The sequence below is a fragment of the Burkholderia singularis genome (genome assembly GCF_001718875.1).
Taxonomy (GTDB): Bacteria; Pseudomonadota; Gammaproteobacteria; order Burkholderiales; family Burkholderiaceae; genus Burkholderia; species Burkholderia singularis.
Genome location: NZ_CP013448.1, coordinates 2,872,712 through 2,930,382, shown reverse-complemented (window position 1 = coordinate 2,930,382; position 57,671 = coordinate 2,872,712). Strand labels below are relative to the sequence as shown.

Here is a 57,671-nt window from a genome sequence, read left to right as displayed (position 1 = left end):
GGACGAGCGTTGGCGGGCGAGCGGTAATAGGTTAAGGACCATTCACCATCATGGTTGAACTTGAAATAGACGGCAAGAAGGTCGAGGTGCCTGAAGGCAGCATGGTGATCCAGGCTGCGCATAAGGCGGATACGTATATTCCTCACTTCTGCTATCACAAGAAGCTGTCGGTCGCGGCGAATTGCCGGATGTGCCTCGTCGAAGTCGAGAAGATGCCGAAGGCCGTGCCCGCGTGCGCGACGCCGGTATCGGCCGGCATGATCGTCCACACCAACTCTGAAAAAGCCACGAAGGCGCAGCAGTCGGTGATGGAATTCCTGTTGATCAACCATCCGCTCGATTGCCCGATCTGCGATCAAGGCGGCGAATGCCAACTGCAGGATCTCGCGGTCGGCTACGGCAAGTCGTCGTCGCGCTACAGCGAAGAGAAGCGCGTCGTGTTCCACAAGAACGTGGGTCCGCTGATCTCGATGGAAGAGATGTCGCGCTGCATCCACTGCACGCGTTGCGTGCGTTTCGGCCAGGAAATCGCCGGCGTGATGGAGCTTGGCATGCTGGGCCGCGGCGAGCATTCGGAAATCACGACGTTCGTCGGCAAGACGGTCGACTCCGAGCTGTCGGGCAACATGATCGATCTGTGCCCGGTCGGCGCGCTGACGAGCAAGCCGTTCCGCTACAGCGCCCGCACGTGGGAACTGTCGCGCCGCAAATCGGTGAGTCCGCATGATTCGGTCGGTGCGAATCTCGTCGTCCAGGTGAAGAACAATCGCGTGATGCGTGTGCTGCCGTTCGAGAACGAGGCCGTCAACGAGTGCTGGATCTCGGACAAGGACCGTTTCTCGTATGAAGGCCTCAACAGCGACGAGCGCCTGACCAAGCCGATGATCAAGCAAGGCGGTCAATGGCGTGAAGTCGATTGGCAGAGTGCGCTCGAATATGTCGCGCGCGGGTTGAAGGGCGTCGTGGCCGACCACGGTGCGTCGGCGCTCGCGACGCTGGCGAGCGCGCACAGTACGGTCGAGGAACTGTTCCTGCTCAAGTCGCTCGCGCACGGTCTGAAGACGCCGAACATCGATGTCCGTTTGCGCCAGTCCGATTTTTCCTCCGCAACGGAAGGCGCGCCGTGGCTTGGCATGCCGATTGCGGCGCTGTCCGGCGTCAGCGGCGCGCTCGTGATCGGTTCGCTGTTGCGCCGTGATCACCCGCTGCTCGCCGCGCGTCTGCGTCAGGCCGCGAAGGGCGGCGCGCAGTTGCATTTCCTGCATGCGACCGGCGACGACTCGCTGATCCCGAGCGCGAAGCGCATCGTCGCCGCGCCGTCGGCATGGCTCGACGAACTCGCGGGCATCGCGGCAGCGGTCGCGCAAGCGCGCGGCGTCGCATTGCCGCAGGCGCTCGCGGGCGTTGAAGCATCCGCCGCCGCGCAGGCCGTCGCGCAATCGCTCGCCAGCGGCGAGCGCCGTGTCGTGCTGCTCGGCAACGGCGCGGTTCAGCATCCGCAGTTCGCGCAGATCCACGCGCTCGCGCAATGGATCGCCGACAATACCGGAGCGACGCTCGGTTTTCTGACCGAAGCGGCGAACACGGTCGGCGCGCATCTCGTCGGCGCGTTGCCCGGCGAAGGCGGCCTGAACGCGCGCGACGCGTTCGCGCAGCCGCGCAAGGGCTATGTGCTGCTCAACGTCGAACCCGAATTCGATACGGCCGATCCCGTGCAAGCGCTCGCCGCGCTCCAGCAGGCGGAAACGGTCGTCGTGCTGTCGCCGTTCAAACACGGTCTCGACTATGCGGACGTGTTGTTGCCGATCGCGCCGTTTACCGAGACGGCCGGCACGTATGTCAACGCGGAAGGCCGCGTGCAGTCGTTTAACGGCGTCGTGCGCCCGCTTGGCGACACGCGTCCGGCGTGGAAGGTGCTGCGCGTGCTCGGTAACTTGCTCGGCCTGCCGAATTTCGAATACGAGACGTCCGACGAGGTGCGCATTGCCGCACTTGGCGACGGCGAGATCGCGCCGCGTCTGTCGAATCGGACGAAAGCCGCGGTCGAGCGTGCGGCGACGAAGGCGAACGGCGCGCTCGAACGTCTTGCCGACGTGCCGATTTATCATGCCGACGCGCTCGTGCGTCGCGCCGGCGCGCTGCATCTGACGGCCGCCGCGAAAGTGGCGTCCCAGGCCGGCTTGCCTGCCGCGTTGTTCGATCAGCTCGGCTTGAAGGACGGCGACGCGGTGTGCGTGCGCCAAGGCGATCGTGCGGTGCAATTGCCGGCCGTGCGCGAGGAGAATCTTGCGGCGAATGTCGTTCGCGTGTCGGCGGCAACGCCTGCCGGCGCGGCGCTCGGCGGCCTGTCCGGTGAACTGGTGGTGGAGAAGGCGTAAATGAGCTTGTTCGATACGATCAATTCGGGCGGGGCGGAGCTTCTCGGTGCGGCGTGGCCGACGGTATGGGCGCTGGTGCGCATTCTCGTCGTCGCCGTCGTGATCCTGTTGTCCGTCGCATATCTGATTCTGTGGGAGCGTAAGCTGATCGGCTGGATGCACGTGCGTCTCGGTCCGAACCGCGTCGGTCCCGCGGGCCTGTTGCAGCCGATCGCCGACGTGCTGAAACTGCTGCTCAAAGAGGTGATCCACCCGACGGCGGCAAGCCGCTGGCTGTATCTGATCGCGCCGGTGATGACGGTCGTGCCGGCGTTTGCGGTGTGGGCCGTGATCCCGTTCCAGGCGGGCGCGGTGCTCGCAAACGTGAATGCAGGCCTCTTGTACGCGATGGCGATCTCGTCGGTCGGCGTCTATGCGGTGATTCTCGCCGGCTGGGCGTCGAACTCGAAGTACGCGTTTCTCGGCGCGATGCGCGCGGCCGCGCAGATGGTGTCGTATGAAATCTCGATGGGTTTCGCGCTCGTGCTCGTGCTGATGACCGCCGGCAGCCTGAACCTGTCGGAGATCGTCAACTCGCAGCAGCACGGCTTCTTCGCGAACCACGGCGTCAACTTCCTGTCGTGGAACTGGCTGCCGCTGCTGCCGGTGTTCGTCGTCTACTTCATTTCGGGCATCGCCGAAACGAACCGCCATCCGTTCGACGTGGTGGAAGGCGAGTCGGAAATCGTCGCGGGCCACATGATCGATTACTCGGGGATGGCCTTCGCGCTGTTCTTCCTTGCCGAGTACATCAACATGATTGTGATCTCGGCGTTGGCGGCGACGATGTTTCTCGGCGGCTGGGACGCACCGTTCGAATTCCTGTCGTTCATTCCGGGCATCTTCTGGCTGGTGCTGAAGGTCTTCGCGCTGCTGTCGGTGTTCATTTGGGCCCGTGCGACGTTCCCGCGTTTCCGCTACGACCAGATCATGCGCCTCGGCTGGAAAGTGTTCCTGCCGGTGTGCGTGATTTGGGTGGTCGTGGTCGGTTTCTGGATGATGTCGCCGCTGAATATCTGGAAATAAGGGGCGGACGAAATCATGACGGCAATCCAACAGTTCTTTAAAACTTTCTTCCTGACCGAGCTGCTGAAGGGGCTCGCACTGACGGGGCGGTACACGTTCAAGCGCAAGTTCACCGTACAGTTCCCCGAGGAGAAAACGCCGATCTCGCCGCGCTTTCGCGGCCTGCATGCGCTGCGCCGCTACGAGAACGGCGAGGAGCGCTGCATCGCATGCAAGCTGTGCGAAGCGGTGTGCCCGGCAATGGCGATTACGATCGAATCGGAAACGCGCGCGGATAATACGCGCCGCACGACGCGCTACGACATCGATCTGACGAAGTGCATCTTCTGCGGTTTCTGCGAAGAGAGCTGCCCGGTCGATTCGATCGTCGAAACGCAGATCCTCGAGTATCACGGCGAAAAGCGCGGCGACCTGTATTTCACGAAGGAAATGCTGCTCGCGGTCGGCGATCGCTATGAGAAGGAGATCGCGGCTGCGAAGGCCGCCGATGCGCGGTATCGGTGATCCTTCGGGGAACCGACGGCCGCCCCGGCGAGCGGGTCGGCCAACCCGCGGCGACGCCGCGGTTCGCCCGGCGGTGACAGCCAACCGCGCCTGACAATGGCCTAATGATGAACCGGTAATCATGGACTTCACGACCGTACTCTTCTACATCTTCTCGCTGCTCCTCGTGGTATCGGGGCTGAAGGTGATCACTTCGCGCAACCCGGTGGCGTCTGCGCTTTTCCTCGTGCTCGCGTTCTTCAACGCAGCCGCGATCTGGATGCTGCTCGAGGCCGAATTCCTCGCGATCCTGCTGGTGCTCGTCTACGTGGGCGCGGTGATGGTGCTGTTCCTGTTCGTCGTGATGATGCTCGACATCAACATCGACGTGCTGCGCCGCGACTTCCGGCGCTTCGTGCCGATGGCGACCGCGGTGGGCGCGATCATCGTCGTCGAGACGGCGCTGATTCTCTGGCGCGGCTATGGCGCGACGTCGTCGCCGGTGCGCGACATCGCCGCGGGCGCGGCGGCCGGCATGCCGAATACGAAGCTGATCGGCAAGGTGATCTATACCGATTACATCTTCGCGTTCGAAATCGCGGGCCTCGTGCTGCTCGTCGCGATCATCGCGGCGGTCGCGCTGACTGCGCAGAAGGGCAAGGACAGCAAGCGCCAGCGCGTGTCCGACCAGGTGAAGGTGCGCCGCCAGGACCGCGTGCGCCTCGTGAAGATGGCAGCGGACAAGCCGCAGCCGGAAACGGCCGAGCGCGCGGCAGGCGCCGCCGGCGGCAACGGCTAAGCGGAGGAAAAGAAACTATGTTGACCTTGGCGCATTACCTCGTGCTCGGTGCGATCCTGTTCGCGATCAGCATCGTCGGGATCTTCCTGAACCGCCGCAACATCATCGTGATCCTGATGGCGATCGAATTGATGCTGCTCGCGGTGAATACCAATTTCGTCGCGTTCTCGCACTACCTGGGCGACGTGCACGGCCAGATCTTCGTGTTCTTCGTGCTGACGGTCGCGGCGGCGGAAGCCGCGATCGGCCTCGCGATTCTCGTGACGTTGTTCCGCAAGCTCGACACGATCAATGTCGAGGATCTCGATCAGCTCAAAGGTTAATTTCAGGCAAGGCTGTTATGTCAACGACACTCAATGAAAACCTGCTGTTGGCGATTCCGCTCGCGCCGCTCGCCGGTTCGCTGATCGCGGGGTTGTTCGGCAACGCGATCGGACGCAGCAACGCGCACCGGGTCACGATTCTCGGCGTCGCGATCTCGCTCGTGCTTTCCGCGATGGTGTTCTTCCAGGTGCTGGATGGCGCGAGTTTCAACGCCACCGTCTACGAATGGATGAACGTGGGCTCGCTGAAGCTCGAGGTCGGTTTCCTCGTCGACACGCTGACCGCGATGATGATGGTGGTGGTGACCTTCGTGTCGCTGATGGTGCATATCTACACGATCGGCTACATGTCGGAAGAGGATGGCTATCAGCGCTTCTTCTCGTACATTTCGCTGTTTACGTTTTCGATGCTGATGCTCGTGATGAGCAACAACTTCCTGCAGCTTTTCTTCGGCTGGGAAGCGGTGGGTCTCGTGTCGTACCTGCTGATCGGCTTCTACTTCACGCGTGAAAGTGCGATCTACGCGAACATGAAGGCATTCCTCGTGAACCGCGTCGGCGATTTCGGCTTCCTGCTCGGCATCGGTCTCATCCTCGCGTATGCGGGCTCGATGAACTACGGCGAGGTGTTCGCGAAGCGCGCGGAACTCGCTACGCTGCACTTTCCGGGCACGCAATGGGGTTTGCTGACGGCCGCATGCATTTGCCTTTTCGTCGGCGCGATGGGTAAGTCCGCGCAGTTCCCGCTGCACGTGTGGCTGCCCGACTCGATGGAAGGCCCGACGCCGATCTCCGCGCTGATCCACGCGGCGACGATGGTGACGGCCGGCATCTTCATGGTCACGCGGATGTCGCCGCTGTTCGAACTGTCCGACGCGGCGCTGTCGTTCATCACGGTGATCGGCGCGATCACGGCGCTGTTCATGGGCTTTCTCGGCATCGTGCAGAACGACATCAAGCGCGTCGTCGCATACTCGACGCTGTCGCAGCTCGGCTACATGACGGTTGCGCTCGGCGTGTCCGCGTACCCGGTCGCCGTGTTCCACCTGATGACGCACGCATTCTTCAAGGCGCTGCTGTTCCTCGGCGCGGGCTCGGTGATCATCGGCATGCACCACGATCAGGACATGCGCAACATGGGCGGCCTGCGCAAGTACATGCCGATCACGTGGATCACGTCGCTGATCGGCTCGCTTGCGCTGATCGGCACGCCGTTCTTCTCCGGTTTCTATTCGAAGGACTCGATCATCGACGCCGTGAAGCTGTCGCACCTGCCGGGTTCGGGCTTCGCGTACTTCGCGGTCGTCGCGAGCGTGTTCGTCACCGCGCTGTACTCGTTCCGGATGTACTTCCTCGTGTTCCACGGCGAAGAGCGCTTCCGTCAGCCGAAGCACCCGGATTCGCCGATGGCGCAGGCGGCCGCGCATGGTCATGACGATCATGGCCACGGTCATGACGACCACGGCCACGCGCATGTGCCGCACGAAACGCCGTGGGTCGTCTGGGTGCCGCTCGTGCTGCTGGCGATTCCGTCGATTGTGATCGGCGCGGTGGCGATCGGCCCGATGCTGTTCGGCGATTTCTTCCAGCACGGCGTTGCGTTCGACAAGGTGATCTTCATCGGCCAGAACCACCCGGCGCTTGCCGAGATGGCCGAGGAGTTCCACGGCTGGGCGGCAATGGGGCTGCATTCGGTGTCGGGGCTGCCGGTTTATCTGGCGCTCGCCGGCGTCGTCGTCGCGTGGTTCCTGTATCTGAAGCGTCCGGATCTGCCGGCGTCGATTCGTCGCGCGTTCGGCCCGATCTACACGCTGCTCGACAACAAGTACTACATGGACAAGATCAACGAGGTCGTGTTCGCGAAGGGCGCGGTCGCGATCGGCCGCGGGCTGTGGAAGGAGGGCGACGTCGTGGTGATCGACGGCCTCGTCAACGGCAGCGCGCGCTTCATCGGCTGGTTCGCCGGCGTGATCCGCTTTCTGCAATCCGGTTACATCTATCACTACGCGTTCGCCATGATCATCGGCATGCTGGGGCTCCTGACCCTGTTTGTAACGCTCGGCGGCAAATAAGGCGGAGACGATACTAATGCACTCTTTTCCGATTCTCAGTACCGCGATCTGGCTGCCGATCGTCTTCGGCCTCATCGTGCTCGCGGTCGGCTCCGATAAAAATCCGGGCGTGGCGCGAGGGGTCGCGCTGATCGGCTCGCTGCTCGGTCTGGCCGTGACGGTTCCGCTCGTCACGGGCTTCGATTCGAGCACCGCGGCGTTGCAGTTCGTCGAGCAGTCGACGTGGATCGAACGCTTCAATATCTCGTATCACCTCGGCGTCGACGGCATCTCGATGTGGTTCGTCGTGCTGACCGCGCTGATCACCGTGATCGTCGTGATCGCCGCGTGGGAAGTCATCACCGAGAATGTCGCGCAGTATCTCGCCGCGTTCCTGATCCTGTCGGGGATCATGATCGGCGTGTTCTCGGCGGCCGACGGCCTGCTGTTCTACGTGTTCTTCGAGGCCACGCTGATCCCGATGTACATCATCATCGGCGTGTGGGGCGGCCCGAACCGCGTGTACGCGGCGTTCAAGTTTTTCCTGTACACGCTTGCCGGCTCGCTGCTGATGCTGGTCGCGCTGATCTATCTGTACACGCATACGCATTCGTTCGATCTCGCGACCTGGCAGAACGCGAAACTCGAGATGACGCCGCAGATTCTGCTGTTCATCGCATTCTTCCTCGCCTTCGCGGTGAAGGTGCCGATGTGGCCGGTTCATACGTGGTTGCCGGACGCGCACGTCGAAGCGCCCACGGGCGGCTCGGTCGTGCTGGCCGCGATCATGCTGAAGCTCGGCGCATACGGTTTCCTGCGCTTCTCGCTGCCGATCACGCCGGATGCGAGCCACTTCTTCGCACCGGTCGTGATCACGCTGTCGCTCGTCGCGGTGATCTATATCGGTCTTGTCGCGATGGTGCAGGCGGACATGAAGAAGCTCGTCGCGTATTCGTCGATCGCGCACATGGGCTTCGTTACGCTCGGCTTTTTCATCTTCAATCAGTTGGGCGTGGAAGGCGCGATCGTTCAGATGATCTCGCACGGCTTCGTATCGGGGGCGATGTTCCTTTGCATCGGTGTGCTGTACGATCGCTTGCATTCGCGTCAGATCGCCGATTACGGCGGCGTCGTCAACGTGATGCCGAAGTTCGCCGCGTTCGCGATGCTGTTCTCGATGGCCAACTGCGGCTTGCCGGGCACGTCCGGTTTTGTCGGTGAATTCATGGTGATTCTCGCGGCGGTCCAGTTCAACTTCTGGATTGCGTTCGGGGCGGCGTTCACGCTGATTCTCGGCGCGGCCTACACGCTTTGGATGTACAAGCGCGTGTACTTCGGCGCGGTAAAGAGCGACAAGGTCGCGAAGCTCTCGGACATCGGGCGCCGCGAATTCTCGATGCTCGCCGTGCTTGCCGCGTTCACGCTGCTGATGGGTCTCTATCCGAAGCCGTTCACCGACGTGATGCACGTTTCCGTGGAAAACCTCCTCTCCCATGTCGCGCAGTCGAAACTGCCGCTGGCCCAGTAAGCGCGAGCGGAGGAAATCAAGATCATGCAAAACGCACCTATGAATGTTCTGTTGCCCGATGCGCTGGTGATGGCCGCCATTGTCGTCGCCTGGCTGAACGACACCATTTCCGGCGCGGCCGGCCGACGCGTCACGTATCTGATCGCGGTGGTCTCGTCGATCGCGGCGGGCGTGTGGTTCGCGCTGCAAGCGCTCGATCCGCAGCAGTACTATTTTTTCTCGCGGATGGTCGTCGTCGATTCGTTCGCGAGCGTGATGAAGGCGGTCGTGTCGTTCGGCTTTGCCGTGTCGCTCGTCTATTCGCGCAAGTACCTTGAGGATCGCGACCTGTTCCGCGGCGACGTGTTCCTGCTCGGGATGTTCTCGCTGCTCGGTCAGATCGTGATGATCTCGGGCAACAACTTCCTGACGCTGTACCTCGGCCTCGAACTGATGTCGCTGTCGCTGTACGCGACGATCGCGCTGCGCCGCGATGCCGCGCAGTCGAGCGAGGCGGCGATGAAGTACTACGTGCTCGGCGCGCTGGCTTCGGGTTTCGTGCTGTACGGGATTTCGATGCTGTACGGTGCGACGGGTTCGCTCGAATTGAACGAAGTGCTGAAGGCGGTTGCGTCGGGCCACATCAACGATGCGGTGCTGCTGTTCGGCGTGATCTTCGTCGTCGCCGGCGTCGCGTTCAAGTTGGGCGCCGTGCCGTTCCACATGTGGGTGCCGGACGTCTACCAGGGCGCGCCGACCGCGATGACGCTGTTCGTCGGCGGCGGCCCGAAGGTGGCGGCATTCGCGTGGGGGCTGCGCTTCCTCGTGATGGGTCTGCTGCCGCTCGCGGCCGATTGGCAGCAGATGCTCGTGATCCTGGCGGCGCTGTCGCTGATCGTGGGCAACGTGACCGGTATCGTTCAGCGCAACGTCAAGCGCATGCTCGCGTACTCCGCGATTTCGAACATGGGCTTCGTGCTGCTCGGTCTGCTCGCGGGCGTCATCGGCGGCAATCCGTCGTCGGCGGCGAGCGCGTACAGCTCGGCGATGTTTTATTCGATCATTTATCTCGTGACGACGATGGGCGCGTTCGGTGTCGTGATGCTGCTCGCGCGCCGCGATTTCGAGGCGGAAACGCTCGACGACTTCAAGGGGCTCAACAAGCGCAGCCCGGTGTTTGCGTTCGTGATGATGGCGATGATGTTCTCGCTCGCGGGCATTCCGCCGACGGTCGGTTTCTATGCGAAGCTCGCGGTGCTCGAGGCGACGGTCAACGCAGGTCTCACGTGGCTCGCGGTGCTGGCCGTCATCACGTCGCTGATCGGCGCGTTCTACTATCTGCGTATCGTCAAGCTGATGTATTTCGATGCGCCGCAGGACACGACGCCGATCGCAGGTGACGCATGCAAGCGCGCCGTGCTCGTGCTGAACGGCGTCGCCGTCGTGCTGCTCGGCATTCTGCCGGGTCCGCTGATGACGATCTGCCTGCAGGCAATCAGCCATACGCTGCCGCTGTAATGTCGGCTGCGGGCTGGTTCATCGTGTTGTTGGCGCTTGCGGGCGCCAACCTGCCGTTCCTGAATCAACGCCTGTTCGCCGTCGTACCGCTCAATGATGGGGCGGCGGCGAAAAAGAGCGCGTGGCTTCGGATCGGCGAATTGATCGTGCTGTATTTCGCGGTCGGCGCGCTGGGCTTCTGGCTCGAATCGCGCGCCGGCAACCGTTTCGAACAGGGCTGGCAGTTCTATGCGATTACGTTCAGTCTTTTTGTCGTGTTCGCGTTTCCCGGCTTCACGTTCCAATATCTAGTCAAGCGGCGCTGACGGACTGGCCGTCACGTCCCCAACCGGAGCCGCCGATGGCCGATTTGCCGAATCACGACGCCACGCTCTTCGAAACCTGTATCGAGAGCCAAGCCGTCTACGACGGTACGTTCCTGAAAGTGAAGCGCGATACGGTGCGTCTGCCCGACGGCAAGCACGCGACGCGCGAATACGTGACCCATCCGGGCGCGGTGATGGTCATCCCGGTCTTCGACGACGGCCGGGTGCTGATGGAGAACCAATATCGTTATCCAATCGGCAAGGTAATGACGGAGTTTCCGGCCGGCAAGCTCGATCCGAACGAGGGTGCGCTCGCCTGCGCGATCCGCGAACTGCGCGAGGAAACCGGTTACACCGCGCGCGAATACGTATATCTGACGCGTATCCATCCGATCATTTCGTATTCGACCGAATTCATCGACATCTATCTCGCCCGCGGCCTTACGCCGGGCGAGCGCAAGCTCGACGACGGCGAATTCCTCGAGACATTCACGGCGACGCTGCCGGATCTGCTCGAATGGGTGCGCACCGGCCGGATCAGCGACGTGAAGACGATCATCGGAACGATGTGGCTCGAAAAGGCGCTGTCGGGCGCATGGCCGCTCGGCGAGATCGTGCGGCCGTAAGCCGCGTGCTTGCGGACGGGCTAAGCGGGAGATTTGGGACCACGCTACAATCGGCGTGAGTGCGATGATAGTGAGAGCCGCTCATTCGGCAAACTAATTTAGCACGATCGTTCTCAAAATTTCTTTTTGCGCTACACTGGCAGCACGCCCTGATTCAGCATGAAGGTTCTCGACTTACAGTGTCCCCATGGCCATCGGTTCGAAGGCTGGTTTGCGTCAGCCGACGAGTTCGAGGCGCAGTTGTCTCGCAAGCTGGTCGAATGTCCGGTTTGCGGGGCGACTGAGGTCAGCCGCATGCCGTCCGCGCCTCGCCTGAATCTGTCGGGCGCGACGCGTGAGCAGCCGGCCGATCCGCGCGCGCTGCAGGCGCGGGTGATGCGCGCGCTGCGGGAGGTGCTGGCGAAGACCGAGAACGTGGGCGAGCGCTTCGCCGAGGAAGCACGGCGTATTCACTACAACGAAGCGCCCGCGCGCAGCATTCGTGGCGTGACGACGCCTGAGGACGCGCAAGCCTTGGTCGAAGAAGGCATCGATGTGCTGCCGCTGCCGGTTCCGGCCGCGCTGAAGGAACCTCTCCAGTAATCGTTCACGATTGCCGGGCGGCCTCGGCGGCCGCTGGTGCGGTCCTGGCCCAGGAGGAGACACCGGCATGAATCTCGATTATTCCCCCGCCGACGACGCGTTCCGCGCCGACATCCGCGCATGGCTCGAGGCGAATCTGCCTCGCGAGCTGCGAGCGAAAGTTCTTGATCACAAGCGTTTGAATCGCGAAGACTACGCGAATTGGCACCGGCTGCTCGGCGCGCGCGGCTGGTCCGCGCCTGCATGGCCGGTCGAATATGGCGGTCCGGGCTGGAATGCGATCGAGCGTCATATCTGGGAAGAGGAGTGCGCGCGGATCGGCGCGCCGCCCGTGCTGCCGTTCGGCGTGTCGATGGTCGCGCCGGTGCTGATGAAGTACGGCAGCGAAGCGCAGAAGCGTCATTATCTGCCGCGCATCCTCGACGGCACCGATTGGTGGTGCCAGGGCTATTCGGAGCCCGGCTCGGGCTCGGATCTCGCGTCGCTGCGCACGCGCGCCGAGCGTCACGGCGATCACTACATCGTCAATGGCCAGAAAACCTGGACAACGCTCGGCCAGTACGCGGATATGATGTTCTGCCTCGTGCGCACCGATCCCGCCGCGAAGAAGCAGGAAGGGATTTCGTTTCTGCTGATCGACATGAAGACGCCCGGCATCACTGTGCGGCCGATCGTCATGCTCGACGAGGATCACGAGGTCAACGAAGTGTTTTTCGAGGACGTGAAGGTGCCGCTCGACAACCTCGTCGGCGACGAGAATCGCGGTTGGACCTACGCGAAGTATCTGCTCGGGCATGAGCGCACCGGAATCGCGCGCGTCGGCGCATCCAAACGCGAACTCGCATTCCTGAAGCAGCTCGCATCGCGCGAGCGCAAGAACGGCCGGCCGTTGATCGACGATCCGGTGTTTGCCGCAAGAATCGCCGCGCTCGAAATCGAACTGATGGCGCTCGAGGTGACGGTGCTGCGTGTGGTCAGCAGCGAAGCGAGCGGGCGCGGGCCGGGGCCGGAGGCGTCGATGCTGAAGATCAAGGGCACCGAGATTCAGCAGGGGCTGACCGAGTTGATGGTCGATGCGATCGGCCCGCTTGCCGCGCCGTTCGACGTGCCGTTTCTTGAGGGCGAGCGCGAGCGCAGCGTCGTCGACGACGATGCCGCGGCACCGCTTGCCGCGTATTACTTCAACTATCGCAAGACGTCGATTTACGGCGGCTCGAACGAGATCCAGAAAAACATCATCGCGCAGATGATGCTTGGATTGTGAGCATGGGATGAGAACGGCGCCGGCGCTGAACGCCTGCGGCTCGGCATCGCCGGGCCCGACCGGGCGCCGGCGCCAAGCCGGACCGATATCCGATCGACTGCGTTGCGTGCGGCGGGACCAGGCGCCAAAGGCGCTCATTCCGGCCGACATAGGAGACAAGTGATGAATTTCACTTTCAGCGAAGAGCACCAGCAATTCGGCGACGCGTTGCGCCGCTATCTGACCGAGCGCTACGATTTCGATGCACGGCGCGCGATCATTCACTCGGAGGCTGGCGTATCCGCCGACCAATGGCGCGCGTTCGCCGAACTCGGCTTGACCGCGCTGCCAGTGCCGCAAGCGCACGGCGGCTTCGGCGGCGATGCCGTCTATATGCTGGTCGCGATGCGGGAATTGGGGCGCGCGCTCGTCGTCGAACCTTATTGGGCGACGGCAGTCGGTATCGAGGCGTTGCGCATCGCGGGCTCGGGTGACGCGGCGGACGCCGCGCTGCTCGAACGGGTCGCGCAGGGCGACGCGAAGCTCGCCGTCGCGTTTCACGAGCCGCATGCGCGCTACGACCTGTTCGCGATCGAGACGAGCGCGCGGCCGGACGGCGATGCGTTCGCGTTGAGCGGCGTGAAATCCGTGGTCACGCACGGCGCGCAAGCGGACGTGCTGATCCTGCCGGCGCGGCTGCCTGACGGCGCGCTTGGCCTGTTCGCGCTCGAGCGCGGCGCGGCGGGCGTCGGCGTGACCGATTACCGGACGATCGACGGCCAGCGCGCGGCGACGATCCGTTTGTCGAACGCGCCGGCTCGTGCGCTCGCGGGCGGCATGCATGGCGACGCCGCATGGGAGCAGATTGCCGATTACGGCACTGTGCTGCTATGCGCCGAGGCGCTCGGCGCGCTCGATGCGCTCAATCACGCGACGCTCGATTACACGAAGACGCGGGAGCAATTCGGCGGACCGATCGCGCGCTTTCAAGCGCTCCAGCATCGGATGGTCGACATGCTGATCCATGCCGAACAGGCTCGCTCGCTCACCTACCTGGCCGCCGTGCGCTATGCGAGCAGTAACGCGGACGAGCGCCGCCGCGCGGTGTCGGCGGCCAAGGCGCGGCTCGGGCAGGCGGCGCGTTTCATCGGCCAGCAGGCCGTGCAGTTGCACGGCGGCATGGGCGTTACCGACGAAGTCGCGGCCGCGCATTGGTTCAAGCGGTTGTCGATCATCGAAACGACCCTCGGCGACGTCGATCACCATGTTGCGCGTTTTGCTTCGCTGCCGGATTTTGCGGCGCCGCAGGCCGCTTGAGCGCGGCGCGGATCACTCACTTTGACGGAGACGTTTGATGGGCATCAGCTACGAAGATCTGATAGTGGGCAGCGCGACCGAAGTCGGCAAGCACACGTTTACCGCCGACGAGATCGTGACGTTCGCGCAAGCCTACGATCCGCAGCCTTTTCATCTCGACGAGGCGGCGGCAAAGGCATCGATGTTCGGCGGATTGGTTGCGAGCGGCTGGCACACGTGCTCGGTGTTCATGGGAATGCTCGTGCGCAACGTGCTGCAAGGCTCGACGAGCATGGGCTCGCCCGGCATCGACGAAATCCGCTGGCTGAAGCCGGTGCGTGCCGGCGACACGATCACGATGTACAACAAGATACTGGACAAGCGGGTGTCGGCGAGCCGCCCGGATCGCGGGATCGTGTCGACCGAATGGGAAGGCGTCAACGAGCGCGGCGAGACGGTGATCACGGTGCGCTCGAAGGTGCTGTTCGGGCTGCGCGAGCCGAAGGGGCAGGCATGACGGCCGACGTGACGCAGGAAGAGCAAGCGGCGCTGCCGACGATTGCGTCGGCGCAGGCGCTGCGCGATCTCGTCGGCGCGGCGCCGTTCGTCAGCGATTGGTGTGTTGTCGATCAGCCGCGCGTCGATGGTTTTGCCGAGGCGACCGACGATCGCCAATGGATTCACATCGATCCTGAGCGTGCGCGGCGCGAGTCGCCGTTCGGCGGCCCGGTCGCGCATGGTTTCTTGACGCTGTCGCTGATTCCGGCGTTGATGTCCCGCACGATCCGTTTTGCCGAGCGCATGAGCGTGAACTACGGACTCAATCGCGTGCGTTTCGTGCGGCCGGTGCCGGTCGGCTCGCGCGTGCGGGCGCGCTTCGGGGTCAAGGACACGGCCGACGGCCCGCAGGGCAGCGTGCGCGTGACATGGTCGATATCGGTTGAAATCGAGCATCCGGAGAAACCGGAGTTGGCATGCGCGATGGAATTCGTCACGCTGCACTTCTTCTGATCGCCGAAGGCTGCGCCGCAGCGGCGGCTTGCCTTTCGCAGGCCGCTGCGGCGCCGAAGATGCTGGAGAGCGCGGCAGCGTGCTCAGCGGCGCGTGTATTGCGTCGCGCCAAACAATATTTCGCGTGCGCGGGCGTCGTCCTGCAGCGGCTTGCGTTCGGACGTCAGCACTTCGACGCCGCGCCGCACCGCGTCACGTGCGGCGATTGCGTCCTGCCAGCGCTTCACGTTCGGAAAATCCTCGAGCGCGATGCCCTGGTTTTGCCATGAGCGCGTCCACGGGTAGGCGGCGATGTCGGCGATCGTGTAATCGTCGCCCGCCAGGTACGCGGACTGACCGAGCTGCTTGTCCATCACGCCATACAGGCGCTTCGCTTCGTTCGTATAACGGTTGACCGCGTATTCGATCCGCTCGGGCGCGTAGAGGCGGAAATGGTGGGCCTGGCCGAGCATCGGGCCGATGCCGCCCATCTGAAACATGAGCCATTGCAGCGTTGCATAGCGCGCGGTGGGTTCGGACGGCAGGAACTTGCCGGTCTTCTCGGCGAGATAGATCAGGATCGCGCCCGACTCGAACAGTGAGATCGGCTCGCCGTCGGGGCCGTCGTGATCGACGATCGCGGGGATTTTATTGTTCGGGCTGATTTTCAGGAACGCCGGCTTGAACTGGTCGCCCGCGCCGATATCGACCGGATGCGCGCGATATTCGAGCCCGGTTTCCTCGAGCATGATGTGGATTTTGTGACCATTCGGCGTGGCCCAGCTGTAAACGTCGATCATCGTCGCTCCTCGTTTGCGGTTCGGTCGTCGCGGCATGGCGGAGCGCCGCGGCACGGACGAGGAAATTAGAGCATAGATCGACGCGCGCCGCAGACGGCGCGCCCGCGTTCGTCAACGCGCCCGCGCGCCTCGCCGAACGCGGATGCGCCGTCAGTGCGCCTGTTGCGCGTAGCGCCATGCGATCTCGGCGAGCGGTCGCGCGCGCCGGCCCGCATCGAGCGCTTGCGCGCTCGATGCGGTGCCGTCGACCGCGCGTTTCATCACGCCTTGCAGGATCGCCGCGATCCGGAACAGGTTGTACGCGAGATAGAAATTCCAGTTGTCCGGGACCTTCAGGCCGGTGCGCTCGCAGTAGCGGGAGACATAGTGCGCTTCGTCCGGAATGCCGAGCAACGGCAGATCGAGCCCTGCGATTCCGCGGAAGTGCCCCGGCTCGACGTGCCATGCGATGCAGTGATACGCGAAATCGGCGAGCGGATCGCCGAGCGTCGACAGCTCCCAGTCGAGCACCGCAAGCACACGCGGCTCGCGCGGCTCGAAGATCAGATTGTCGAGTCGGTAGTCGCCGTGCACGATCGACACGCGCGCGCCCTGTCCGGTTTCGGGCGGCAGATGCTGCGGCAGCCAGTCGATCAGCTTGCGCATCGCGTCGATCGGCTCGGTTTCCGATGCGAGATATTGCTTGCTCCAGCGCGCGATTTGCCGCTCGAAATAGTTGCCGGCCTTGCCGTAATCGGCGAGGCCGATCGCATGCGGATCGATCGAGTGCAGCGCGGCGATGACCCGGTTCATCTCGTCGTAATGGCTGGCGCGTTCCTCGGGCGTCAGATTCGGCAGCGACGGGTCCCACAGCACGCGGCCGTCGACGAACGCCATCACATAGAACGCGCGGCCGATCACGTTTTCGTCTTCGCAGAGCGCAAGCATCGGGGCAACGGGCACGCCGGTTGCGGCGAGCGCGGCCATCACGCGGTATTCGCGCTCGATCGCGTGGGCGGACGGCAAGAGCTTCGCCGCCGGCGCGGGCTTCGCGCGCAGCACGTAGCTGCGTTGCGGCGTGACGAGCTTGAACGTCGGATTCGACTGGCCGCCCTTGAATTGCTCGATGGAAAGCGGCCCGGCGAAGCCGTCGATATGCTCGGCGAGCCACGCGCTCAGCGCATTCACGTCGAAGCGCTGCGCGCCGTCGACCGGGCGGGTGCCTTCGAAGGCGGCATAAACGGTTTGAGCGGAAGTTTGTTCGTTCGAAGCCATCGTTGTCTCCGTGGCGAAATCCGGATGTGACGGCACGCCGATGCGCTCACGCGCGCGTGCCGTGTACGAATTGGTGATAAAGCACTTCCATCGTCGTGTTGCGGCTGTCGCGGTGCAGCGCGTCGGGCGGCGAATAGTTGACGAGCCGCACGACCCAATCGTGCTCGCGCTCGCCGGCGTCCAGCGCATTGATGCAGCCGGTGTCCTGCGACAACGTGCCGAGGAAGAAGCGATGCCCGGGCACGATGGCGTGCGACAGCAGCGCGCAATTCACGCCGCCGTGCAGCACGAGCAGCGCGGTGCTCCACGACGAGTCCGCCCGCAACGCGGCGAGCGGCGGCAGCACGCGGTCGATCAACTCGCCGATCGTCTCTCCGCCGAGAAATCGGGTGTGCTCCGCGACGATCCCGTCGAGTGCGCTGAGGAACGCGGCTTCCTGCTCGTCGGGGGCAATGTCGGCGAGGTGGCCGCCGCGGATTTCGCGCCACGCGGGCTCGATGCCGATGTCGATCGACTGGCCGGTTTCGGCGAGCACGCGCCGCGCGGTTTCCATCGTGCGCGGCAGTCCGCTCGCGATCACGCGATCGAATTGCACGCGCTGCTCGGCGAACACGCGCCCGGCGGCGGTTGCCTGCGCCTGGCCGCGTGCGTTGAGCGGCACGCTGTCCGAATCGAACGGCCGGCCGCGTTCGTCGAAATAGGTGACGTCGCCATGACGCATCAGGTAAATACGGCGACGCTTGGGTAATTGAAAAGGCATGTCGGGAGGCTCGCTTTAGCGTTTGTAGACGGGCGTGCGCTTGTCGAGGAACGCGGTGATGCCTTCGAGCGCATCCGCGTGGCGCAGCGATTCGACGAAATGATTTCGCTCGGCGATCAGATGCGCGTCCAGCGGCTGCGCGTGCGCGTCGGCGATCAGCGATTTGATCCGCGCAAGCGCGTTCGGCGACATCCTGCCCAATTCGTCGGCCCATGCGATCGCCTCGTCGCGCGCGGTGCCCGGCCGGCTCAGGCGGTTCACGACGCCGAGCGCGTGCAGCCGGGCGGCGGCGGCCGGCTTGCCTTCGAACATGAGTTCGGCGGCGAGCGCGCGCGGCAGCGCGCGGGCGAGGAACCACGAACCGCCGCCGTCGGGCGTCAGGCCGACGCGTGCATAGGACATCACGAACTTGGCGTCGTCGGCGGCAACGAGCAGATCGCACGCGAGCGCGAGTGAGAAGCCCGCGCCCGCCGCCGCGCCTTCGACCGCGGCAATCACGGGTTTCGTCACGGTGGTGAGCGCGGTGATCCATTCGCCGAGCAGATCGATGCTCGCCGCCTGCACGGACGGGTCTTTCGCGCGATTGTCGAGCAGCCGGTTCAGATTGCCGCCTGCGCAAAAGAAGCGGTCCGCGCCGGTCAGGACCACCGCGCGGATCGTCGGATCGCGCTCGGCCGTATTGAGCGCTTCGAGGCCGGCGGCATACATGTCCGGATGCAGCGCGTTGCGCGCGCCGGGGTTGGAAAGGGTGAGGACGAGCGTCGATTCGCTTTCGGTCGGGCGCGATGCGAGCAGTTCTGCGCTCATGCGGCAGTCTCCTGGGATGCGACGGGCATCCGGGCGGCGCGCGACTCACGCGCCGGCCGGTTGGGCCGGCGCTTATGGTGGCGGTTCGAAGCGGCTGCTGTGACGCAGCCCGATTCGAGCGTTTTAGAATAACACGGACGTGCTTTTTGGGCGTCGAGCCGAACCCGACGCGCGAAGCATATCGCGCGCGGTTTTCCCCATGAACAAGGAGTCATCGATGCTCAGGCTCTGTGGTTTTCCGTTGTCCAACTATTACAACAAGGCCAAGTTTGCGCTGCTCGAATACGGTATTCCGTTCGACGAGATGCTCGTCACGACGCCGATCGACGATGCTGCGAAACGGGCCGACACGCCGCTTGGCAAGGTACCGTATCTGCAGACGGAACACGGCCCGATCAGCGAGTCGCAGGCGATCGTCGATTATTTGGCGATGCGCTATCCGGAAAAGGAGATTTACCCGGCCGATGCGTATGCGGCGGCGAAGGCGCGCGAGATCACGATCGTGCTTGAGCTATATATCGAATGGTGCGTCCGCGATCTGTTCCCGGAGGCGTTTTTCGGCGTCAAGATCAGCGACGGCACGAAGGCGCGCGTCGAAAAACGCCTGCCGCATGCGCTCCAAGGCTTCAAGCGGCTCGCGTCGTTCTCGCCGTACTTGCTGGGCGACACGTTCAGCATTGCCGATATTGCCGCGTTCATTCATTTGCCGATCGTCGCGCTTGCGACCAAACCGATCTATGGCCGAGATCTGGTCGTCGAGGCGGGAATCGATTGGAAAGCGTACGTCAAGCGCATCGAGGCGCAGCATCCGGCCGCGCGGCGCGTGAGCGCGGATCGCAAGGCTTACGTCGCGGGCCTTGCGAAGCCGGCTTGATTGCTTGAGTGCCGAATGGGCGCGGGCGGCTCGAGCGCCGCCCGCGCGTCGCACACGGGATCGGCGCGCTTGCGCGCGTCGCCGGATCAAACCGCCCGCCGGATGCGCCGCTTGACGGCTCTTGACGGCTACAAACGACCGAGCCGCTCGAGCGCGAGGGCGAGCGTCTCTTCGCGCTTCGCGAAGCAGAAACGCACGACGCCCGATTCATGCGGCTCATGATAGAACGCGGACACGGGGATCGCGGCCACGCCGATTTCCGTCGTCAGCCATTTCGCGAACTGAGCCTCGGGCAGATCGCTGATTGCCGAATAATCGACGCATTGGAAGTACGTGCCCGTGCACGGCAGCAGCTTGAAACGGGTGTTCGCGAGTCCGGCACGGAAGAAGTCGCGCTTCTTTTGATAGAACGCGGGTAAGGTCAGATAGGGCTCGGGGTGGCGCAGATAATCGGCGAGACCATATTGCATCGGCGTGTTGACCGTGAACACGTTGAACTGATGCACCTTACGGAACTCTGCCGTCAGCGCGGCGGGCGCGGCCACGTAGCCGACCTTCCAGCCCGTCACGTGAAAGGTTTTGCCGAAGCTCGACACGACGAAGCTGCGCGCCGCGAGTTCCGGGTAGCGAACGACGCTCTCGTGCCGCGCGCCGTCATAGACCATGTGCTCGTAGACTTCATCCGACACGATCAGGATGTCGGTGCCGCGCACGATGTCCTCGAGCGCGCGCATGTCGGCGTCGCGCCAAATCGTGCCGGTCGGATTGTGCGGCGTGTTGATGATGATCGCGCGCGTTTTGGGCGTGATCGCCGCGGCGAGTTTGTCGAACGGAATCGTGTAATCGGGCGCCTCGAGCGTAACGAAGACCGGCGTGCCGCCGGCGAGCGCGATCGACGGCAGATAGCTGTCGTAGGTCGGCTCGATCACGATCACTTCGTCGCCCGGATGCACCGCGCACAGGATCGCCGTGAGGAGCGCCTGCGTTGCGCCGGCCGTTATCGTGATCTCGTTTGCCGCGTCGTAGCGGCGGCCGTAGAGCTGCTCGGTCTTGTCCGCGATCGCCTCGCGCAGCGGCGCGACGCCCGCCATCGGCGGATACTGGTTATGGGCGTCGCGCATCGCACGCGCGACCGCATCGACGATCGCCGGATCGCAGTCGAAATCCGGAAAGCCCTGGCCGAGATTCACCGCGCCTTTTTCCGCGGCGAGCGCGCTCATTACAGTGAAGATCGTCGTGCCGACATGGGGCAGGCGGGATGGGAAGGCAGGTGTGTTGGGCATATCGTGCGATGCGTTCATCATGGCTTGTATGCGCGAGATCGGGCGGAAAAGGGTGCTTACGCCGGCTCCGGCGCGCCGGCCGGAAGCGCTCGCGCGGCGAACGACTCGGGCGGCGCGATCCGGAAACCGAAATCGCGTTCGGTGCGGCGCGCGAGTTTCAGCAGCGCACGATCTTTCGACACGAGCCAGTCGGCGCGCGCCGCGTAAGCGAGTTCGAGGAATTTCTGGTCGTCGCGATCCTTGCACTTGGGCAGCGGCCGCGGCGGCGCGTCGCCCGGCGGCGGGGGCAGTGCGTCGGTCCGCGCCAGCAGCGGGTTTGCCGCCGGCACGCCGGCGCCGGATGCAGGCGATGCGCAGGCGGCGGGCGTGACGTGCGCATCGGTGCGGCTCGGCAAGGCACTGCCGGACGGCGCGCCGGGCGTTCGCGCCGCGCCCGGCTGCTGCTGCTGCGTATCGGCGACAATCGCCTGGGCGGCCGATGCGTCTGGAGTCGGGACGCTCGCTCCGGTGTCGGCGGTTGCCGCTACGCACGAGCCGCCATTGGCGCGTGGCCCTGCGACATGCTGCGTCAAACGCGCGACCGTCGCGAGCGCGGCTGCCTTGTCGACCGCGCGCGCTTTGAACTGAGGATAATCGAGTACGCGCTCGAGTTCGCCGAGGCAGCGGGCGTCGATGAGCGCGGTGACGGCGCCGGTTTCGAGGGCCGCGCGGATCGGACGGGTGGCGGGGTCGTCGAACACGAGGATATCGATCCACACGTTCGAATCGAGCACCACGCGCAGACCGTCGCATAAAGCGTCGGGGCTAGGCATTCGTTACAATTGAGGGTTTTCGTTTGATTGCCCGGCATCGCACGGCATGCCAGCAAGCCTCTATGATAATCGTTCTGTCTCCCGCGAAATCGCTCGATTACGAAACGCCGCCGCACGTCGCCGCCCATACGCTGCCGCAGTTCATCGATGACGCGGCCGAACTGATCGGCGCGCTGCGCCGGTTGTCGCCGCAGCAGATCTCGACGCTGATGAATATTTCCGATCCGCTCGCGCGGCTCAATTTCCAACGCTACGCGGACTGGTCGCGCGCGTCGACGCCGGCGAACGCCAAACAGGCGCTGCTTGCGTTCAACGGCGATGTCTACGAAGGTTTCGACGCGCGCTCGCTGTCGGCGGACGATCTCGATTACGCGCAACGGCACGTGCGCGTGCTGTCCGGACTGTACGGGCTGCTGCGGCCGCTCGATCTGTTGCAGCCGTACCGGCTCGAAATGGGCACGCGCTTTGCCAACGCGCGCGGCAAGGATCTGTACGCATTCTGGGGCGAGCGGATCACGCGCGCGCTGAACGCCGAGCTTGACAAGCGCGACGCCGCATCGCGCGTACTGGTCAATTGCGCATCGGCTGAATATTTCAAGGCGGTGAAACCGAAGCTGCTCGGCGCGCGCGTCGTCACGCCGGTGTTCGAAGACTGGAAGGACGGCCGCTACAAGATCATCAGCTTTTACGCGAAACGCGCGCGTGGACTGATGGCGCGCTACGTCGTCGAGGGACGGCTCGCGTCGTCCGATGCGCTGATGCGCTTTTCGTCGGAGGGCTATGCGTTCGACGAAGCCGCGTCGAACGACGATACTTATGTATTCCGCCGCCGAGCAGGCGCGTGAAACCGTATGAAATCCGGGCGGCCGTGCGCGGCCGCCGTCACCAGGAGACGCAGCAATGACTCTCTCGATCACGAGCAATTTCGATGCGGGCGCGATCGACGTCCTGTCGTGCGAGCGGGCGGACGCGATCCGGCTGCGCGTGCGCGGCGACAATCATTCCGAGTTCGCGCAATGGTTCTATTTCCGCGTCACGGGCGCGCGCGGCGAACGCTGCGTGATGACGTTCGACAATGCGAAGGACTGCGCATACCCCGACGGCTGGCGCGACTATCGCGCGGTCGCGAGCTACGACCGGGTCAACTGGTTCCGCGTGCCGACGTCGTATGACGGCCAAACGCTGACGATCGACCACACGCCCGAATTCGACAGCATCTATTACGCGTACTTCGAGCCGTACAGCGAGGAGCGCCATTCGGAGTTTTTGGGGGCTGTTCAGCAGATGCCGCAGGCGAACGTCGTCGAGCTGGGGCGCACGCATGACGGGCGGCCGCTGTCGCTTATCGTGCTCGGCACGCCGCAAGAGGATGACGTCGCGAAAAAGAAAGTCTGGATCATCGCGCGCCAGCATCCGGGCGAATCGATGGCGGAGTGGTTCGTCGAGGGACTGGTCAAGCGGCTCGTCGGCTGGGGCGACTGGTCGGGCGATCCGGTGGCCCGCAAGCTTTACGATCACGCGACGTTCTATATCGTGCCGAACATGAATCCTGACGGCAGCGTGCGCGGCAATCTGCGCACGAACGCGGTGGGCGCGAACCTGAATCGCGAATGGATGGCGCCCGATGCCGAACGCAGCCCCGAGGTGCTCGTCGTGCGCAATGCGATCGAAGCCGCGGGTTGCGATCTCTTTTTCGACATCCATGGCGACGAGGCGCTGCCGTATGTGTTCGTGGCCGGCTCGGAGATGTTGCCGGGCTTCACGGAACGTCAGCGCGTCGAGCAGCGTGCATTCATCGACGCGTTCAAGCGCGCGAGCCCCGATTTCCAGGACGAGCATGGCTATGCGGCCAGCAAGTACAACGAGGAGGCGCTCAAGCTCGCGTCGAAGTACATCGGCAATCGGTTCGGCTGTCTGTCGTTGACGCTCGAGATGCCGTTCAAGGACAACGCGAACCTGCCTGACGAGCACGCCGGCTGGAGCGGTGCGCGTAGTGCGGCGCTTGGCGCGGCGATGTTGACCGCGATTCTCGAGCACGTGCGCACGTTCGCCTGAGCACTTGCCCGGGCGCGATCGACGCGCGTCGGCGGAAAAATGCCATGCGTCGACGCACGAAAAAAGCCGGAGCGCGGCAAGCCCGCTCCGGCTTTTTTCGTGAATGGCGACCGGCGTGTCGGCCGCCGCGCGTCATTCGGCTTTATCGGCCGGTCGGGCCGCAGCGGCCGATCATCGTGCCTTGCGGGCCGAATGTTTCCTCACGGCCTTCACCGTCGACGATCGTTTGCCGCTTTTGCCCGACGCCTTTGCTTTACCCTTGCCTTTGCCGGCGTGCTTGTGAAACTTCTTCTTCGATGCTGCCGGCCGCTCGGCGCGCGGTTTCACAGGCGGCGACGGATCGTTCCAGCTGAACGCGAGCATTTGCGTGCCGACGTACCCGCAGCGGAATTTCAAATGCGCGGGCTCGCCGCCGTCGTTACGCATGCCGAGCCCTTCGACCGTCACGACGTTGTCGACTTTCACGCGTTGCTTGCCTTCGTCGAACGAATCGTTCCAAGGGGCGATCGCTGCGTTGCCGCTTTCGAATGCGCTCGGCGGGAATTCGACATGATCGAAACTGTTCGACGTGCTGGCAATGAAGTTGCCATGCGCCGCGCAATCCGCGACGAGCGGATCGGCGTGCATGTCGTTGATGTATTTGTTGACGAGCTCCGCGCGTTGGTCGAGGAGATCGGCGAATGCGGGCGCGGCGAAGGCGAGCGTCAGGCCGGCGACGCAGGCCGTCAACGTGCCGAGCGCGCCAAGGAGGCGTTGCGGGGCGGGGAAGCTGTCCATCTGGGTAGAGGATAACGGAGATCGAGACACCAGGCATGTCAGATGCCCGATGAAGAGCAGGGTTCCATCTTAGCGTAATTTCTGAGCGGCGCAGTAGTGCGCTCGGCAGATATCTTTGGCCGCGCGCAGATGCGCAACTCGCGGCGGCGCGTTACAGGCGGGGGCCGCCGAGGCGGTAGCGGCGCACGTCGGACGTTGTGACCCAGGCGGGACGGTAGACGGCGATCAACGCGGTCGCGACGCCGGTGAACCATGCCTCGCCGAGTGCCAGCAACAGCGCGCTGAGTACATAGCCGGACGGTATGACGACGAACGCGCCGTTGGCGAGCGCGATCTGCACGCCTGCTGCCGCGATCGACACCGCGCCCGACGCGACCGCGGGCGACACGATGCCCTGACCGGCGATGAGGGCGGTCAGATTGTGCGGCAGCCGCGCGAGTGCCGCACGCTGCAGCAGTGCCGATGCCGCGACAGGTAGCGCGCCGTAGATCAAATAGGTGAGTCCGACGCCTTGCCAGGTCGCGTCGAATGCGAACGCCGCGATACCGATGACAACGGCCATGGCGATGAGAGATAGCGCCCAATCGAACAGCGTGACGAGCAACGTGGCGCCGAGCAGATGCATGACGAGGCCATCGTCGAGCCATGCGTTGGATGCCCAAAGCACGGTGATCGACGTGATGAGCGCGAGCCATACGTGCTGCAGAGTCGGATCCTGCAGGCGGCCGAACGGGCGTCTCCATGATGCGAGGACGAGCAATCCCACGGCGGCGATCCAGCCACCCACGGCAACCCAGAACGGAAGCGGCGTATAGAGAAACCCCATGTTTTTATATTACTCGTTGAATACAAAAGATGGGAACGGATTCACGCGACCGCCGGGGCGCACCGGGTTCACCGGCTATTCATTCGCCTTGTACGGAGTGGGCAGCTCGGCCGCGATGAGGGGTTCGCTGGTCGATTCGTTTTCGGCGGCGAGCGGGTATTTGTGCCGCGTTTTCACTGCGCGCAGCGGTACGGGGCCGGGTGCGCCATGTACAGGCTTGGGCGAGCTTTCGTTCGAGGCCAGCAACACTTCGAGATGCGGTGGCAGCCAGCCGTTGTAAATGGCGACGGCGGACGCGCGATTGTTCGCGCCCAATTGCTGGAAGATGCTGGCCAAATGAATCTTGACCGTGCCTTCGCTGATGCCGAGCGTGCGCGCAATCATCTTGTTGGTGCTGCCCATGTGAACAAACCGCATGATCTGCGCTTGGCGCGGCGACAGTAGACTGCATGGTGAACGCTTCCGGGCCGGAAGCTGACCGGCCAGCGAATCGGCGCGGCTGTCGCTGGCACGTGCGGATGGCTCTGCAAGATTGAGTGCGCTCGGCGGCACGTAGTAGCTGCCGAGCAGCACGATCTCTAATGCGCGCACGATCAAGTGCGGGCGCGTCGAGCGCGGGATGACGCCAAGCACGCCGGCGGCGAAAAGTGCTCGAGTCTGCTCGGGCGACGCGTCGTCCGTCAGTGCGGCGACGGGCGTTGGCGAGCACGCCTTGCAGAGCGCATGCAGATCGCCGAGCCGCTCGATGTCGCGCCAATCGACTGTGATCAAGTCGAAACTTTGTTGCTTGATCAGCCGCTGTGCCTGCCGCCAATCTTTTGCATCGTTATAGCCGGCGTGCCGGTCGATTTGCCGCAGCAGGGTTTTCAAGCCGTCACGCCGTTCCGCGTCCGAATTGAGCACCAGAAACCTCATGTGTATGCCTCCGATTGTCCGATTGTCGAGAAGACGGTGAGTGTCGCCTGCACCATGATGACAAACTACTTACGAAGTGTCGGCCTAGCTGAAAGGTGTAGGAAAAATTCAGACAAACGGGCGAGATGGAAAGGAGGATGGCTTGGGTCTGAATGAGCCGCCCAGTGAATACGGGAGTGTTGATGTGGCTGCTTGCCGACGTCGCTTTTATTCGAGCTACGAGCGGCGCGTCATGTGTCGCGCCTGATCTTCGAATGCGGGGTTGCGTGTTTGTGAGCGTGCGTCTTTATGCAGTCGCGCCACAACCGGCGCTTGCTGCGCCTGTATTGCCATACCGAATGCGATTTGTAGTGATGCCCGAATGGGGAAGGGGCAAAAACTGGTGGGCAAAACAAAAATCAATATCGGATTTCTGCCGCGACCGAGGAGCGATTGGGGTCATGAAAATTTTTTCGCTAAGGGGTTGCGCGAAGGGCGGGGTCTGACTAGAATCACGCCTCTTTCGCTGAAACGGAAACGGACAGCGGGGGAGAGAGAAGGAAGCGCAGCCGACTGCTAGAGAGGGAGTTGAAGCGGTAGGCGTAGCGAGTCAGGAAGCGGGACCCGGGTTTGCGACGACGAGATGGATAAAAAGTTGTTGACGGACGAAGAAAAGGGGTTCATAATTTCGCTTCTCTGCTGCTGACAACGCAGCGCTGCTGAGCGGGCAGGAAAGCTTGGCAGAAAATGCTCTTTAACAATGAACAGCCGATAAGTGTGGGCGCTTGATGGGAGCGGACCTGGTTTTACCGGGATAAGCAAAAGTATCAAGAGTCTCACACTAAAGTAAGTCAGGTTAATGAAGAGATTCATAACCTGTCAGCTTTGAGTGAGCGACCGGTTCTACGGAACCGAAAACAGTAACAGGCATTGAACTGAAGAGTTTGATCCTGGCTCAGATTGAACGCTGGCGGCATGCCTTACACATGCAAGTCGAACGGCAGCACGGGCTTCGGCCTGGTGGCGAGTGGCGAACGGGTGAGTAATACATCGGAACATATCCTGTAGTGGGGGATAGCCCGGCGAAAGCCGGATTAATACCGCATACGATCTACGGATGAAAGCGGGGGACCTTCGGGCCTCGCGCTATAGGGGTGGCCGATGGCTGATTAGCTAGTTGGTGGGGTAAAGGCCTACCAAGGCGACGATCAGTAGCTGGTCTGAGAGGACGACCAGCCACACTGGGACTGAGACACGGCCCAGACTCCTACGGGAGGCAGCAGTGGGGAATTTTGGACAATGGGGGCAACCCTGATCCAGCAATGCCGCGTGTGTGAAGAAGGCCTTCGGGTTGTAAAGCACTTTTGTCCGGAAAGAAAACCTAATGGCTAATAACCGTTGGGGATGACGGTACCGGAAGAATAAGCACCGGCTAACTACGTGCCAGCAGCCGCGGTAATACGTAGGGTGCGAGCGTTAATCGGAATTACTGGGCGTAAAGCGTGCGCAGGCGGTTTGCTAAGACCGATGTGAAATCCCCGGGCTCAACCTGGGAACTGCATTGGTGACTGGCAGGCTAGAGTATGGCAGAGGGGGGTAGAATTCCACGTGTAGCAGTGAAATGCGTAGAGATGTGGAGGAATACCGATGGCGAAGGCAGCCCCCTGGGCCAATACTGACGCTCATGCACGAAAGCGTGGGGAGCAAACAGGATTAGATACCCTGGTAGTCCACGCCCTAAACGATGTCAACTAGTTGTTGGGGATTCATTTCCTTAGTAACGTAGCTAACGCGTGAAGTTGACCGCCTGGGGAGTACGGTCGCAAGATTAAAACTCAAAGGAATTGACGGGGACCCGCACAAGCGGTGGATGATGTGGATTAATTCGATGCAACGCGAAAAACCTTACCTACCCTTGACATGGTCGGAAGCCCGATGAGAGTTGGGCGTGCTCGAAAGAGAACCGGCGCACAGGTGCTGCATGGCTGTCGTCAGCTCGTGTCGTGAGATGTTGGGTTAAGTCCCGCAACGAGCGCAACCCTTGTCCTTAGTTGCTACGCAAGAGCACTCTAGGGAGACTGCCGGTGACAAACCGGAGGAAGGTGGGGATGACGTCAAGTCCTCATGGCCCTTATGGGTAGGGCTTCACACGTCATACAATGGTCGGAACAGAGGGTCGCCAACCCGCGAGGGGGAGCCAATCCCAGAAAACCGATCGTAGTCCGGATTGCACTCTGCAACTCGAGTGCATGAAGCTGGAATCGCTAGTAATCGCGGATCAGCATGCCGCGGTGAATACGTTCCCGGGTCTTGTACACACCGCCCGTCACACCATGGGAGTGGGTTTTACCAGAAGTGGCTAGTCTAACCGCAAGGAGGACGGTCACCACGGTAGGATTCATGACTGGGGTGAAGTCGTAACAAGGTAGCCGTATCGGAAGGTGCGGCTGGATCACCTCCTTTCTCGAGCTTACCGCGAAGTGAAGCGCTCACGCTTATCGGCTGTTGATTAAGACAGACTCAGGGGTCTGTAGCTCAGTCGGTTAGAGCACCGTCTTGATAAGGCGGGGGTCGTTGGTTCGAATCCAACCAGACCCACCAAGTTGTCTGGACAAGGAAGCCTGAGAGGTCTCTGTATGGGGGCATAGCTCAGCTGGGAGAGCACCTGCTTTGCAAGCAGGGGGTCGTCGGTTCGATCCCGTCTGCCTCCACCAATCCTCAATGCCAAGGGTTTGCTGAACCGATCAGCGAATGCTTCGCATTGGCGATTGAGCCAGTCAGAGTGATGCAGGCAACTGTATCGGCTGTCGTTCTTTAACAATCAGGAAGAAGTAAGTAATTTGGATAGCGGAAGCGTCTTATGAGATGGACGTGGAAACTATCCGGGTTGTGATTGTATCGATGTATCTCAAGATGATTCGAACTTCATTGTTCGGCTCAATTTGGAATACGGCACAACGCGAGAACTCAACCTGTAACGAGACAGACTCGTTATAGGGTCAAGCGAACAAGTGCATGTGGTGGATGCCTTGGCGATCACAGGCGATGAAGGACGCGGTAGCCTGCGAAAAGCCCCGGGGAGCTGGCAAACAAGCTTTGATCCGGGGATGTCCGAATGGGGAAACCCACTCCTGATGGAGTATCCATGACTGAATCCATAGGTCATGTGAGGCGAACGCGGTGAACTGAAACATCTAAGTAACCGCAGGAAAAGAAATCAACCGAGATTCCCAAAGTAGTGGCGAGCGAAATGGGAAGAGCCTGTACTCTTTATTTGTATTGTTAGCCGAACGCTCTGGAAAGTGCGGCCATAGCAGGTGATAGCCCTGTAGGCGAAAACAGTATGAAAGAACTAGGTGTACGACAAGTAGGGCGGGACACGTGAAATCCTGTCTGAAGATGGGGGGACCATCCTCCAAGGCTAAATACTCGTGATCGACCGATAGTGAACCAGTACCGTGAGGGAAAGGCGAAAAGAACCCCGGGAGGGGAGTGAAATAGATCCTGAAACCGCATGCATACAAACAGTCGGAGCCTCGTAAGGGGTGACGGCGTACCTTTTGTATAATGGGTCAGCGACTTACGTTCAGTAGCAAGCTTAACCGAATAGGGCAGGCGTAGCGAAAGCGAGTCCGAATAGGGCGTTCAGTTGCTGGGCGTAGACCCGAAACCAGGTGATCTATCCATGGCCAGGATGAAGGTGCGGTAACACGTACTGGAGGTCCGAACCCACTAACGTTGAAAAGTTAGGGGATGAGCTGTGGATAGGGGTGAAAGGCTAAACAAACCTGGAAATAGCTGGTTCTCTCCGAAAACTATTTAGGTAGTGCCTCGTGTCTCACCTTCGGGGGTAGAGCACTGTCATGGTTGGGGGGTCTATTGCAGATTACCCCGCCATAGCAAACTCCGAATACCGAAGAGTGCAATCACGGGAGACAGACATCGGGTGCTAACGTCCGGTGTCAAGAGGGAAACAACCCAGACCGCCAGCTAAGGTCCCCAAATATGGCTAAGTGGGAAACGAAGTGGGAAGGCTAAAACAGTCAGGAGGTTGGCTTAGAAGCAGCCACCCTTTAAAGAAAGCGTAATAGCTCACTGATCGAGTCGTCCTGCGCGGAAGATGTAACGGGGCTAAGCCATATACCGAAGCTGCGGATGCGAGCTTGCTCGCATGGTAGGAGAGCGTTCCGTAAGCCTGCGAAGGTGCCTTGTAAAGGGTGCTGGAGGTATCGGAAGTGCGAATGCTGACATGAGTAGCGATAAAGGGGGTGAAAGGCCCCCTCGCCGTAAGCCCAAGGTTTCCTACGCAACGTTCATCGGCGTAGGGTGAGTCGGCCCCTAAGGCGAGGCAGAAATGCGTAGCTGATGGGAAGCAGGTCAATATTCCTGCACCGTCGTTAGATGCGATGGGGGGACGGATCGCGGAAGGTTGTCCGGGTGTTGGACGTCCCGGTCGCTGCATTGGAGAAGGCGCTTAGGCAAATCCGGGCGCAGGATTCAAGGGTGTGGCGCGAGCGACTTCGGTCGCGAAGCAATTGGAAGTGGTTCCAAGAAAAGCCTCTAAGCTTCAGTCTAACGATGACCGTACCGCAAACCGACACAGGTGGGCGAGATGAGTATTCTAAGGCGCTTGAGAGAACTCGGGAGAAGGAACTCGGCAAATTGGTACCGTAACTTCGGGATAAGGTACGCCCTGGTAGCTTGACTGGCCTGCGCCAGAAGGGTGAAGGGGTTGCAATAAACTGGTGGCTGCGACTGTTTAATAAAAACACAGCACTCTGCAAACACGAAAGTGGACGTATAGGGTGTGACGCCTGCCCGGTGCCGGAAGATTAAATGATGGGGTGCAAGCTCTTGATTGAAGTCCCGGTAAACGGCGGCCGTAACTATAACGGTCCTAAGGTAGCGAAATTCCTTGTCGGGTAAGTTCCGACCTGCACGAATGGCGTAACGATGGCCACACTGTCTCCTCCCGAGACTCAGCGAAGTTGAAGTGTTTGTGATGATGCAATCTACCCGCGGCTAGACGGAAAGACCCCATGAACCTTTACTGTAGCTTTGCATTGGACTTTGAACCGATCTGTGTAGGATAGGTGGGAGGCTATGAAACCGGAACGCTAGTTTCGGTGGAGCCGTCCTTGAAATACCACCCTGGTTTGTTTGAGGTTCTAACCTTGGCCCGTGATCCGGGTCGGGGACAGTGCATGGTAGGCAGTTTGACTGGGGCGGTCTCCTCCCAAAGCGTAACGGAGGAGTACGAAGGTACGCTAGGTACGGTCGGAAATCGTGCTGATAGTGCAATGGCATAAGCGTGCTTAACTGCGAGACCGACAAGTCGAGCAGGTGCGAAAGCAGGTCATAGTGATCCGGTGGTTCTGTATGGAAGGGCCATCGCTCAACGGATAAAAGGTACTCTGGGGATAACAGGCTGATACCGCCCAAGAGTTCATATCGACGGCGGTGTTTGGCACCTCGATGTCGGCTCATCTCATCCTGGGGCTGTAGCCGGTCCCAAGGGTATGGCTGTTCGCCATTTAAAGAGGTACGTGAGCTGGGTTTAAAACGTCGTGAGACAGTTTGGTCCCTATCTGCCGTGGGCGTTGGATATTTGAAGGGGGCTGCTCCTAGTACGAGAGGACCGGAGTGGACGAACCTCTGGTGTACCGGTTGTCACGCCAGTGGCATCGCCGGGTAGCTATGTTCGGAAGAGATAACCGCTGAAAGCATCTAAGCGGGAAACTCGCCTTAAGATGAGATATCCCCGGGGACTTGATCCCCTTGAAGGGTCGTTCGAGACCAGGACGTTGATAGGTCGGGTGTGTACGCGCAGTAATGCGTTCAGCTAACCGATACTAATTGCCCGTAAGGCTTGATCCTATAACAAGTCTGTCTTACAGAACTTGTTGATTCTCGTGTGCGATACGCACAACCCAAGATTACTGCTTCTTCCAAGATTGGTTGCGCTGCGAAGCAACGCAACAACCCGCTTTGCCTGATGACCATAGCGAGTCGGTCCCACCCCTTCCCATCCCGAACAGGACCGTGAAACGACTCCACGCCGATGATAGTGCGGATCCCCGTGTGAAAGTAGGTAATCGTCAGGCTCCCCCTTAAAAAACCCCCGCCTACCCAGCGGGGGTTTTTGCTTTTACGCCCTCAAACTCTTCAAGCTCCACAAACCCCCCCTCATCGCCCCAGCGCTTCCGAGATCACCATGCCGCCGCGCTTCGCGTGCCAGGTACAGACGACGCGCCACTGAAGCCGGGTTTCCTGCATGGCCCCTTCACCGGCATATCTGCCTCGGCTCCCTCCAGAAACCCGATGGCTGGCTCTTTCGTCAAGCGCTGCTTCAAGGCCCCGTCTTCTGCTCCGAAACAGAACCTATTCGCTTCTGACTCGCACGGTGCGCTCGCGGGTACAGGATCCTCCCATTCCTCATCGATGGTTCAGCGTCCTAACCGCTTAGCCCATCTCGGTGACCGCGAATGCGCAGCAGCCGGAGGCATATCGCGGATCTCCTCGAAAGCAGCAGGCGTCCGTACTGTTGCTCGTCGTTTCGCCGCGGGCAGTGCGCGACGGAGCATTTATTTGGCCAGCGGGCCAGCAAGGCAGGATGGTCGCTGGTGCGATATCGCGCCAGCAGCTATTCCATTGACGAAGGAGAGGGCGGCCACGCTCGGCGCATGCAATCAACGTCAGTCGCCCAGACATATCCAAACTTAAGTGACACAAAAATTTAAGCTTGACGTAAATTTAATCGAAAGGTAGGTTTTGTTCAGCGGCGCTGAGCGCAGAAGCCGTCACGTCTACCGATATCGATGGGGCATCTGATGATCGACCAGCTCAAATATAATTTCTCCGACTTACCTCTTTACAATGCGCCGGTCGCTCAGGTCCATGCAGATCTGTCGCGGCTAATGGATACGCTGCAGCTCGATGTCCTCGTAATCACTTCGCAGGACGAATATCTCACTGAGTATTTGCCCAGTCTCAACAATCAGCGTTATGCATTGTCCGGGTTCGACGGATCGGCCGGCTCCGGTCTGTTTCTGAGCGAGGCCGCCGCTCGGCGGCTCGGCGTGCCGCAGTTCGTGCTGTTCGTCGATGGACGCTATCACCTGCAAGCGGAAAAGCAGTGCGATCCTGCGTTTGTGCAAGTGGAGAAGGTGAGTCTAAACGGGTCGATATGGCAAGCGATCACAGATTGGTTCGTTCTGCATAAGGCCGAACTCGAGCGGGCAGGCTACGATTCGTTGCGTATGAGCGTCGCGCAGCGGCAGCGCTTGCTGCTGGATACGCAAGCGCTCGGTGTGCAATGGACAAGTCTCGCGAATCGCGAAATCGATCAGGCGATTTCGTTGCCGGGATGGCGCGTCGAGCGTCCGATCTTCGAAGTGCCGCAATCGACGACTGGCATGAGCATCGCAGAAAACATCGCGATGCTGAATAAGCGAATCCGCGAGCATGTCGGGGAACCGTCGGCGAAGACGGCATTCCTGAGCTGTATGGCTGACGATGCGAGCTATCTGCTGAACAGCCGCGGCTATCATCTGCCGTACACGTCGTCGCATCTCGGCTTCGTGTTTGTCGTCGACGCTGCCGCAGTGTTGTTTTTGCCGGAAGGCGTCGATCGTTGCCCGGTGGAGATCGGATCTTATCCGATGCTGACTGTGATTCGTCGCGATATCGCCGAGCTCGAGCGCTTTCTCGCGCAATTCGACGTCGAGTTCCTGTGCTACGGCTTCGACGCAGCCAACTGCGCGCTACCGGATGTGATGCGCAGGATTTGGCCCGGCGCTCGTCATGTGGACTACAACCCGATCGAGGCGGCACGGGCAAGCAAGACGCCTGAAGTGCTCGCTCAGTTTCGCGATGCGTTCGCGCGCAGCAGTGCGGCAATTGCGGAGGTGATGCGCTGGGCAAAGACGGGAGAGCCGGGGCGGACGCATTCGGAATACGATCTCGCGCGCATGATCAACGATGCTTACGGCGCGCGCGGCGCGGTATCGCTGAGCTTTACGAGCATTGCCGCAAACGGCGCGAACAGCGCGTCAGCGCACTACGCGGCCGCGAGTGCCGATGTCGAATTGACCGAGGGCGAACTCGTGCTGCTCGATAGCGGTGCGTATTACGACGGCGGTTTTGCGACCGACTGCACGCGCGTCGTGCTGCGCCGGAGCCGGCCGGATACGCAAGCGCAGCCGTGGCAGCGCGAAATTTATACGGTTGCGCTGAAGGCCTGCATCAAGGGGCTTGTCACGCATTTTCCGAAGGATGCGTCAGGTGCCGATGTGGACGTCGCGGTGCGCGAGGTATGCCGCAAGCATGGCTACGATTATGCACACGGCACCGGGCATGGGGTTGGCATCCACGTGCACGAGAGCGGGGTGCGGTTCAGTCCCGCGTCGTCATATGGGCTGGTGCCGAATGCGGTGATTTCGATCGAGCCGGGTATTTACTTGCCGGGCAAGGGGGGCGTGCGGATCGAGAACATCGTCGTCATTCATCCGAGCGAGACGGAACCGGACAAGGTGACTTTCGAAAATCTCGTGACCGTCGGCTACGACTGGGATCTGATCGATCTAACGCTGTTGACAGACGGCGAGCGCGCCTACCTGCGCGAATATGAGCGGGCATGCGTCGAGCGCGGCACGCACGTCACGGCTTGCCCGTTGCTATAAGCCGCAAGACGGCCGGAGAAAGCAGCGCGGGCCGCGCATGGGCGGCCCGGCATGACAGGTCGGCAACGCACGCCGTGGCGACGATTACGCTGCGCGCACTTCGTTCCAGCGGTTCGCGCGACGGAACGTGCCGATATCGTTGAAGCGCACGCCGACCGCGCGCATTGCCGCATGGGCGCGCTTCGCGGTGAGCTGGCGAATGTAGAACGGATCACGCACGACGAAGTGGTGAATTGCATGCGTGCTGCCGAAGTTGAAGCAGAACAGTTGCATCGGAATCAGCCACCAAGGGTTCAGCACCTGCGTTTGCTGGATGACGTTGCGCGCGTCGATGTCGCCGTAGTAATGCATGTTCGAGCTGATGAAGTTGATGCAGAAGCTGCGCACGAAATTCGGTCCGAGCCACGTGACTGTGAGAAAGTCGACGGCATGCATCGTTTGCGCGACGATTGCCGGAATGTCCGGTTGATAGCCGAGCGCATGCAGCGCGAAGAGACCGACGTGGTAGACGATGAACGTGTGCCAGAGCACGTAGTACAGGTGGCCGATCGGCATGTACGACATCAGTTGCTCGATGCGCAACTGCACGCCCGCGCCACGGCCCTGCCCGGGCTGCGCTGCAACGTACTGCAATACTTTTTTGCGCATGCCGAGCGGCCGAAACGCGACGGCGAGCATACCGTCGGCTATCATCATCAGCCGCTTCAGACCCCAGCGTTCGCCGTTCGTGATCCCGTACTCCTCGAGATCCGATTCGCCGCCCGATACCTTGTGATGATGCAGGTGCATCCGGCGCCGCGTCCACGGATTGATCGTGCCGGGGCGGGTGAGCCAGCAAAGCGCCATCATCAAATGGTAGGCCCAAGGTTTGGTCTTGAAGTACATCAGATGAATCAAATCGTGTTCGAGTTCGTGAATCAGCGACGTCGCAAGCGTCGCGACGATCAGCGCGACGTACCACGCGATCGCGCCGCGCGCATACAGATAGGCTGAGCCGATCACGATCGCGACGCATACCGCCATCACGCTCGCACCGATCAGGTTCTGATTGTCGAGCAGCGGGTATTTCGCGCGCAACGCGTCGCTTGCCGCGTTGACCTCACGGCGAACATACGCGACTTTCTCCGCGTCGTTCTTGAAGCGCATCGTCTTGGTCTGGTTCATAAGTTTTGATCCGTATCCCTGAATGATCGACGCTTGGTTTGTCGATGGCACCATCTTAGAGCCGCTTGCGTTTCTGCCGGGAGGGGCGGGTGTGCCAAAGAAAGAGTCATTTTGGGCCATTGTGGCTATAATCGACCCGATCACTGCATGGAGTCGAGCATGGTTTCGTCCGTTCCGGACCCCGCCAGGCAATTGAACAAGGCCACCGTTTCATCCGCCTATCCGCTTTTTATGCTGATGCTGGCCGAGGAGCGCGGCATTGCCGGCGAGGACATTCTCGCGGGCACGGGGGTCACGCGCGCGCAGCTCGAATCGCCGAACGTGCGCATTACGCCGTTGCAGCAGGCTGCGATCGTGTTCAATCTGCTCGGGGCGACCAACGATCCGGCGATCGCGATCGAGATCGGCCTGCGCAGCAGCCTGACGAAATCCGGATTGATCGGCTTCGGCTTGATGAGCTGCGCGACGCTTGGCGAGGCGGTCGAACTCGGCATCCGCTATCTTCCGACTCGCGTGCCTTTTTTTTCGGTGCGGCTCGCGCGGCTCGAACAATCCGTGCAGATCGATGTGCTCGAGGCGTTTCCGCTCGGCCGGCTGCGGCAGTTCGGAGTCGAGAATTTCATGGTCGAGACGGCGATTCTATTCAATTCGTTGCTCACGCCTTCTCGTGACGAGACGATGGGGCGCACCGAATTGCATTTCGAATGGCCGCAACCTGCCTATTTCGAGCGTTATCGCGAGCGGCTGCCGCGCTGCCACTTCGACGCGCCGGCCAATCAGATCCGCTTCGATGCGGCGCGGCTCGACGAGCCGATCTTGACGGCCAACGCGCAAACGGCACAGATGATCGTGCAACAGTGCGAAGAGGAACTGGCGCGGCTCGGGTATGTCGAGAGCGTCGTCGAGCGCGTGCGCAATTTGCTGATTTGCGGTGGCGACGGCTATCCGTCGCTCGATCAGGTCGCGCGCGAGCTGCATCTGTCCGAGCGCACGCTCAAGCGCAAGTTGAGCGATTGCGGAACGACGTACTCGGCGCTGCTCGACGAAATCCGCCTGCGCGATGCGCTGCGTTTGCTCGAAGGCACGCAACTGAGCGTCGACGAGATTGCCGCGCGTGTCGGCTATACCGATCGTGCGAATTTCAGCCGGGCGTTCAAGCGCTGGACGGGGACGACACCGAGCCGCCGGCGCTGAAGACATCGCGCCGCTGAGCCGGACGCGGCGTGCGTTCGCCGATGCGCGGTCGGCTGCCGATCGGCGCGCGGCGGCGTCGGTGACGGCGGCATTCGTTCGCGCTCGTTCGCGGTGCGAGCTTCGTACGGAAGCGGAAGCCCGCGTACCGCTCCCGCGCGCTATGCGTGCTGCCAGCGCGCGGACGAAACGTCGATCTTGCGCGGAATCAGCTTGAGGCTCGAAAACGTGTCGGCGATCTGCTGCTGGTACGCGAGCGCTGCGCTGTCGACTGTCTGCACGCCGTAGCTGGCGCGGTTCAGCGCGAGTTCGAGCGTCGCGGTGTCGAGTCCGACGAGCGGTGAGAGCTGCACCGCCGCAGCCGGGATATGCGTGCGCGCCCAACTGTCGAGCGTGCCGATTTCGGCGAGCAGCGCCTGCACGAGTTGCGGTGCGGCGTCGGCGAACTTGCGGCTCGCGACGTAGTACTGCGCATTGTTCACGAGCCCTTCGCCGTTGGCGAGCGTGCGCACGTTCGCCTGCCGCTCGATTGCGGCGAGATACGGGTCCCAGATCACCCATGCGTCGACGCTGCGCTGGACGAATGCGGCGCGCGCATCGGCGGGGGCGAGATAGACTGGCGAGATATCCCGGTAATCGATCCGCGCCCGCTGCAGCGCGTTGACGAGCAGATAGTGAACGTTGGAGCCCTTGTTGAGCGCGATCTTCTTGCCGCGCAAATCGGCGATCGTGCGGATCGGCGAATCGTGCGGCACGACGATCGCTTCGCCTTTCGGCGCGGGCGGCTCGCTGCCGACATAGACGAAATCGACGCCGCCCGCGAGCGCGAAGACCGGCGGCGTCTCGCCGACGGTGCCGAAGTCGATTGCTCCTGCATTCAAGCCTTCGAGCAACTGCGGACCGCCGGGGAATTCGATCCACTGAACGGCAACGCGTTGCGCGGTGAACCGCTTTTCGAGCGAGCCGCGTGCTTTCATCAATACGAGGTTGCCGTATTTTTGATAGCCGATCCTAAGCGTGGCGGGCGTTTGAGCGCTGCTTTGCGCAAGCGCGCCGCCGCTTGCGGACAGTGCGGCAAAGCCGCCCAGCAGCGGCGAGGCGAACGCGGCCGTCGCGCCTGCTGCCTTCAGCAGCGAGCGGCGCAAGCCGTCCTGAGGCGCGCGGGAGGCCCGCGGGCGGGATCGAAGGGGCGAAGTCATCTGGCTGGTCCGTTGTGCAAGGCTGCGCAGCGAGGCTTCCGCACGGCTTGCCGGCGGCCGCATCGCAAATTCGCCGCCATCATGCTTTGCGTGCGTCGCGCTGGTCAACGGCTGGCTTCGACTTTGTTCTGCTATCGATTCCGCACGACGGAATTAGCGGGGGCGCTGCACGTTGCGCGCATCAGGCGTCGTCGGCCGGTGCGCGGTGGAAGAAGCGCCCGAGTTCTTTCGCGAGCGCGTTGAGTTCGCTCATTTCCACTGACGTGATTTTGCGCGCCGGTTGCCCGTGCGACCAATCGCCATATAGCAGTGCTGCCGTGGTTCCGCAGGCGGCGACAGGCAGCAGCACGAATGCGAGCGCGTCGTCGAAGGCCGCGCGGTACCACGTGGGCAGCCGTTTCGCCATTTTCGGATCGCGCACGTTTTCGATGAAAATGCCGACCGAGTTGCTGATCGCGAGATGGAACACGTCTGGCTCGAAGGCCTCGTCAAAACGCAGCATGTCGAGCATCGCATCGACATCGGGCCCGAATCCGAGCCGCGCGGCGAACACGCCGTCATCGCGCCGCACGAACATCACGACGCGGGTGAACGCGAGTCCCGCAAGCACGCTTTCGGACGCGAGTGCGAGCACCGGGCCAAGCACATGCTCGGACGGCAATGCGCGCAAGTCCGCGAGCCCCGCTTCGAGGCACGCGCGCGGATTCGACGCGCCGCGCGCCATTTTGTCGGCGCTTGCGCGCAATTCGACGATTTCGCGCATCACCGTGTCGCTCGTCTCTTCGCGCGATACCGACGCGGCGATCTCGACGAGCCTTGCGGGATCGGCGCCGAGCACGCCTTGAAAGCGCTGCGCGAGCGAGGCGAGCCGTGCGTCGCGTTCGCGCGCGCTCGCCGACGTGAGCACGGCGGCCACGTCGGTCGAGTAATGACTGACTGCGCGCAGCCACTGGACGTCGCGCGGCGCGTCGTCGTCCGGGCGATACGGCATCATTCCGCAGCGAGTCAATTCGGGCAGCCGCCAGCGACTCGCGGCTTCGAGACCGATCTCGGCGAAGCCGACGCCGAGCACCGTTCGGCATGCGGCTTCGCCGTCTTCGTCGTTCCCGTCGTCCAATTCGGCAATACGGCGGATCGCGTCCCATTCGGCGTCGAGATAGCAGACGACGAGCAGTTTGCCGACTTGCCGCATCAGCGTGCAGACGACTGCTTCCTCGCCCTTGCGTAAATCCACGTGCGCGGTGAGCTTGCGCGCGATGCAGCCCGACAGCAGCGCGCGGTTCAGTTCGAGCTTCGCGGCGATGCGGCGCGGCGCGCTGTGATGGAAGTGGTCGACCAGCTTGAGCCCGACGACGAGATGGCCGACCGCATCCATCCCCAGTACCATCAGCGCGCGCGTGACCGTGGTGATGTTGCCGCCGAACGCCATATACATTGCCGAGTTGGCGAGCCGCAGCACTTTCTGCGTCAGCGCGAAATCGGACAGCACGACGCGCACGAGCGCCGTGATGTCGAGATCGTCGTGCTTCATCGCCGCCATCGTCGCGCGCACCGCGTCCGACAGCAGCGGAAAATCGCCGCGCTCGTTCATCCGGGCCCAGAGCTTATCGAGCAGCGCCGTCCTTGATAATTGTGCGGTGATGGGCATACGAATCAATGATTGAAAAGGCCGTCTTCGTGCGTCATGCGGCCTCGTGCAAATGCAACTGCTGCGCTTCGAAGCGCATGGCCAGCTCATCGGACGGCAGCGCCCGGCACACGAGCCAGCCCTGGATGTGGTTGCAACCCATCTCGGTCAGCAGCGCGCGCTGTGCTTCGGTCTCGACGCCCTCGGCGACGAGTTCGAGTTCGAGTGTCTGCGCGAGGCCGACGACCGCCGACACGATCGCCCGATCATTTCTCGACGTCAACAGGTTTTCGACGAAGCTGCGATCGATCTTCAGCTTCGCAAGCGGAAAGCGCTGCAGATAGGCGAGGCTCGAGTAGCCGGTGCCGAAATCGTCGACCGCGAAGCGGATGCCAAGCTCGGTCACTTCCTCGAGCAGCGATTTCGCGTGCTGCGGATCGCGCATCAGCAGGCTCTCGGTGATCTCGAGCACGATTCTGCGCGGATCGATGCCCGTCAACTTGATCGCATCCCGCACGCTTTGCGTGAAGCGCGGATCGCGGAACTGCTGCGGCGAGACATTGACGGCCACGTATTGCAGCGCGATGCCTTGCCGGTCCCACGCGACGAGCTGCATGCACGCGGCTTTGAGCACCCAGTTGCCGAGATAGTTGATGAGGCCGATCGATTCGGCGAGCGGAATGAACGTCGCGGGCGCGACGAGCCCGTGCGTCGGATGTTGCCAGCGGATCAGCGCCTCGACGCCGACGACGGCGCCCGTGCTGCTTTTGGTGATCGGCTGGAAGTGCAGCGAGAATTCGCCGTTGCGCACGCCGTTGTACAGATCGGCTTCGAGCTTGAGGCGTTCGGCGTCGGCCGGATCGTCGGTCGGCTGGTGGAAGGCGAGCGCGTTGCCGCCCGCGGTCTTTGCCTGGGCAAGCGCGCGATCCGCCCGGCGCAGCAGCGGACTGTGATGCTGCGTGTGCCACGGCGTCGCGCGGATGTCTGGATACAGCGCGATGCCGACGCTCGCGGACAGATGCACGGACTGGCCTTCGTATGAATACGGCTGCTGGATCGCCGTTTGCAGCCGGCGCGCGAACGCCTGCGCCGCATCGATCGCGGCGGCGCGCGTCGCCGCGGTCAGCATGATCGCGAACTTGTCGCTTGCCACGCGCGCCAGCCGCTCGCCCTGCGTTGCGAGCCGCTGCAGCCGCTGCGCGGTGTCGCGCAGCAGCGCGTCGCCTGCATCGTAGCCGAGCGCGCGGTTGATTCGCTGATAGTCGTCGAGATCGAGCAGCAGCAGCGCCGTGCAGCCGTTGCCGTCGTCGGCCGCCTGTTGCGCGCGCATCAGCTCGGGCAGCAGGGCGGACAGATTATCGAGGCCCGTCATCGGATCGTGGTGCAACTCGTAGGTGAGCCGCGCCTCGATCGCGCGCCACGATGAAACGTCGAAGGCCGCGATCGCGAAGCCGTCGACGCCATGGTGGCGGCTTCTCACCGCGCGCACCTCGACGTCGAGCGGATAGGTGAGCGACTTGACGAGACAGAGCGTGGTTTTTTCGACGTTGCCGGTTTCCGACGCGCGCGCAAGCAACGCGTCGAGCGCCGCGGTATCCTCGTCGTGGATCAGGTCGCGCAGCGTCAGCGTATGCAGGTAATCGCGGTGGTAGCCGATGAAGCGCAGGCTCGCGTCCGACACGTAGAGAAAGCGCAGGTCGCGATCGACATGGGCGAGGAAATCGACCGCGCCGACGGTTTGCTCCAACCAGCTCTGCACGGTATCGTCGGCGCGTGGCGTGCCGGCGCGCGCGGGCATCAGCGCGCCGCCCGACCACGCGAAGCGGCGCAGCGTGCGAAGCGCGGCGCGCCATGAGCCCTTGCGGGGCGCATTGTTCCTGAAGGCTTCCATGTATATCGCTGGCGTATAGAGGCTGGAACCGGTATCGTCCGGACGTAATAACGGCGTATTGTGTCGATTCTTTAGCGATGAGGGGGATTTGGCCTGGAATGTTTCATCGATAGCATGCGCTTGAAATATGAAGCTCGGTGCATGTTGCCGGTTAAAGCGGGCCGGATTCGGAAGACCCTATCAACAACGAGGACTGGGATGAAACGAAAATGGATTCCGAGCGTCGCGGCGGCGCTCTTCGCGCTGCATGCGGCCATGGCGCACGCGGTCCTGAAGATCGGCGACACCGCGCCGGACTTCAGCACTCAGGCGTCGCTCGGCGGCAAGACGTATACGTATTCGCTCGCGAGCGAGTTGAAGCAGGGGCCGGTGGTGTTGTATTTCTATCCGGCTGCCTTCACGAAGGGTTGCACCATCGAGGCGCATGCGTTCGCCGATGCGGTGGATGCTTACAAGCAATATGGCGCAACGGTGATCGGCGTGTCGGCCGACGATATCGGCACGCTGACGAAATTCTCGGTCAGCGAGTGTCGCAGCAAATTTCCGGTCGCGGCGGACCCCGATGCGAAGATCATTCGCGCCTACGACGCGAAACTGCCGGCGATCGACAAGGCGAACCGCGTGTCCTACGTGATTTCGCCCGAAGGGAAGGTGATCTACGAATACACGAGCCTGTCGCCGGACAAGCACGTCGAGAATACGCTGAACGCGGTGAAGGCCTGGGCGGCGTCGCATAAGCAGCCGTGATCGCGCCGTGCGGCGGGGCGGGCCACGCGTCGCGCCGCACGCGGATGCGCCGACCAGGCTCGCGCATGCAAGCCTGCGCCGGCGCGGGGCGCGGTTGTCGTCGCGCAGTTGTCGTGGATTACGCGCGCAACGCTTGCTCGATCGGCACGCCGCCGCCGACGAAACCGATCGTCTTTTTCGAGATGTCGCGCTTGATCGCTTCGATCGCGGCCCACGCGACGTCCTGCCGCGCGACGGGCGGCGCGTCGTCGACCCGCTCCTCGGTGAGCGCGATCGTGCCGACGCCCGGATCGTCCGACAGCGGGCCGGGCCGCAGGATCACGTAATCGACGCCGGAGGCGATCACGCGCTCGTCGCCCTCGCGCTTCATCTGCGAATAGTGGCGCAGCATGCTGGGGCTGCGCTCCGGCCAGTACGCGGACAGCGAACTGATCACGACGAGCTTCTGGACGTTGTACGCCTTCGCATAGGCGGCGGCGCGCGCGACGGCGTCGCGGTCGATCTGCTGCTCCTCGGCTTCGCCTTCGGATTCGGCCGAACCCGCCGCGTAGATCGCATAGGTGATGCCGTCGAAGGCGAACGAGAAGTCGGCCGTCAGATCGGCGACGATCACCGTTGCCCCCGGCAACGTGTAATCCGGCCGGCGCACGAGCGCTGTGACCTCGAAATCCCGCTGCTTGAGCAGCAGGTCCGCAAGTGCGTGGCCCGTGCGGCCGGACGCGCCAATCAGTAGTACCTTCGACATGAAACCACTCCTCGCATTGCGCCAGGCCGAGCGTGCCTTTTGTGATAGGACCGCTGGCTGTTGGATAAGTTTAGGCCGAATTCAGGCCGGATCGGCGAGGAGGCGAAACGGGGCGGCAGTGGCACGAAACCTGCGGTGTGCCGGGCGACCGGATGCGGGTGTTGTCGCACGGAAATTGGCAGCGAAATCGGAAGCGCGGAAGCGCGGAAGCGGACCCGCCTGCGGCGGCGAGCCCGCTCGATCATTCGCCCGCGCCCGCGGCGCCAGCCGCTCGCGTGGCGCGCCGGCGGTTTTCCCAGCGCACGCGCAGACGGTCCATATACAAGTAGACGATCGGCGTCGTATAGAGCGTCAGCATCTGCGATACGATGAGCCCGCCCGCGATCGCGATGCCGAGCGGCGCGCGCAGCTCCGCGCCGTCGCCGCGGCCGAATGCGAGCGGCAGCGCGCCGAGCAGCGCTGCCATCGTCGTCATCATGATCGGGCGAAAACGCAGCACGCAGGCTTCGTGAATTGCATCGAATGACGATTTGCCTTGCCGGGACGCATCGATTGCAAAGTCGACCATCATGATCGCGTTCTTTTTCACGATCCCGATCAGCAGAATCACGCCGATCAGCGCGATGATGCTGAACTCGGTCTTGAAGAGCAGCAGGCCGAGCAGCGCGCCGACGCCCGCGGACGGCAGTGTCGACAGAATCGTGACCGGATGGATGTAGCTCTCGTACAGAATGCCGAGCACGATGTAGACGGCGGCGAGCGCGGCGAGGATCAGGATCGGTTGGTCGCGCGTCGATTGCTGGAACGCCTGCGCGGTGCCCTGGAAGCTGCCGGTGATCGTCGGCGGCACGCCGATTTCGGCCATCGTCTGGTAGATCGCCTGGGTTGCGCTCGACAGCGACACGCCCGGCGGCAGGTTGAACGAAATCGTCGTCGCGACGAAAAGGCCCTGATGATTGACCGACAGCGGCGTCGTGCTCGGGCCGAAGCTCGCGATCGCCGACAGCGGGATCATCGGCGATTTCGACGTCGACACGGCCGCCCCCGCCGATGCGCTCGACTTGCCGCTCGATGCGATCGAGTTGAGCGCCTGGTTGCGCGCGGAATCGGAGGCGATCGCGGCGGCGCTCGTCGCGCTCGTGCCGGCCGCCGACGTGCCCGCGGACGTCGCGACATAGGTGCCCGCCGCCGCGTTGGTCGTCTGCGAGCCGCTCGCGCTGCCGCCCGACGTGCTGATGTACACCTGCTTGAGCATCTCCGGGTCCTGCCAGTAGCGCGGCGCGACTTCCATGATGACGTGATATTGGTTCAGCGCGTTGTAGATCGTCGATACCTGGCGCTGGCCGAACGCGTCGTACAGCGTGTTGTCGATTTGCGCGGGCTTGATGCCCAGGCGCGCGGCGGTGGCGCGGTCGATCGTCACCATCGCCTCGAGGCCGCCTTGCTGTTGATCGGAATTCACGTCGGTGAGTTCGGGGCGCTTTTTCAGCGCTTCGGTCAGCAGCGGCCCCCATTTGTACAACTCGGGCGTCGAATCGCCGAGCAGCGTGAACTGATATTGCGCATTGCTCTGCCGGCCGCCCATCCGGATATCCTGAGCTGCTTGCAGGAAGGTGGTCGCGCCCGCGACGGCCGCGAGCTTGGGCCGCAACTGCTGGATCACCTGATCGGCGGACAGCTTGCGCTCGGGCTTGCTTTTCAGCGCGACGAACATGAAGCCCGAGTTGGTCTGCGCGCCGCCGGTGAAGCCCGCGATATGCGCGACGTTCGGATTCTCGCCGACGATGCGCATCATCTCCGAGAACTTGAGCTTCATCGCCTGGAACGACGTGGTCTGGTCGGCCTGGATGCCGCCGATCATGAGCCCCGTGTCCTGCTGCGGGAAAAAGCCCTTCGGCACGACGACGTACAGATACAGGTTGAGCGCGATGGTTGCGGCGAGCGTGAGCAGGATCGTGCGCGGATGGCGCAGCGCCCACGACAACGAACGCTCGTAGCCGCGCTGCATCCGCCCGAAACCGCGCTCCAGCCAGCGCGCCAGGCGGCCCTCGTCGCGCGGATCGTGGGCTTCGGGCAGCAGGCGCGCGCACATCATCGGCGTGAGCGTCAGCGATACGACGAGCGACACGCCGATCGCGAGCGACAGCGTGAGCGCGAACTCGCGAAACAGGCGCCCGACGATGCCGCCCATTAGCAAAATCGGCAGAAACACCGCGACGAGCGACAGGCTGATCGACAGCACGGTGAAGCCGACCTCGCGCGCGCCCTCGAACGCCGCCTGCAAGCGCGGCTTGCCGTTCTCGATGTGGCGCGAGATGTTCTCGAGCACGACGATCGCATCGTCGACGACGAAGCCCGTCGCGACGATCAGCGCCATCAACGACAGGTTGTTCAGCGAGAAGCCGAGCAGATACATCGCACCGAACGTGCCGACGATCGAGATCGGCACCGCGACGCTCGGAATCAGCGTCGCGCGCCAGTTGCGCAGGAACAGGAACACGACCATCACGACCAGGCTGACCGCGATGAGCAGCGTGTGCTCGGTGTCGGTCAGCGACGCGCGGATCGTGCCGGAGCGGTCGAGTATCGGCGTGACCGTGACGTCGGCGGGCAGCGACGCCGTCAGTTGCGGCAGCGCGGCCTTCACGCGATCGATCGTCTCGATGATGTTCGCGCCGGGCGACCGGTACAGGATCACGAGCACCGCACGGTTGCCGTCGGCCAGGCCGAGGTTGCGCAGATCCTCGACCGAATCGACGACGCTCGACACGTCGGAAAGGCTCACCGCGGCACGGTTGCGATAGGCGATCACGAGATCGCGGTATTGCGACGCCTGCGACGCCTGGTCGTTCGTGTAGAGCTGATAGTGCGTCGGCCCGAACTCGATCGCGCCTTTCGGGCTGTTCGCGTTGGCCGACGCGAGCGCCGCACGCACGTCCTCGAGGCCGATGCCGTAATGGAACAACGCCTGCGGCTCGAGCTCCACGCGCACGGCCGGGTTCGCCGAGCCGCTCACGCTGACCTGGCCGACGCCGTCGACCTGCGACAGCGATTGCTGCAGCACCGTCGACGCGGCGTCGTACAGCTTCGCGGGCGACGCGGTTTTCGACGTCAGCGCGACGACCATGATCGGCGAGTCGGCCGGGTTGACCTTGCGGTAGGTCGGATTGCTCTTGAGGCTCGTCGGCAGATCGGCGCGCGCGGCGTTGATCGCCGCCTGCACGTCGCGCGCGGCGCCGTCGATGTCACGGTTCAGGTTGAATTGCAACACGATCCGCGCGTTGCCCACCGAACTCATCGACGTCATTTCGGCGACGTCCGCGATCGAGCCCAGATGCCGCTCGAGCGGGCTCGTCACGCTGGTCGCGACGGTCTCGGGGCTCGCGCCCGGCAGCGACGCCTGCACCATGATCGTCGGGAAATCGACTTGCGGCAGCGGCGACACCGGCAGCTTCATGAACGCGAACAGGCCCGCGAGCGCGATGCCGAGCGCGAGCAGCGTGGTCGCGACGGGGCGGGTGATGAAAGGGCGCGACAGATTCATTTACGCGTCCGGATTCGCGGCAGCCGGCCTGCTGCGCTCGAACAAGCCGCGCACGCGGCGTGCGAGCGAGTCGAAACCGAGATAGATCACGGGCGTCGTGAACAGCGTGAGCACCTGCGAGACGATCAGCCCGCCCGCGATCGCGATGCCGAGCGGCTGGCGCAGCTCGGAGCCCGAGCCCGTGCCGAGCACGAGCGGCACGGCGCCGAGCAGCGCGGCGAGCGTGGTCATCAGGATCGGGCGAAAGCGCAGCAGACACGCCTGGTAGATCGCCTCGCGCGGCGGCTTGCCCTCGACGCGCTCGGCCTCGAGCGCGAAGTCGATCATCATGATCGCGTTCTTCTTCACGATGCCGATCAGCAGCACGATGCCGATGATGCCGATGATGTCGAGGTCGTGTCCGGTGATCATCAGCGCGACGAGCGCGCCGACGCCGGCCGACGGCAGCGTCGACAGGATCGTGATCGGATGGATGTAGCTCTCGTACAGCACGCCGAGCACGATGTACATCGTGACGATCGCCGCGAGGATCAGGAACAGCTGGTTCGACAGCGATGCCTGGAACGCGAGCGCCGCGCCCTGGAAGCGCGTCTGGAACGACGCGGGCAACCCGACTTCGCGCTCGGCCGCCTGGATCGCGTTGACCGCTTCGCCGAGCGACGCGCCCGGCGCGAGATTGAACGAGATCGTCGTCGCCGGGAATTGCGACAGATGCGAGACGAGCAACGGCGCGGGCCGTTCGTGGAATGTCGCGATCGTCGCCAGCGGCACCTGGCCGCCGCCCGCCGACGGCAGGTAGATGTTGTTCAGCGCGTCGGTGTAGTGCTGCATTTGCGGTTCGGTTTCGAGAATCACGCGGTATTGGTTCGATTGCGTGAAGATCGTCGATACGATCCGCTGGCCGTAGGCGTCGTACAGCGCGTTGTCGACGGTCGCGGGCGTGATCCCGAAGCGCGCGGCGGTGGCGCGATCGATCTCGATGTAGACGGATTTGCCGTCGTTCTGCAGATCGGTCGCGACGTCGGCAAGCGACGGCTCCTTTTTCAGCCGCTCGACGAGCTTCGGCACCCACGTCGCGAATTCGTCCGGGTTCGGGCTCGTCAGCATGAACTGATATTGCGTCGGGCTGACCGTCGAGTCGATCGTCAGATCCTGCACCGGCTGCATGTAGAGCGAGATGCCGGCAACGTCGTCGACCTGCTGCTGCAGCGTGCGGATGATCGCGCTCGCCGATGCGCTGCGCGCGTCGCGCGGCTTCAGGTTGATCAGCATCCGGCCGCTGTTGAGCGTGATATTCGAGCCGTCGACGCCGATGAACGACGTCAGGCTTTCGACATCCGGATTCTTCAGGATCTCGGCGGCGAGCGCCTGCTGCCGCTCGGCCATCGCCAGGTACGACACCGATTGCGGCGCCTGCGTGATCGCTTGAATCGCCCCCGTGTCCTGGGTCGGGAAGAAGCCCTTCGGGATCAGCACATACAGCAGCGCGGTGAGCGCGAGCGTCAGGAGCGCGACGACGAGCGTCGAGCGCCGCCGGTTCAGCACCCATTCGAGCGCGACGCCGTAGCGCGCGATCACGCGGTCGATCAGCGCGTGCACCTTCGCCTCGAAGCGGTGGCTCTCGGGCGGCGGCGTGTGGCGCAGGAGCTTCGCGCACATCATCGGTACGAGCGTGAGCGATACGATCGCCGAGATCACGATCGTCACCGCGAGCGTGATCGCGAATTCGTGGAACAGCCGCCCGACCACGTCGCCCATGAACAGCAGCGGGATCAGCACGGCGATCAGCGATACCGTCAGCGAGATGATCGTGAAGCCGATCTGCCTGGAGCCCTTGAGCGCCGCTTCGAGCGCCGTGTCGCCTTCCTCGACGTAGCGCGCGATGTTCTCGATCATCACGATCGCGTCGTCGACGACGAAGCCGGTGGCGATCGTCAGCGCCATCAGCGACAGGTTGTTCAGCGAGAAGCCCGACAAATACATCACCGCGAGCGTGCCGATCAGCGACAGCGGCACCGACAGGCTCGGGATGATCGTCGCGTAGAGGTTCGCGAGAAACAGATACATCACCAGCACGACGAGCGCGACCGCGAGCGCGAGTTCGAACTGCACGTCGCGCACGGCGGCGCGGATCATCGTCGTGCGATCGGTGACGATCTGCACGTCGAGCGCGGCGGGCAGCGTTTCCTGCAGCTTCGGCAGGATCGCCTTGATGCCGTCGACCGTCTGGATCACGTTCGCGCCCGGCTGGCGCTGCACGTTCAGAATGATCGCGGGTTCCGAGTTCACCCAGGCGCCGAGCTTGGTGTTCTCCGAACCGGCGACGATCTTCGCGACGTCGGTCAGCATCACCGGGCGGCCGCCCTTGTAGGCGACCACCGCGTCGTTGTATTGATCGGCGCTCGTCAACTGGTCGTTCGCGTTGATCGTGTATGCGCGCGTCGGGCCGTCGAAGTTGCCCTTCGGCGTATTGACGTTCAGGTTGGAGATCGTCGTGCGCAGGTCGTCGAGATTCATCCCGTAAGACGCGAGCGCGAGCGGGTTCGCCTGGATGCGCACCGCCGGGCGGTTGCCGCCGGACAGGCTCACGAGGCCGACGCCGCCGATCTGCGAGATCTTCATCGCGAGGCGCGTGTCGGCGAGATCCTGGACTTGCGTGAGCGGCAGCGTCTTCGACGTGACCGCGAGCGTGAGCACCGGCGCGTCGGCCGGATTGACCTTCGCATAGATCGGCGGCGCGGGCAGGTCGGACGGCAGCAGGTTGCCCGCGGCGTTGATCGCCGCCTGCACTTCCTGCTCGGCGACATCGAGCGGCAGATCGAGGCTGAACTGCAGCGTGATCACCGACGCGCCCGCCGAGCTTTGCGACGACATCTGATTGAGCGACGGCATCTGCCCGAACTGCCGCTCGAGCGGCGCGGTGACGGACGACGTCATCACCTCCGGGCTCGCGCCGGGGTACAAGGTGCGGACCTGGATCGTCGGATAGTCGACCTCCGGCAGCGCGGCGAGCGGCAGAAAGCGCAGCGCGATCAGGCCGGCTAGCAGGATCGCCGCCATCAGGAGCGCGGTGCCGACCGGGCGAAGAATGAAGACGCGGGACGGATTCATCGGTCAGCGCGCGTCATTGCGGTTGAGCCTGCGATGCGTCATGCCGCCGGCGCCCGGCATGCGCGCCGGATGCCGCCGATGCGGAAGCCGCGCCGCGCGCGCCCGGCGCCTGCTTCGGCTGTTCGGCCGGAATCGAGATCTTCGCGCCTTCGCGCAGCCGGTCCGAGCCGTCGGTGACGACCCGCTCGCCGGGCGCGAGCCCTTCGGCGATGCTCGTGCGCTCGCCGTCGACGGGCCCCGGTTTCACCTTGCGCACGGTGACCGTGTTGTCCGGCTTCACGACGTAGACGAATTGACCGATCGAGCCCGTCAGCACGGCGGACGTCGGCACGATCGTCGCGTCGCGGATCGTGTCGACGAGCAGCCGCGTATTGACGAACTGATTCGGAAACAGCAGGCCGGTCTTGTTTTCGAACGTCGCGCGCAGCTTCACGGTGCCGGTCGTCGTGTCGATCTGATTGTCGAGCGTCTCCAGCTTGCCGGTTTCGAGCGGCGTGGTGTTGTTGCGGTTGTACGCGGTGACCGACAGCTTGTTGCCGGCGTTCACCTGCTTGAGGATCGCGGGCAGATTGTCTTCCGAGGTCGTGAAGATCACGCTGATCGGCTGGAGCTGCGTGAGGACGACGATGCCGTTCGTATCCGACGGCGTCACGTAATTGCCCGGATCGACTTGCCTCAAGCCCACGCGGCCCGACACGGGCGCGGTGATGCGCGCGTAGGTCAGGTTGAGCTTGGCGGAGTCGATCGCCGCGCGGTCGATCTGCACGGTGCCCTCGTATTGCTTGACGAGCGACGCCTGCGTGTCGGCCTGCTGCTTGGAGATCGAATCCTGCGCGAACAGCGTCTGGTAGCGCTGCAGATCGAGGCGCGCGTTCGCGAGCAGCGCCTCGTCGCGCGCGAGCGCGCCCTGCGCGTTGGCGAGCGAGACTTGGTATGGGCGCGGATCGACCTGCGCGAGCACGTCGCCTTTCTTGACGATCTGCCCTTCCTGGAATGCGACCGATTGCAGATAGCCGGAGAGCTGCGTTCTGACCGTCACGTTCGCGAGCGGCGTGACGGTGCCGAGCGCGTTGATGACGATCGGCATCTCGCCGCGCGTGGCGCTTGCCACCTGCACCGGCTGCGGCTGGTTGGCGAACGCGGCCGGCCCGCCGTGCCGCCGCCCGCCGCCCGCCTGGCCGGCGGCCGTGCCGCCGCCGTTGTTGCTGTTGCCGCTTTTCCACGGATGCCACCACAGCAGGCCGCCGAGCGCGACGGCGAGCGCGCCGAGCGCGATCAGCTTGCGGCGTGAGCGGCGCGTGGCGGGTGCCGGCGGCGGAGAGGGGGGCGTGGGCTTTTGTTGGTTGTCCATCGGTTCGATCTGGGTGTCGGCGGCGTATACGGCAAGAGCGGATGGGCCGCGTTCTCGGTCGACTCGACGCGTCGGCGTGCGTCGTGCAAGAAAAGAGCGGCAAAGAAGCGACGCGCGACGCGGCGGCCACTGCAGCGATGCATGATGCTACGTCCCACAATGGTTACAGTCTAGCGCGCTATCTTTCGCGGAATTACGGTCGTTACAGATAAACCCGCAGGCAGGCGGCAATCGCTGATGGCGCGCGCGGCGCGCGGTATCCTGCGCTGCCGCCGGCCGCGCAGGAAAAGGATGGAAGTGAAAGATTGTGACGCGGGTGGAGGGAGGGCGTGCCGCGCACCTCTTCACGGGCGCGTGCGCCATGCGCGCGATGCGCGTGCGCGGCGCACGGTCAACTCGGCGGGTTCGGCCAGGATGCGCCGCCGGTCTCCCGGACGATTTTTTCGATGCATTCGCGCAGCGCCGGCGCGGCGACCGAGCGCAGGTAGTCGGCTGAACATTGATGCGCGGCACCCCCGCAATTGACCGCGTAGCGCTCGCCAGTCGGCGCGACGAAGCCGGCCGCGATCGCATTCAACTCCTCGCGCCACTCGCCGATCGCGATTGCATAGCCGTCATGCGCGATGAGTTCGAGCGCCGGGTTCAGGCGCGCGACGACGTGCGGCCACTCGTCGCCCGCGGCGGCCTGCAGTGCGCCGAGCAGTTCGCGGCGCGCATCGGCGTCGAGCGTGGCCAGATACGCGCGGCCGACGGCGGTGCGCGCGATGTCCATCCGCGAGCCGGCTTCGAGCCGCGTGACGAGTACGGCCGAACGCGGGCGCACGACGTCGATCGCCACCATGTCGAGTCGGTCTCGCACCGCCAGATGGACCGACAGCGAGGTCTTCTCGGCAAGCTCGACGAGGAAGGGCCGCGAGCGTGCGCGGATGTCGAAGTTGCGCAGAAAGCCGTTGCTGAGTTCGAGCACGGCAGCGGTCAATACGAAGCGCTCGCTGTCGGGCAGTTGGTAAAGGAACCCCGTGTTGACGAGCGTGGCGGTGATGCGTGAAACCGTCGGTTTCGGGATGCCTGTCAATTCTGCCAGTTCACGATTGCTGGCGGGCGCATCGGCGGCGGCGACATGACGCAACACCGCCAGTCCGCGTGCAAGGGCGGTGATTTCGTCGGACGTCGATTCCCGTTCGCGGGGCACCGACTGGGCGTTAGAACGTGCGGTCACAAGGTTCTCTCAGTTTTTCGAAACTTCATTTCGGATTTTGATTAATTATCGGACAAATATCAATGAATGCGCATAATGCGAGAGATCTTTCATTTCATGCAATATATTGCGGCTTCCCATTGAGTTTTCTAGGAAGTGTGAGGTGGCGCACTGTTTGAAATTGGATGCGCGCTTGCATTTTTCGCTTGACTTGTGCGACGGAAAAGGAAAGAATGTCTCTAATTTCGAAACGCCGTTTCGTAGTTTAATCGGGAACGATGTTCGATGCAGTCTCTCAGGTTCTAGCACGGCCCTCGGAATGGCTAGAACTTTTTTAGCGCCACGGTTCCCGTGGCGCTTTTTTTTGTTTCTCAGCGGTTGGATGCGCGTCTCATATTTTGGGATCGCTGATATTGCGTGCCGGTTCGTATGAACGCGTATGGCGGGCGGCGGGAGAATTGTAAAAAAGAAACAGAAGTGGCGAGGCGCATGGTGGGCCGTCGTATCATCAATCTTTCGGATACGAAAGCTGCGTTATTGAGTCCTTCACCATCATGACCGAGATCGACACTTCCCGCGCTGTTGTTTCTTCCGACCGTGGCCGTCAAGGTATTCGCCGTCGCGCCGCGCAAGCTCCTGCCCATGTTGCCGCACTCGCGGCGGCCGCGATGCTCGCGCTCGCCGGCTGTAAGAAGCCTGAGCAAGTCAGCGCACCGCCGGCCGCACCGGCAGACGCTGCCGCGCACGATGCGGCTCAGGCGGCGGCAAGCGCGGCTCAGGCCGCGGCGAGCGCCGCGCAGGCCGCCACGAGCGCCGTGACGCAGGCTGCCGCAAGCGCGGCGGCCCAGACGGCCGCGAGCGTCGCGGCACAGGCGGCCGCGCAGGCGACGAAGCAGCTCGATCAGGTGGCGAGCCTCGTCAATCAGCAGATCGACGCGGCGAAACAAGGGGTTGCATCGGCCGCGTCGGCCGTGCCGCCCGTCAGCGCGAGTGCCGTATCGGCTGCCGTGCAGGCGCAGTTGCAGAGCGCGGCATCCGCGGCGATCGGGCAGGCCGCGGTTGCGGCCAGCACGGGCCTTGCGGCAACCAACCGCGTGCTTCAGCAATTGAGCCAGACCGCTACGCAGGCGCCTGCCGCGAGCGGTGCACAGGCGGGCAAATAAAATTCCGCTTGCCATCCCGGCTATATGTAACTATGATGGTTACTTATAGCCGGGCTTAAGCTCGGCGGCCTTTTGTCGCGGGTGAATCATGAATACGAGCAGCCGGTTTGCATTTGCCGTTCATGTGCTTGCTTTGCTGTCGTTGCAAGAGGGCGTGCCGCTGTCGTCGGACATGATCGCGGGCAGCGTGAACACGAATCCGGCGTTGATCCGCCGGTTGCTGTCGATGCTCGCCGCGGCTGGGCTGACGACGTCGCAACTGGGTGCGGGCGGCGGCGCGTTGTTGGCGCGCGAGCCGTCGGCAATCACGCTGCTCGACATCTATCGCGCGGTCGACGAAGCGCGGCTTTTCGCGCTGCATCGGGAAATGCCGAATCCGGCTTGTCTTGTCGGCCGGCACATCCAGGAGTTGTTGACTCATTACATCGACGACGCGCAGCGGGCGATGGAAGCATCGCTCGCAACACGCACGCTGGCGGATGTGGCGGGCGACGTGTTGCGCTCGGAGGCATCCGGCGCGGGGCACGCACGGCGCTCGGGCTGCGGTTGAAAGGGCGGCGGCTGCATTGCCGCGCCGCGATGGACGGCTATGACAGGGATCGACAATCCCGTTTTTTTCGATCGAATATGTAATCAAAAAAGTTACATATTCATTTACCAGGAGAAACATCATGACTCAACGTACCTTGAAAATTGCGCTGTTCGGCGCGACTGGCATGATCGGCTCGCGGATTGCCGCCGAGGCCGCCCGCCGTGGACATCAGGTGACGGCGCTGTCGCGCCGGCCCGCTGCCGACGAGCAGCACGCCAGTACCAAGGCCGCCGATCTGTTCGATCCGGCGAGCGTCGCAGCGGCGCTTGCGGGGCACGACGTCGTGGCGAGCGCATATGGCCCGAAGCAAGAGGATGCGGAGAAGATCGTGAGTGCGGCGAAGGCGCTGGTCGACGGCGCGCGCAGCGCGGGCGTCAAGCGCGTCGTCGTCGTGGGCGGCGCGGGGACGCTCGAAGTCGCGCCGGGCAAGCAACTCGTGGACAGCGAGGGGTTTCCCGAAGCGTACAAGGCCGTCGCGCTTGCGCATCGCGATGCATTCAATTATCTGACGACCGTGCAGGATCTGGACTGGACCTTCTTTTCGCCCGCCGCGCTGATCCAGCCGGGCGAGCGTACCGGCCGGTTCCGCACGGGCGCGGGCAAGTTGATCACTGACGCCCAAGGCAACAGCACGATCTCAGCCGAAGATTATGCGGTCGCGTTCGTCGACGAACTCGAACAGAACCGCTTCATTCGCCAAGCCGCGACCGCCGCGTATTGATCGCCGCCGGCAGCGGCGGGGCGTCTAAGCGCGGAATGCGCGGAATTCTCGTCGGCCGCCGCCGGCTTTTACGTCATCTCCTTGTTGGCCGATCGCGGCCCCGGGATGCCCGTGCGCCGCGATCGTCATGGGCGTGCGGGATGCGCGTGAGCACGCGCGGCGTCAATCAAGCGCATCGGCTGCCGCGACGATGTGGTTGACATGGGTGGCCACGTCTTCGCCGCGCACGCCGTACACGTGCAGCGAGATCGCGGGCGTATCGGTTGCGCTGCCGCCATGTCCGAGCCGGTGAATGCCGGTGAGGCCGGCTCGGACATACGATGTCGAGCCCTGCGCTCGCGCACGGCTTCGCGCGTTTTTCGCGTGGCCGGTGACGCCGTCCCAGTGGTAGACGTTTTCGGTCAGCTCGCCTTCGAGCACGGCGTAGCCGCACCAGGTCCGATGGCCGTGTATCGGGCTCCATTGGCCAGGCCGCCAGACCAGCGATACCACCGCATAGCGCCCGAGCGGATCGGCGGCGAGCAGATGGCGTCGATAGTGATCGGCGCTGCTTTCCCGCTGCGCGGGCACGAGCAACCCATGCGCGGCGGCGGCTTCGGCGAGCGCGTCGCGCACTGCCTGCGCGAATGCCGGATGGTGGGAGGGGACGGCCTCATGCGCGAGCGAGTCGAATGCCGCGTCGATTCGTGCGCACAGGCGTGCGAGCGGACTGGGCGCGGCGGCCGTTGCGGGTTCTCGCAATGGTTCGGACGATCGCGCAGGCGCGGCCGACTCCCGCGACGGGGCGGGGCGATTCGATGTGGGTGACAGCAGATCGGCGTAACTCATCGGGCTGGAATATTGTTTTGCCCGCGCGGCGCGCGGGTCGGCTTTGCCGTTGTAGTTATACGCGCAGTGGCGAAGAAATGGATTCCATATTGTTCCCTGCCATCATTCGAGAATAGAATAATTTTCTATTTGCAAAGAGTCGCGGAAATGGACGAGATCGATCTGAAGTTGCTCGAACTGTTGCAGGCCGACGCGACGCTGCCGATCGCGGAGCTGGCGCAGCGGGTGAACCTGTCGCAGACGCCTTGTTGGAAGCGCATTCAAAAGCTGAAGGAAACCGGGGCGATCCGTGCGCAGGTCGCGCTATGCGATCCGCGCAAGCTCGGCGTCGGCACGACGGTATTCGTGTCGGTGCGCACCAACCAGCACACCGAGGAGTGGGCGACGCGTTTCACGCAGCTCGTGCGAGACATGCCGGAGATCGTCGAGGTTTACCGGATGAGCGGCGAGATCGACTATTTGCTGCGCGTCGTCGTGACGGGCATCGACGATTACGATCGCGTCTACAAGCAGCTCATTCGCGCGATGCCGCTTTTCGACGTCAGCTCGTCGTTCGCGATGGAGCAGATCAAATATTCGACCGCGCTGCCCGTGCGCAGCGGCGGTTGCGGATGACGGCCTGCGTGCGGCGCCGGCGCGGTTGCGCGTAGAATGCCCGCTTTGACGTTTTCTCAACGGAGTGCCGCACGCGATGAACGATCCACGCAAGAAGAATCCGGTATTCGGGGTGGCGATTCTGATCGTCGTGATGGTGGCGCTCGTGATCGGCACGATTCTTTATAACGCGATTTCGCAGAAGCACGAATACGACGAAGCGCACCCATCGCAGGCCGCGCCGGCGAGTGCGGCGTCGGCCCGCACGGGCGGCTGAGCGCGCGCGAACGCGCCGCTCATTCCGGCAGACGGATCGCGCTTGCGTCCTTGCGGATCAGCAGCGACGACGCGAGCATCTGCTTGCATTGATGCGCAAGCACTTTCAGATCGTGCGTGAGATCGGCGCCGGGGTCCGAGCGCTCGGCATCGACGACCATCGAATCAAGCTCGCGTGTCAATTGTTTGGCCGCTTCCGCATGGTCCGCGGGCGGCGGCGTGCGGGCCTCGGCTTGTTCGAGATTGTCGCGCACGGCGGCGAGGCCGCGCTCGAGCGCGGGCGGGTCACCGCGCTGCGCGCGCGCGGCGTGCCGCAGCAGCGGCGCGGCGGCCGTGATTTGCGCACCGAGCACATGGGTTTGCACCAGCAGGTCGTTTAGCTCTGGCACGAACTTTTGATGCGCTTTCGGCTCGATCATCATCCGCTGGAACGCCTGGCCCAGGTTCGCGAAGGCGATGTGCATGTTCTTGCGCGCGAGCCGATACGGATAGTCGTCGTCGATCGCGCCGGGCGCGGTTTCGACGGCGGCCGCGACCGCGGGCACCGCCGCCGCGCCGTCTGCCGCGGGCACGCTCGGCGCGGCTTGGCCGCGGCTTGCGCGCCAGGTTGCTTCGAAATACTGGCGGGTGGTTTCCAGCATATCGGCGACGAGCTTGCCGATCGCGCGGTATTCCCAGTAAGGGAACAGCCGGCTGGCGGCGATCGCGATCATGCAGCCGACCACCGTGTCGATCGCGCG

General features: G+C 63.2%; 46 protein-coding genes, 2 tRNA genes and 3 rRNA genes (1 of these 51 cut by a window edge). 31 read left to right on the top strand and 20 right to left on the bottom strand.

What is annotated here, in order from left to right:
• Positions 1-50 precede the first annotated feature (50 nt).
• The 15 genes from nuoG (at position 51) to AQ611_RS12875 (ending at position 15,187) form a co-directional block, all read left to right on the top strand.
• Entirely contained in the window at positions 51-2,378 is a 2,328-nt protein-coding gene (gene nuoG / locus AQ611_RS12945; protein WP_069234752.1) for an NADH-quinone oxidoreductase subunit NuoG, read from the top strand.
• Positions 2,379-3,443, top strand: a complete 1,065-nt coding sequence (gene nuoH, locus AQ611_RS12940; protein WP_059513195.1) for an NADH-quinone oxidoreductase subunit NuoH — start codon at positions 2,379-2,381, stop codon at positions 3,441-3,443.
• 15 nt (positions 3,444-3,458) lie between these two features.
• Entirely contained in the window at positions 3,459-3,947 is a 489-nt protein-coding gene (nuoI, locus tag AQ611_RS12935; protein WP_009892165.1) for an NADH-quinone oxidoreductase subunit NuoI, read from the top strand.
• Positions 3,948-4,068: 121 nt separating this feature from the next.
• Positions 4,069-4,725 carry an NADH-quinone oxidoreductase subunit J gene (locus AQ611_RS12930; RefSeq protein ID WP_059513197.1) on the top strand — a complete coding sequence of 219 codons (657 nt, stop codon included), beginning with the start codon at positions 4,069-4,071 and terminating at the stop codon, positions 4,723-4,725.
• Between the two features lie 17 nt (positions 4,726-4,742).
• On the top strand, positions 4,743-5,048 hold the full coding sequence (gene nuoK, locus AQ611_RS12925; protein ID WP_010102528.1) for an NADH-quinone oxidoreductase subunit NuoK: 306 nt from the start codon (positions 4,743-4,745) through the stop codon (positions 5,046-5,048).
• Positions 5,049-5,065: 17 nt separating this feature from the next.
• Entirely contained in the window at positions 5,066-7,120 is a 2,055-nt protein-coding gene (gene nuoL / locus AQ611_RS12920; RefSeq protein ID WP_059513199.1) for an NADH-quinone oxidoreductase subunit L, read from the top strand.
• A 16-nt stretch (positions 7,121-7,136) separates the two neighbouring features.
• Entirely contained in the window at positions 7,137-8,627 is a 1,491-nt protein-coding gene (locus AQ611_RS12915) for an NADH-quinone oxidoreductase subunit M (protein ID WP_059513201.1), read from the top strand.
• Positions 8,628-8,666: 39 nt separating this feature from the next.
• Entirely contained in the window at positions 8,667-10,124 is a 1,458-nt protein-coding gene (nuoN, locus tag AQ611_RS12910; RefSeq protein WP_059513203.1) for an NADH-quinone oxidoreductase subunit NuoN, read from the top strand.
• A complete protein-coding gene (locus AQ611_RS12905) occupies positions 10,124-10,429 on the top strand; it encodes a DUF2818 family protein (RefSeq protein ID WP_069234750.1) in 306 nt (101 codons plus the stop codon). The genes nuoN and AQ611_RS12905 overlap by 1 nt, the downstream gene beginning before the upstream one ends.
• A gap of 35 nt (positions 10,430-10,464) precedes the next feature.
• The gene (locus AQ611_RS12900; RefSeq protein ID WP_059513207.1) at positions 10,465-11,055 is read left to right on the top strand and encodes an NUDIX domain-containing protein; all 591 of its coding nucleotides are present in this window, start codon (positions 10,465-10,467) and stop codon (positions 11,053-11,055) included.
• A 159-nt stretch (positions 11,056-11,214) separates the two neighbouring features.
• Positions 11,215-11,637: a DUF1178 family protein gene (locus AQ611_RS12895; RefSeq protein ID WP_069234749.1), complete on the top strand. Its 423-nt coding sequence runs from the start codon at positions 11,215-11,217 to the stop codon at positions 11,635-11,637.
• A 67-nt stretch (positions 11,638-11,704) separates the two neighbouring features.
• Positions 11,705-12,901, top strand: a complete 1,197-nt coding sequence (locus tag AQ611_RS12890; RefSeq protein ID WP_059513222.1) for an acyl-CoA dehydrogenase family protein — start codon at positions 11,705-11,707, stop codon at positions 12,899-12,901.
• A gap of 162 nt (positions 12,902-13,063) precedes the next feature.
• Entirely contained in the window at positions 13,064-14,197 is a 1,134-nt protein-coding gene (locus tag AQ611_RS12885; RefSeq protein WP_069234748.1) for an acyl-CoA dehydrogenase family protein, read from the top strand.
• A 37-nt stretch (positions 14,198-14,234) separates the two neighbouring features.
• Complete coding sequence (locus tag AQ611_RS12880; protein ID WP_059513227.1) at positions 14,235-14,693, top strand: MaoC family dehydratase; 459 nt, start codon at positions 14,235-14,237, stop codon at positions 14,691-14,693.
• Positions 14,690-15,187, top strand: coding sequence for a MaoC family dehydratase (locus AQ611_RS12875; RefSeq protein ID WP_069234747.1), 498 nt, complete (start codon positions 14,690-14,692; stop codon positions 15,185-15,187). Before AQ611_RS12880 ends, AQ611_RS12875 begins: the two co-directional genes overlap by 4 nt.
• Before the next feature lie 83 nt (positions 15,188-15,270).
• Here the strand turns inward: AQ611_RS12875 and AQ611_RS12870 are convergent, their stop codons facing one another.
• The 4 genes from AQ611_RS12870 to AQ611_RS12855 all read right to left on the bottom strand — a co-directional run bounded on the left by AQ611_RS12870 (position 15,271) and on the right by AQ611_RS12855 (position 18,787).
• Positions 15,271-15,966 carry a glutathione binding-like protein gene (locus tag AQ611_RS12870; RefSeq protein ID WP_069234746.1) on the bottom strand — a complete coding sequence of 232 codons (696 nt, stop codon included), beginning with the start codon at positions 15,964-15,966 and terminating at the stop codon, positions 15,271-15,273.
• Between the two features lie 150 nt (positions 15,967-16,116).
• Positions 16,117-17,220, bottom strand: coding sequence for a phosphotransferase (locus AQ611_RS12865; RefSeq protein WP_069234745.1), 1,104 nt, complete (start codon positions 17,218-17,220; stop codon positions 16,117-16,119).
• Between the two features lie 46 nt (positions 17,221-17,266).
• On the bottom strand, positions 17,267-17,980 hold the full coding sequence (locus AQ611_RS12860) for a histidine phosphatase family protein (protein ID WP_069234744.1): 714 nt from the start codon (positions 17,978-17,980) through the stop codon (positions 17,267-17,269).
• A gap of 15 nt (positions 17,981-17,995) precedes the next feature.
• Positions 17,996-18,787, bottom strand: a complete 792-nt coding sequence (locus tag AQ611_RS12855; protein WP_069234743.1) for an oxepin-CoA hydrolase, alternative type — start codon at positions 18,785-18,787, stop codon at positions 17,996-17,998.
• 217 nt (positions 18,788-19,004) lie between these two features.
• Here AQ611_RS12855 and AQ611_RS12850 point away from each other — a divergent pair, with 217 nt between their 5' ends.
• Positions 19,005-19,661 carry a glutathione S-transferase family protein gene (locus AQ611_RS12850; protein WP_069235292.1) on the top strand — a complete coding sequence of 219 codons (657 nt, stop codon included), beginning with the start codon at positions 19,005-19,007 and terminating at the stop codon, positions 19,659-19,661.
• Positions 19,662-19,789: 128 nt separating this feature from the next.
• Here AQ611_RS12850 and AQ611_RS12845 read toward each other — a convergent pair whose 3' ends face one another.
• Both AQ611_RS12845 and AQ611_RS12840 read right to left on the bottom strand, forming a co-directional pair.
• A complete protein-coding gene (locus tag AQ611_RS12845; protein ID WP_069235291.1) occupies positions 19,790-20,962 on the bottom strand; it encodes a pyridoxal phosphate-dependent aminotransferase in 1,173 nt (390 codons plus the stop codon).
• 38 nt (positions 20,963-21,000) lie between these two features.
• Positions 21,001-21,720 (bottom strand): PIN domain-containing protein, encoded by a 720-nt coding sequence (locus AQ611_RS12840; RefSeq protein ID WP_231935972.1) that lies wholly within the window; start codon positions 21,718-21,720, stop codon positions 21,001-21,003.
• Between the two features lie 98 nt (positions 21,721-21,818).
• On the opposite strand from AQ611_RS12840, the gene yaaA reads away from it, so the two are divergent.
• Positions 21,819-22,601 carry a peroxide stress protein YaaA gene (yaaA, locus tag AQ611_RS12835; RefSeq protein ID WP_069234741.1) on the top strand — a complete coding sequence of 261 codons (783 nt, stop codon included), beginning with the start codon at positions 21,819-21,821 and terminating at the stop codon, positions 22,599-22,601.
• 55 nt (positions 22,602-22,656) lie between these two features.
• Positions 22,657-23,811 (top strand): M14 family metallopeptidase, encoded by a 1,155-nt coding sequence (locus AQ611_RS12830; RefSeq protein ID WP_069234740.1) that lies wholly within the window; start codon positions 22,657-22,659, stop codon positions 23,809-23,811.
• A 171-nt stretch (positions 23,812-23,982) separates the two neighbouring features.
• On the opposite strand, the gene AQ611_RS12825 is transcribed toward AQ611_RS12830, so the two are convergent.
• From AQ611_RS12825 to AQ611_RS12815, 3 genes are all read right to left on the bottom strand, one after another.
• The gene (locus AQ611_RS12825) at positions 23,983-24,588 is read right to left on the bottom strand and encodes a BspC domain-containing protein (RefSeq protein WP_069234739.1); all 606 of its coding nucleotides are present in this window, start codon (positions 24,586-24,588) and stop codon (positions 23,983-23,985) included.
• A gap of 151 nt (positions 24,589-24,739) precedes the next feature.
• Positions 24,740-25,414, bottom strand: a complete 675-nt coding sequence (locus AQ611_RS12820) for an energy-coupling factor ABC transporter permease (protein ID WP_069234738.1) — start codon at positions 25,412-25,414, stop codon at positions 24,740-24,742.
• Between the two features lie 75 nt (positions 25,415-25,489).
• The gene (locus AQ611_RS12815; protein WP_069234737.1) at positions 25,490-26,329 is read right to left on the bottom strand and encodes a response regulator transcription factor; all 840 of its coding nucleotides are present in this window, start codon (positions 26,327-26,329) and stop codon (positions 25,490-25,492) included.
• A gap of 911 nt (positions 26,330-27,240) precedes the next feature.
• Between AQ611_RS12815 and AQ611_RS12810 the strand changes: the two genes are divergently transcribed.
• The 6 genes from AQ611_RS12810 to AQ611_RS12785 all read left to right on the top strand — a co-directional run bounded on the left by AQ611_RS12810 (position 27,241) and on the right by AQ611_RS12785 (position 34,989).
• A 16S ribosomal RNA gene (locus AQ611_RS12810) occupies positions 27,241-28,771 on the top strand.
• 61 nt (positions 28,772-28,832) lie between these two features.
• Positions 28,833-28,909: transfer RNA gene (locus AQ611_RS12805), tRNA-Ile, on the top strand.
• A gap of 37 nt (positions 28,910-28,946) precedes the next feature.
• A tRNA-Ala gene (locus tag AQ611_RS12800) sits at positions 28,947-29,022 on the top strand.
• A 283-nt stretch (positions 29,023-29,305) separates the two neighbouring features.
• Positions 29,306-32,185, top strand: a 23S ribosomal RNA gene (locus AQ611_RS12795).
• A gap of 114 nt (positions 32,186-32,299) precedes the next feature.
• Positions 32,300-32,412: ribosomal RNA gene (gene rrf / locus AQ611_RS12790) — 5S ribosomal RNA — on the top strand.
• Together the 16S, 23S and 5S rRNA genes with 2 tRNA genes alongside form the textbook arrangement of a ribosomal RNA operon.
• A 726-nt stretch (positions 32,413-33,138) precedes the next feature.
• Positions 33,139-34,989, top strand: coding sequence for a M24 family metallopeptidase (locus tag AQ611_RS12785; protein ID WP_069234736.1), 1,851 nt, complete (start codon positions 33,139-33,141; stop codon positions 34,987-34,989).
• A gap of 84 nt (positions 34,990-35,073) precedes the next feature.
• On the opposite strand, the gene AQ611_RS12780 is transcribed toward AQ611_RS12785, so the two are convergent.
• Positions 35,074-36,153, bottom strand: a complete 1,080-nt coding sequence (locus AQ611_RS12780) for a fatty acid desaturase (RefSeq protein WP_069234735.1) — start codon at positions 36,151-36,153, stop codon at positions 35,074-35,076.
• Between the two features lie 159 nt (positions 36,154-36,312).
• Here AQ611_RS12780 and AQ611_RS12775 point away from each other — a divergent pair, with 159 nt between their 5' ends.
• Complete coding sequence (locus AQ611_RS12775; protein WP_069235290.1) at positions 36,313-37,347, top strand: AraC family transcriptional regulator; 1,035 nt, start codon at positions 36,313-36,315, stop codon at positions 37,345-37,347.
• Positions 37,348-37,505: 158 nt separating this feature from the next.
• Here AQ611_RS12775 and AQ611_RS12770 read toward each other — a convergent pair whose 3' ends face one another.
• The 3 genes from AQ611_RS12770 to cdpA form a co-directional block, all read right to left on the bottom strand.
• Positions 37,506-38,543 (bottom strand): sulfonate ABC transporter substrate-binding protein, encoded by a 1,038-nt coding sequence (locus AQ611_RS12770; protein WP_069235289.1) that lies wholly within the window; start codon positions 38,541-38,543, stop codon positions 37,506-37,508.
• A 181-nt stretch (positions 38,544-38,724) separates the two neighbouring features.
• The gene (locus tag AQ611_RS12765) at positions 38,725-40,191 is read right to left on the bottom strand and encodes an HDOD domain-containing protein (RefSeq protein ID WP_059514127.1); all 1,467 of its coding nucleotides are present in this window, start codon (positions 40,189-40,191) and stop codon (positions 38,725-38,727) included.
• Positions 40,192-40,225: 34 nt separating this feature from the next.
• Entirely contained in the window at positions 40,226-41,968 is a 1,743-nt protein-coding gene (gene cdpA, locus AQ611_RS12760; RefSeq protein WP_082711752.1) for a cyclic di-GMP phosphodiesterase CdpA, read from the bottom strand.
• A 291-nt stretch (positions 41,969-42,259) separates the two neighbouring features.
• Here cdpA and AQ611_RS12755 point away from each other — a divergent pair, with 291 nt between their 5' ends.
• On the top strand, positions 42,260-42,808 hold the full coding sequence (locus AQ611_RS12755) for a peroxiredoxin (RefSeq protein ID WP_059514121.1): 549 nt from the start codon (positions 42,260-42,262) through the stop codon (positions 42,806-42,808).
• Positions 42,809-42,926: 118 nt separating this feature from the next.
• On the opposite strand, the gene AQ611_RS12750 is transcribed toward AQ611_RS12755, so the two are convergent.
• The 5 genes from AQ611_RS12750 to AQ611_RS12730 form a co-directional block, all read right to left on the bottom strand.
• Positions 42,927-43,553, bottom strand: a complete 627-nt coding sequence (locus tag AQ611_RS12750; protein WP_069234734.1) for an NAD(P)H-binding protein — start codon at positions 43,551-43,553, stop codon at positions 42,927-42,929.
• 241 nt (positions 43,554-43,794) lie between these two features.
• The gene (locus tag AQ611_RS12745) at positions 43,795-47,097 is read right to left on the bottom strand and encodes an efflux RND transporter permease subunit (RefSeq protein ID WP_069234733.1); all 3,303 of its coding nucleotides are present in this window, start codon (positions 47,095-47,097) and stop codon (positions 43,795-43,797) included.
• A complete protein-coding gene (locus tag AQ611_RS12740; protein ID WP_069234732.1) occupies positions 47,098-50,208 on the bottom strand; it encodes an MdtB/MuxB family multidrug efflux RND transporter permease subunit in 3,111 nt (1,036 codons plus the stop codon).
• 13 nt (positions 50,209-50,221) lie between these two features.
• Positions 50,222-51,559: an MdtA/MuxA family multidrug efflux RND transporter periplasmic adaptor subunit gene (locus AQ611_RS12735; protein ID WP_069234731.1), complete on the bottom strand. Its 1,338-nt coding sequence runs from the start codon at positions 51,557-51,559 to the stop codon at positions 50,222-50,224.
• A 391-nt stretch (positions 51,560-51,950) separates the two neighbouring features.
• Positions 51,951-52,778, bottom strand: coding sequence for an IclR family transcriptional regulator (locus tag AQ611_RS12730; RefSeq protein ID WP_069234730.1), 828 nt, complete (start codon positions 52,776-52,778; stop codon positions 51,951-51,953).
• 794 nt (positions 52,779-53,572) lie between these two features.
• Here AQ611_RS12730 and AQ611_RS12725 point away from each other — a divergent pair.
• From AQ611_RS12725 to AQ611_RS12715, 3 genes are all read left to right on the top strand, one after another.
• Positions 53,573-53,920, top strand: coding sequence for a BCAL1086 family glycoprotein (locus tag AQ611_RS12725; RefSeq protein WP_482150594.1), 348 nt, complete (start codon positions 53,573-53,575; stop codon positions 53,918-53,920).
• 88 nt (positions 53,921-54,008) lie between these two features.
• Positions 54,009-54,470, top strand: coding sequence for an Rrf2 family transcriptional regulator (locus AQ611_RS12720; protein WP_059514098.1), 462 nt, complete (start codon positions 54,009-54,011; stop codon positions 54,468-54,470).
• 121 nt (positions 54,471-54,591) lie between these two features.
• Positions 54,592-55,233, top strand: coding sequence for an NAD(P)-dependent oxidoreductase (locus AQ611_RS12715; protein ID WP_069234729.1), 642 nt, complete (start codon positions 54,592-54,594; stop codon positions 55,231-55,233).
• Positions 55,234-55,395: 162 nt separating this feature from the next.
• Here the strand turns inward: AQ611_RS12715 and AQ611_RS12710 are convergent, their stop codons facing one another.
• Positions 55,396-56,061 (bottom strand): cysteine dioxygenase family protein, encoded by a 666-nt coding sequence (locus AQ611_RS12710; protein ID WP_069234728.1) that lies wholly within the window; start codon positions 56,059-56,061, stop codon positions 55,396-55,398.
• 147 nt (positions 56,062-56,208) lie between these two features.
• Between AQ611_RS12710 and AQ611_RS12705 the strand changes: the two genes are divergently transcribed.
• Together AQ611_RS12705 and AQ611_RS12700 are read left to right on the top strand one after the other, a co-directional pair.
• Entirely contained in the window at positions 56,209-56,676 is a 468-nt protein-coding gene (locus AQ611_RS12705; RefSeq protein WP_059514088.1) for an Lrp/AsnC family transcriptional regulator, read from the top strand.
• A 76-nt stretch (positions 56,677-56,752) separates the two neighbouring features.
• Positions 56,753-56,932, top strand: a complete 180-nt coding sequence (locus AQ611_RS12700; protein WP_059514085.1) for a hypothetical protein — start codon at positions 56,753-56,755, stop codon at positions 56,930-56,932.
• Between the two features lie 19 nt (positions 56,933-56,951).
• Here the strand turns inward: AQ611_RS12700 and AQ611_RS12695 are convergent, their stop codons facing one another.
• Positions 56,952-57,671, bottom strand: the 3' portion of a protein-coding gene (locus AQ611_RS12695; protein WP_069234727.1) for an FUSC family protein. The gene runs 1,563 nt beyond the window's last position; only the last 720 of its 2,283 coding nucleotides appear in the window; the start codon falls outside the window, past its right edge; the stop codon is at positions 56,952-56,954.

Coding starts and splice junctions, on each gene's coding strand:
- nuoG (WP_069234752.1), top strand. CDS start 51: ATGGTTGAACTTGAAATAGACGGCAAGAAGGTCGAGGTGCCTGAAGGC.
- nuoH (WP_059513195.1), top strand. CDS start 2,379: ATGAGCTTGTTCGATACGATCAATTCGGGCGGGGCGGAGCTTCTCGGT.
- nuoI (WP_009892165.1), top strand. CDS start 3,459: ATGACGGCAATCCAACAGTTCTTTAAAACTTTCTTCCTGACCGAGCTG.
- AQ611_RS12930 (WP_059513197.1), top strand. CDS start 4,069: ATGGACTTCACGACCGTACTCTTCTACATCTTCTCGCTGCTCCTCGTG.
- nuoK (WP_010102528.1), top strand. CDS start 4,743: ATGTTGACCTTGGCGCATTACCTCGTGCTCGGTGCGATCCTGTTCGCG.
- nuoL (WP_059513199.1), top strand. CDS start 5,066: ATGTCAACGACACTCAATGAAAACCTGCTGTTGGCGATTCCGCTCGCG.
- AQ611_RS12915 (WP_059513201.1), top strand. CDS start 7,137: ATGCACTCTTTTCCGATTCTCAGTACCGCGATCTGGCTGCCGATCGTC.
- nuoN (WP_059513203.1), top strand. CDS start 8,667: ATGAATGTTCTGTTGCCCGATGCGCTGGTGATGGCCGCCATTGTCGTC.
- AQ611_RS12905 (WP_069234750.1), top strand. CDS start 10,124: ATGTCGGCTGCGGGCTGGTTCATCGTGTTGTTGGCGCTTGCGGGCGCC.
- AQ611_RS12900 (WP_059513207.1), top strand. CDS start 10,465: ATGGCCGATTTGCCGAATCACGACGCCACGCTCTTCGAAACCTGTATC.
- AQ611_RS12895 (WP_069234749.1), top strand. CDS start 11,215: ATGAAGGTTCTCGACTTACAGTGTCCCCATGGCCATCGGTTCGAAGGC.
- AQ611_RS12890 (WP_059513222.1), top strand. CDS start 11,705: ATGAATCTCGATTATTCCCCCGCCGACGACGCGTTCCGCGCCGACATC.
- AQ611_RS12885 (WP_069234748.1), top strand. CDS start 13,064: ATGAATTTCACTTTCAGCGAAGAGCACCAGCAATTCGGCGACGCGTTG.
- AQ611_RS12880 (WP_059513227.1), top strand. CDS start 14,235: ATGGGCATCAGCTACGAAGATCTGATAGTGGGCAGCGCGACCGAAGTC.
- AQ611_RS12875 (WP_069234747.1), top strand. CDS start 14,690: ATGACGGCCGACGTGACGCAGGAAGAGCAAGCGGCGCTGCCGACGATT.
- AQ611_RS12870 (WP_069234746.1), bottom strand. CDS start 15,966: ATGATCGACGTTTACAGCTGGGCCACGCCGAATGGTCACAAAATCCAC.
- AQ611_RS12865 (WP_069234745.1), bottom strand. CDS start 17,220: ATGGCTTCGAACGAACAAACTTCCGCTCAAACCGTTTATGCCGCCTTC.
- AQ611_RS12860 (WP_069234744.1), bottom strand. CDS start 17,980: ATGCCTTTTCAATTACCCAAGCGTCGCCGTATTTACCTGATGCGTCAT.
- AQ611_RS12855 (WP_069234743.1), bottom strand. CDS start 18,787: ATGAGCGCAGAACTGCTCGCATCGCGCCCGACCGAAAGCGAATCGACG.
- AQ611_RS12850 (WP_069235292.1), top strand. CDS start 19,005: ATGCTCAGGCTCTGTGGTTTTCCGTTGTCCAACTATTACAACAAGGCC.
- AQ611_RS12845 (WP_069235291.1), bottom strand. CDS start 20,962: ATGAACGCATCGCACGATATGCCCAACACACCTGCCTTCCCATCCCGC.
- yaaA (WP_069234741.1), top strand. CDS start 21,819: ATGATAATCGTTCTGTCTCCCGCGAAATCGCTCGATTACGAAACGCCG.
- AQ611_RS12830 (WP_069234740.1), top strand. CDS start 22,657: ATGACTCTCTCGATCACGAGCAATTTCGATGCGGGCGCGATCGACGTC.
- AQ611_RS12825 (WP_069234739.1), bottom strand. CDS start 24,588: ATGGACAGCTTCCCCGCCCCGCAACGCCTCCTTGGCGCGCTCGGCACG.
- AQ611_RS12820 (WP_069234738.1), bottom strand. CDS start 25,414: ATGGGGTTTCTCTATACGCCGCTTCCGTTCTGGGTTGCCGTGGGTGGC.
- AQ611_RS12815 (WP_069234737.1), bottom strand. CDS start 26,329: ATGAGGTTTCTGGTGCTCAATTCGGACGCGGAACGGCGTGACGGCTTG.
- AQ611_RS12785 (WP_069234736.1), top strand. CDS start 33,139: ATGATCGACCAGCTCAAATATAATTTCTCCGACTTACCTCTTTACAAT.
- AQ611_RS12780 (WP_069234735.1), bottom strand. CDS start 36,153: ATGAACCAGACCAAGACGATGCGCTTCAAGAACGACGCGGAGAAAGTC.
- AQ611_RS12775 (WP_069235290.1), top strand. CDS start 36,313: ATGGTTTCGTCCGTTCCGGACCCCGCCAGGCAATTGAACAAGGCCACC.
- AQ611_RS12770 (WP_069235289.1), bottom strand. CDS start 38,543: ATGACTTCGCCCCTTCGATCCCGCCCGCGGGCCTCCCGCGCGCCTCAG.
- AQ611_RS12765 (WP_059514127.1), bottom strand. CDS start 40,191: ATGCCCATCACCGCACAATTATCAAGGACGGCGCTGCTCGATAAGCTC.
- cdpA (WP_082711752.1), bottom strand. CDS start 41,968: ATGCCCGCGCGCGCCGGCACGCCACGCGCCGACGATACCGTGCAGAGC.
- AQ611_RS12755 (WP_059514121.1), top strand. CDS start 42,260: ATGAAACGAAAATGGATTCCGAGCGTCGCGGCGGCGCTCTTCGCGCTG.
- AQ611_RS12750 (WP_069234734.1), bottom strand. CDS start 43,553: ATGTCGAAGGTACTACTGATTGGCGCGTCCGGCCGCACGGGCCACGCA.
- AQ611_RS12745 (WP_069234733.1), bottom strand. CDS start 47,097: ATGAATCTGTCGCGCCCTTTCATCACCCGCCCCGTCGCGACCACGCTG.
- AQ611_RS12740 (WP_069234732.1), bottom strand. CDS start 50,208: ATGAATCCGTCCCGCGTCTTCATTCTTCGCCCGGTCGGCACCGCGCTC.
- AQ611_RS12735 (WP_069234731.1), bottom strand. CDS start 51,559: ATGGACAACCAACAAAAGCCCACGCCCCCCTCTCCGCCGCCGGCACCC.
- AQ611_RS12720 (WP_059514098.1), top strand. CDS start 54,009: ATGAATACGAGCAGCCGGTTTGCATTTGCCGTTCATGTGCTTGCTTTG.
- AQ611_RS12715 (WP_069234729.1), top strand. CDS start 54,592: ATGACTCAACGTACCTTGAAAATTGCGCTGTTCGGCGCGACTGGCATG.
- AQ611_RS12710 (WP_069234728.1), bottom strand. CDS start 56,061: ATGAGTTACGCCGATCTGCTGTCACCCACATCGAATCGCCCCGCCCCG.
- AQ611_RS12705 (WP_059514088.1), top strand. CDS start 56,209: ATGGACGAGATCGATCTGAAGTTGCTCGAACTGTTGCAGGCCGACGCG.
- AQ611_RS12700 (WP_059514085.1), top strand. CDS start 56,753: ATGAACGATCCACGCAAGAAGAATCCGGTATTCGGGGTGGCGATTCTG.